Source organism: Halobacillus alkaliphilus, from assembly GCF_900113125.1.
GTDB classification, from domain to species: domain Bacteria; phylum Bacillota; class Bacilli; order Bacillales; family Halobacillaceae; genus Halobacillus; species Halobacillus alkaliphilus.
This window is the reverse complement of record NZ_FOOG01000006.1, coordinates 57672-115342: the sequence shown is the minus strand read 5'-3', so window position 1 is coordinate 115342 and position 57671 is coordinate 57672. Positions and strand designations below refer to the sequence as shown.

The window sequence follows — 57671 nt, the reverse complement described above, 5'->3', positions numbered from 1 at the left end:
TGATTGATCACTCAATAAATAGCTGATGGCGTCAGCTATTTCATGAGGCTGTCCGGCTCTCCCAAGTGGTATTTCTCCTTCTAGAGTATTCCATTCTTCAGGAGTGAGCATTTCATTCATTTTTGTTGCAATTACACCTGGTGTCACTGCATTAACTCGAATTCCGCTTGGAGCCACTTCTTTAGACAATGCTTTAACAAAGCTTATTTGTGCACCTTTTACAGAGCTGTAGGCAACTTCCATACTTGATCCTTCTTCGCCAAATATGGAGGAAACAGTCACGATATTGCCTGCTTTATTATGGATCATAAAGGGAAGGACATGCCGGGAAATCATCCAGGGAGCTTTAAGATGGACATGATAAAGTTGATCCATTTCCGCATCAGTCATGTCCTGGAAAAGGCCTTTCCATAGATGTCCTCCACAAAATACAATAGCTTCCCATTCTTTAGAAGTAATTTGTAAAAAAGCTTGAATTCCTTCTGTAGTAGTTAAATCAGCCTGCCGGGCTCCGAGCCATTGGCTTGCTGGAATTTGATTTTCAAGTTCGTCAATTCTACGCAAATTTGAGTAGTACTGCAGACCCACACGATATCCTTTTTCTACAAGAGTCCGGGTAACACTATATCCAATTTCACCGCTTGCTCCAATGATCAGACAACGTTTACTCATTTTCCTGAGGTTTGACCTGAAAGACCGAAATAGCTTCTTCATTAATCCAGTTCTGCAGGTATTCCTCTGCATCTTTGGAGGTAAGAGATTCAATAACAGGGAGAACGTCAAACAGATCTACACCAAGCGTGTGGTAATGAGTGAACTGGTTAGCAATGAATTCCAAGGAATTTAAAGCACGCATGAACTGTCCGATTTTCTTACGCTTCATTCGGGTGAAGTCTTCATCAGAGATGCTATTTTCTTTTAATTCATGAAGCATCTCTTTTACACGCTTAGTCATTTCTTCCGGCTTCCGTGTATCTCCGCCAAGGATAGTAAATCCGAATTGACGATCCAGTTCTGTTTCAAACTGAAAGCTGTCATCAATTAAATCACTACGGTATAGTTCTTCATAAAATGCCCCACTCTTAGAGAAGTAGTAATCAAGGATCATGCTGGAAAGCAACTCGGCTCGAAGTAATTCCTTCCCTGTTAAATGAGTGACTTTTTCCTTCACCCCAACCATTGCTTTAGCAGTAGTGACTGGCATAGTAATCGAGTTATTGGCTTTTGCGACTTCCGTCGGCTCGTCAGGATAGGAGCGATTAATTTCCGGAGCAGCCGGAAATTCTTTACTATCTTGATTTTCGCGAATTTGCTTCATCATCGCTTCTGGTTCTATATTCCCAGCTACGAATAAGACCATATTGGAAGGATGATAAAACGTTTCATAGCAAGCATAAAGGTCATCTTTTGTGATGTTTTGAATAGAATCCACTGTTCCTGCGATATCTACTTTTACAGGGTGATGATGATACAAACTTTGAATGGTTCCAAAAAAGGAACGCCAGTCCGGCTGATCATCATACATGCGGATTTCCTGTGCAATGATGCCTTTTTCTTTTTCCACTGATTCCTCTGAAAAATAGGGGTCCTGCACAAAATTAAGCAAAGTCTCCACATTTTTTTCTATTTGACTGGTGGCTGTAAATAAGTAAGCCGTTTTTGTAAAAGAAGTAAAAGCATTTGCCGAAGCCCCAAGCTTGGTGAAGTCTTGAAAAACATCACGATCTTCTTTTTCAAACAGTTTATGTTCCAGGAAGTGAGCAATCCCTTCTGGAACGGTCACTTTCTCATCCTGTCCAATAGGTGTAAAGGTCTGGTCAATTGATCCATAATTCGTAGTAAATATTCCAAAAGTTTTAGCCATCTCAGGTTTCGCGAGCAGGAACACCTTCAATCCATTATCCATTGTTTCTGTGTAGACGGTTTCATTGATCTGGTCATAGACTAGTTCTTCCACAGTTATTCCCCTCCCTCAAGGCTGGTTAAAAAGTAAATTGTATCTAGTTTAATCTTATTAGCCATAGCAACAACATCCTGCTTCGTCACTTTTCGGATATGCTCAATTAAATCATTAACTGGCATTTCAGCCCCGGACAGCATTTGGTGATACAGGACTTCAATAATTCCATTGGCATTATCCATCGTTTCTTGGAGCTGATGAATCACTTGTTCCTTCGTTTCCTCTACCTGCTCTTCAGTGAAATCTCCGTTTTGCATAGCATCCATCTGCTCTAAAATAATGGATTTTGCTTGTTTGTAATCTTTTGGATCAACACCACTAAAAACAAGAAGTAATCCTTTATGACTTTCAAAACGAGAGGCTGCATAGTAAGCCAGGCTGTGTTTTTCACGCACATTCATAAATAACTTAGAGCTTGGAAATCCACCGAATAATCCGTTAAAAATCTGTAAGGCATAATAATCGGGATCCCCAAACTTGGTGTAAGTACGGTATCCAATGTGGAGTTTACCCTGATTCACTTCTTCACGTTCAACAACTTCATTTACTTCTTTTACATCTTTAGAAGTAGATACCTGATCGTTATCCTGATTGCTGCTGTTCTCCCGGATGAAATACTTATCTGTCATTTTCTCAATTTCAGTTTGATCGATGTCTCCAATAACATAAACATCAAGCAGATCATTTTTTATCATTGAGCGATAATAATTATAAAGACTTTCCGGAGTAATCGAAGAGATATCATCTTGATAACCGCTTACGTGTAAAGAATAAGGTTCATCTTTACACATGTGATCCATTAAACGCATATTGGCATAACTCATTTTGTCGTCTTTTACAGACGTGATCTTCTGCTCTAGCGTTTGTTTTTCACGTTCTACAATGGACGAATCGAATCCTTCTCCTTCTACTTTAGGAGCGTAAAGAACTTCGTTGAATAGTTTTAGAGCTTCTTCCAATATGGGCTCTTGATCATTGAGATAAGCTTCGTTCACTACTTCCATACGGAAACTGATAACATGATTCTCGCCTTTTTTCGTCCCATCACTGGATAGTACCGTTCCATATAAATTTTCAAACGATGATTGGAATTCTCTAACATTCGGATGATTATTCGTAGCTTTTTGAAGCACATGAGGAAGCAAAGCCCTCTCTGTAATGCCCTCTCTTCTTAGTGGTGTTTTAAACTTAGCCACTATTGAAATGGTTTTATATTTTTTACTAGGTAGAATATGTAAACGATATCCTTGTTTTTCAAGCAATACTTCTTCCTTAATTTTCATTTCCCATCCTCCTTGTCGTTTCTCTACTATTATAGACTCACTCCACATAATTCATCCATAGAAAGCTACGTCCTATGCTAAGGTATATGTTTCGAAATGTAAAAAATTAAGCCCGGTGTAAGGACCGGGCTTAATTTATTCTAACGGTTTCCTTTAACATATGCCTCACCCAGAGACTTAGGAGCTTCCGCTCGTCCTATAAATCCAGCAAGAGCCAGGATCGTTAGAACGTAAGGGGCAATTAATAAAAATATTTGAGGAACGTCTTCCAATAAAGGCAAACTAGATCCAACAATACTTAAACTTTGGGCTAGTCCAAAGAAAATAGCTGCTCCTAATGCTCCCAATGGATGCCACTTTCCGAAAATAACGGCTGCAAGGGACATAAACCCTTGACCTACAATAGTGGCATGAGAAAAGTTAAGTGCTATGGTTAAAGCGTAAACGGAACCGCCGAGACCACCAAGCGCTCCTGAGATCATAACTGCTACGTAACGCATAGCATAGACATTAATACCATTGGTGTCTGCAGCCATTGGATGCTCTCCAACCGATCTCAGACGTAAGCCAAATGGAGTTTTGTAAATGATGAACCAGGCAGCAAAAGCTAGGATAATCGCTAAATAAGAGGTTAAATACCAGCCTGAGAAAAACAGGTCACCCAGTATTGGAATTTTATTCAGCACAGGGATATCGATGGTATAGAATGGACGATCCACCATATCGGTTTGTCCTTTATCATACCATTGCTTTGTAAGAAACAGACCGACTCCTAAAGCAAGAAAGTTTATGGCCACTCCACTAACCACCTGGTCGGCACGAAAGGTGATTGATGCTACCGCGTGTACCAGTGCAAAGATTGCGGAAACGACCATTGCCACAAAAATCGAAACCCAGGGGGTTGCATCACCAAAAACCTCGTGAAAGGTTAAATTAAACACAATACCTACGAATGCTCCCATAACCATAAGACCTTCGAGTCCTATATTAATAATTCCAGAACGTTCACTAAATACACCACCCAAGGCTGTAAAAATCAGAGGGGATGCAAAGAAAATGGCAGGTGGGATAATTCGAGCAAGAATATCTATGAATTCCATTTATTTCCCCTCCTTTTTAAACCGTAAAATAATCCAGCGGATCATATAGCTTGATGCTACAAAAATAATGATAAGGGCGATGACGATTTCTACTAATTCTGTAGGAACTCCTGCTACGGTAGGCATGTTCAGGGCGCCAATTTTAAGGGTACCGAACAAGAAGGCCGCGAGCACTACCCCAAGCGCCGTGTTTGCTCCAAGAAGAGCCACAGCGATTCCGTCAAAACCGATATTCGTAAATCCTGATTTAACAGACATGTAGCCAAATGTTCCCAATCCTTCCATCGCACCCGCTAACCCTGCGAAAGCTCCTGAGATAACCATTGCAAGCACAATATTCTTGCTTACACTCATCCCCGCATAGTTCGATGCATGCTGATTAAAACCTACTGACCGCAATTCAAAACCTTGGGTCGTTTTATTTAGCAGAAACCACATGACCAGTGCCATAAATAGTGCAATCAATAATCCCCAGTGAAGACGTGAAAAATATGTCATTCCAGCCAACCATTCAGAGGCCAATGAAGCCGTGGGAGCAATAGAATCGGTGCGGTCTTTACCATCTGTTATGACATTTCTAACAATCTCATTTGATAAATATAGTGCGATGTAATTCATCATAATCGTGACAATAACTTCATGGACGCCAAGTTTAGCTTTTAAAATTCCGGGTATAAACCCCCAAAATGCACCTGCTAATGCAGCGGCCAGTACAGCTAACGGAAGGTGAATAATCATAGGTAGTTCAAAAGCTACTCCTACCCATACAGAAGCTACCCAGCCCACAAAGACCTGGCCTTCCACGCCAATATTTAAAAGACCTGTACGAAGAGCAAAGGCGACAGCGAGCCCTGAAAGAATGTAGGGCGTAACCTGTCTCAGGGTTTCGCCTAAGAAATAAGCATCACCAAAAGCACCTGTCCATAAAGCAGCGTAACCTTTCAAAGGATTGTAACCAAACACGAGCATAATAACAGCTCCTGATAATAACCCTAGCAGTACGGATATTATAGGAATTAAGATATTAACTGTTCGATTGGCAAACATTTAGCTTCCACCTGCTTTCTGTGGAGTATTCCCTGCCATCATAAGACCGAGATCCTGTTCATTTGTGTCTTCCGGTTTGACTTCTGAAATAATTCTTCCATCGAACATGACCGCAATTCGATCACTTAAATTCATAATCTCTTCCAGTTCAAAAGATAGTAATAGTACAGCTCTTCCTTTATCGCGTTCCTCAATCAATTTCTTATGAATGAATTCAATTGCTCCAACATCAAGGCCTCTTGTAGGCTGTGCAGCTATAATTAAATCCGGAGAGCGATCTACTTCACGTCCAATAATGGCTTTTTGCTGGTTTCCGCCTGACAGCGCTCTAGCTTTCGTAAAAGCATTAGGAGTTCGCACATCATACTCATCAATTAGTTCTTGAGCTTTTTTGTATATATTCTTAAAATTCATAACCCCTTTTTTGGAAAAAGGCTGTTGATAATAACTTTGAAGAACCATATTTTCCCCAACCGGAAAATCGAGTACCAGCCCGAATTTATGACGATCCTGCGGAATATGAGAGACGCCTGACTGAGTTACTTTTCTAGGTGATAAGTTCGTAATTACTTGATCATGAAGTTTAATACGTCCAGACTCACTTTTTCTCAGACCTGCAATCGCTTCGATGAGCTCAGATTGCCCGTTACCATCAATACCGGCGATCCCGACAATTTCTCCTGCTTTTACTTCAAGATTTAATCCTTTAACCATATCCACACCGCGCACATCTTTTACAAATAAGTCCTTGATGGATAAGAAGGTTTCCTTCGGATTCGCTGGAGTTTTTTCAGTAGAGAAGCTTACTTCACGGCCTACCATCAACGAGGCTAATTCAGTAGGGTTTGTATCGGCTACTTTAACGGTACCGATTCCTTCTCCTTTTCTAATTACGGTGCACCGGTCGCAAACTTCCATTATTTCCTTTAGTTTATGAGTGATCAGAATAATGGATTTCCCTTCTTTAACAAGACTGTGCATAATCCCTATTAGCTCCTTGATTTCCTGAGGGGTCAAAACTGCAGTAGGTTCGTCAAGAATTAATATCTCGGCCCCACGATAAAGCGTTTTTAATATTTCAACCCGCTGCTGCATCCCAACGGAGATGTCACGGATCTTAGCGCCTGGGTCCACATTTAAACCATACCGTTCTGAAAGCTCCTTCACTTCTTTTTCAGCTTTCTTTATATCTACAGTGCCGCCCTTTTTAGGTTCACTACCTAGAACGATGTTCTCAGTTACCGTAAATGTATCAACAAGCATAAAGTGCTGGTGAACCATTCCGATGCCAAGCTTATTGGCTACGTTCGGATCTGTTATTTTAACTTTTTCACCTTTCACCTTTATTTCGCCTTTTTCCGGCTGGTAAAGACCAAATAAAACATTCATTAAGGTAGATTTTCCTGCTCCGTTTTCACCAAGCAAAGCATGGATTTCGCCTTTCTCAACTTGAAGATTTATATTATCATTAGCTACGATTCCCGGAAATTCTTTACGGATGTTAAGCATTTCAATAACGTATTCCATTGCTGCCCTCACTCCTTTTCTATCTTAGATGAATCCATCTACGTTCCAGTCCAAATCCTCTCTTTAAAAATCATCAAATGAAGAGGGCCGGGTTTAACAACTCTTCATTTGATGATTTTTGGTCTATACAGTAAAAAAAAGGCCGGCTTACACCAGCCTTTTTTTATTCTTATAAGGAATTTACATAAGTTTCTAACTCTTCACGAGTACTTGGTACCTCTACATCGCCATTGATAATTTTCTCTTTCCAATCTTCAATAGCTGTAATAATATCGTCTGATAGAGCTTCTTCATTAGTACGTGCCAGGCTGATAGCGTCATCATTCAGTCCGTATTCAATGGTTTCTCCAGCTGGGAATTCACCATTCATGGCCTGGTCAGTCACATCCTGTACGGCAATATCCACCCGCTTCACCATAGAAGTAAGTGTTACATTATCTTCTCCAATTGCACCTTCTTCATGTTGGTCACGATCAACACCAATAACCCATACGTCTTCATCTGGGTTATTTTTCTTAAGGTCTTTGGCTTGAGCAAATACCCCGTTACCCGTTGCACCAGAAGCGTGATAAATAACATCTATTCCTTTAGAATACATATCGGAAGCAATCAATTTCCCATCATCCGGAGCGTCGAACGCCTCTGCATACTGTACATCCACTGTAATGTCAGCATTTACAGATTTAACACCGGCCTCAAAACCAGCTTCAAATTTGTTGATTAAAGCTCCGTCTACTCCACCAACAAATCCAACTTTATTGGACTGGGTTTTCTTTGCTGCGGCCACGCCAGCCAGGAAAGAACCCTGATGTTCTTTAAATAGAATACTCGCAACGTTGTCACCTTCTGCACCAGAGTCCACGATCGCAAAATTTGTATCGGGATACTGTGCGGCAACTTCTTCAATAGCTGGCTGTAATAAGTATCCAATTCCAAAAATTAAGTTATAATCTTGACGAACCAGACGATTCAGGTTTGTCGTATAGTCTGCATCACTTTCTGATTGAGCATAATCAAAACCTTCACCTTTCGACATCCCATTTTCTTCACCAAATGCTTGCAGCCCTTCCCAAGCAGACTGGTTAAACGATTTGTCGTCCACGCCGCCTACATCTGTAACCATAGCTACTGAGAAATCTTCATTATTGCCATTTTCAGAAGAATTTTCCGTGTTGTTCTCACTATCTCCTCCTGAACCCTCTGCTGAGTCTCCTCCATCATCAGAAGCACCACATGCTCCAAGAACTAAACCAATGACTAATAAGAGTGAAAAAACTAAAAGAAAACGACGATTTTTAAACAAAATAACTCCCCCTAATTTATTAAGTTTGACGCCTGAAACCCTTTGGAGTGTTTCTTTTACCCTTTTTCAGCAAGCCTCACCTCCCAAAAATAGCCATTGGTACACACTATTGAAAACGCTTACACTCTTTTTCTTAAAACATGGAAACTGAATTTGTCAGCCCTAAAGTAATTGGAAGACAGCAGCATTGGTTCATCATCCACTGTGTAATGCATTTGTTTTAATAAAAGTAAAGCTTGTTCTGGTTCGCAATTCAAGATAGGTGAAATTCTTTCATGATAACCAATAGGTTCGATGTGAGTGACCGCATAGTTGATCGATTTCCCTGTGTATGCTTCAAGGATTCCAAACATAGAGTCTGCTTCACGAACTTGGTCAATGGGCAGAAGTCCCTCAGGAATTTTATCAATGCAATAAACGACCGGTTCCTCGTCTGCTGTGCGGACACGCTCCACTTTTGCTAAATTATGTAGATCCAGAACAGCGAATCGTTTACGGTCTTCTATAGTAGCCTCCACAAGTTCAGCTGTTAGGTACTGCGTCCCTGGACGCATGCCCGACTTTGCAATCATCCCTGTTACACTATCAAGTTCCTCTATTCCAGAAGTAAAAAGCGGCTTAGGATTAACAAATGTCCCCACGCCATGTCTTCTAGTTACAACTCCCTCTTCTTCCAGGATTCGAAGCGCTTCTCTCAATGTCGCTCTTGAAACTCCAAGAGATTTGGATAATTGAAACTCAGAGGGTAATTTCTGCTTTTCGATGAAGATACCGTTTTCAATATCTTTTTTTATCTGTTCAATCACCTGCAAGTACAGATGACGTGTATCATGCTTTATGGACATTATTTACACCCCAAGTCTATTAAACTACAATAAGTGATCTGACATCTGACGTTTGACACATCATAATTTTTAATTAATATAACACTATTCTGTAAATAAATAAATAGAGTTAGGACATTTTTCTGTTTTGTCCTAACTCTATTTATGACTTAATGACTATTTTCAACTATATTAGCTGCTATGATGATCAATTAAGAAGACTGTTCTTCCGATACTTGTGAGACGAGTACAGACCTTGGCTTACTTCCTTCATAGGGCCCCACTATTCCATTATCTTCCATAGCATCAATTAACCGGGCAGCTCGTGTGTAGCCTACCCTGAATCTTCGCTGAATCATAGATACACTGGCACTCTGCATCTCAATGACCATCTGTACCGCTTCAGGATAAAGATCATCATCTACTTCCTGCTTCACTTCATTTTCTTCTTCAGGAATCATCTCTTCCTGATATTGAGCTTTCTGCTGTTCTACGCAGAAATCGACCACACGTTCCACTTCTTCATCTGAAAGAAAAGCTCCCTGTACCCTGGTTGGCTTATTAGATCCAACCGGCGTAAAGAGCATATCCCCTCGTCCTAACAGTTTCTCGGCACCTCCTGAATCCAAAATAGTTCTGGAATCTGTTTGAGAGGATACGCTAAAGGCAATTCGGGAGGGAATGTTAGCTTTAATGACCCCTGTAATAACATCCACAGAAGGACGCTGAGTAGCGATAATTAAATGAATGCCGGCTGCACGTGCCATTTGAGCCAATCGGGTAATTGCGTCTTCCACTTCGTTAGACGCAACCATCATTAAGTCAGCCAGTTCATCTACCAGTACAACGATATAAGGAAGCTGAGGCTGTGTATCTTCACTTTCTTTATTATGTTTTTTTATATATTCGTTATAACTTTCTATATTTCGAGTACCTGTTTCTGAAAACAAATCATAACGGCGTTCCATTTCTGATACAACTTTTTTAAGTGCACGTGACGCTTTTTTAGGATCAGTTACCACTGGAGCCAGTAAATGAGGAATCCCATTATATACATTTAACTCTACTTTTTTCGGATCGATCATCATCATTTTTACTTCGTGAGGTTTCGCTCGCATTAAAATGCTTGTAATAATCCCATTAATACACACACTTTTACCACTGCCTGTGGCTCCAGCTACAAGCAAGTGAGGCATCTTGTTTAACTCGGACATAACGGCCTCACCGGAGATATCTCTGCCGAGAGCAAAACCTAATTTTGCTTCTGTGTTGGACTTCCCTGTTTCCAAAACTTCTCTCAAAGAAACCATGGATATTTCCTGATTAGGAACTTCAATTCCTACAGCAGACTTCCCGGGAATGGGAGCTTCAATACGAATATCCTTAGCTGCAAGTGCCAGTGCCAGGTCATCATTTAAATTAACTATTTTACTTACTTTAACACCGGTATCTGGATAAACCTCATACTTCGTAACAGCGGGACCAACATGTACTTTGGTCACTTTCGCTTTGACCCCGAAACTCTGAAATGTTTTTTCAAGTTTGCGAACCGTTGCCTGAATGTGGGAACGACCCTGACTTTGAGGACTCGAAGTGGGTTCATCCAAAAGCTCCATACTAGGTAGTTGATAATCGAAATTTTCTAATTCAGCGGTCGGCATAGATTTCTCCAGACCGGGTTCCTCTCCCTCATTATCTTCTTTAGGAGAAGTATTTTCGGATAATTGACTTTCCGTTTTATCTTCGTTTGCGTATGCATGATCTGTAAAGTCCTGAATAATCGGTTCAACTGAATTTTCATATTCACTAGTCTCAGGCTCATTCATTTCAATAACCGTTGTTTCTTCAGGTTGTTCTCGTTGGGATTTTTTTTCTTTAGGATGAGCTTTTGATTCTTTAATACGCTTAACCTGGTCCTGTAATATGTCTTTTCCTTTGTTTCCAATTACGCTTACGAAGTTGCCAATAGACCATTCACTAATAAATATGATCCCGATTAAAAATAGGAAAAACGATAAAATAGCAGCTCCAGTACCCGAGAAAAGAAAATAGGTTATGGATAGCAGAAAAGCCCCGGAAAGTCCGCCGCCGATACTATAGAAAGACAACTCGCCCCGCATCATTCCGGTAATCCGTTCCCAGGTCATAGCTAAAATCGAACCTTCACCTGCTGCCAGTTCATCGGATAAAGTTTCTAAGTGAGTAAACAATAATAGCGAGACAAATACAATATATACTCCAATTAAACGTTTATGTAGGAAAGACGGCCAACTCCTCTTAACCATTAAGAAGACACCAAGTATTAGAAAAAATAGTGAAGCTACAAAATACCAGACCCCGAAGAAAAACTGCCAGATACGCTCAAGTCCCCCGGGCACAGCTCCATCGCTGATAGCTGAAGCTCCACTTCCAAAGACAGCAATTAAGATAAACAGTAGTCCCATTAATTCAAATTTAACTTGCTGTTTTAATCCAGATTGTTTTTTCTTAGATTTTGAAGAAGATTTTCTTTTTCTTGCCATTAAATAGACACCTCCATATTAGTTGTTTTTACTTCTGCACATCGGAGCAGCCTGTAATTCATCTATGCATACCAATTAGTTTCAAAGAATAATAGAAGCAACTTGAAAAGAGAAGGATGCCGACTGTCTCTTCTGAGAAGGAGAAGAAAACATGTTCGACATCCTGACTAGCCATTATTATTATACCACATGAAAAGTGTGTGTTACGAGTCCAACCATTGTCCCGGCTGTAGGGAAGGATCCATATAATGCGCTGGATCCGTAGATAAAACTTGCACAATTTGTTTTTTTCCATCGCCCATATCCTGACATTTTACAGAACACTTTTTGTCCTGATTGTAAATAATTTGCTGCTCTTTTTCATGGGAAGGGAAAATATCGTATTCACTAAGCGGTGTATAATGAATCATTGAACGACCTTCTTCTCATTTTCTTTATTATGATCAATTAATTCATTCAGTTTACTCATTGCTTCTTTTACTCCGCCTACAGCATTGATAAGACCATGGTCTACGGCTTGTTGACCGACCACGTTTGTGCCTATATCGCGTGTAAGATTCCCTTTTGCAAACATGAGCTCTTTAAATTTCTCCTCGTCCACATTGGAATGTCTGGTAACAAAATTAACCACTCGATCCTGCATCTTATCCATGTATTCAAATGTTTGCGGGACTCCTATGACTAGTCCGGTCATACGGATCGGATGAATGGTCATAGTAGCTGTTTCAGCAATAAATGAATAATCAGCGGAAACAGCAATTGGAACGCCAATGGAATGCCCTCCACCGAGAACGATGGAAACAGTAGGTTTAGATAAAGAAGCAATCATTTCAGAAATCGCAAGTCCCGCTTCCACATCTCCACCCACAGTATTTAATAGTACGACTAATCCTTCGATTTTTGGATTTTGCTCAATTGCTATAAGCTGGGGAATCATATGTTCATATTTCGTAGTTTTGTTTTGAGAAGGCAGTTGGACGTGACCTTCAATTTGACCAATTATCGGAAGCACATGAATATTGGAATCAGCCGGCTGAGGTACATTGGATTGACCAAGCTGCTGGATCTTATCAACAATGGACGATTGCCCTTTGGATTTATCCTTTTCCTGTTCTTGAGGAGATTCTTTCATAAGGTAGGGCTCCTTTCGCTCTTTTCACGTAGTATGACTCAAGCATGCTGCTCTCATACATGTGATTAACTTAAAAGAACTCATCCCTATCCTGCTAATAAAGAAACCGAAAAGGGATCACACTCCCTTTTCGGTTTAATTTGACTTTACCTTATTTATAATCTGATGAATGGACTGGAGATCTTTATCTGACAAAGGGAGTAAAGGTAAGCGAACTCCTCCGGTATCGATTCCAATCATCTTTAAAGCTGCTTTCACCGGTGTAGGAGAGGGTGCACTAAACATCCCCTTCATTAAGGGCAGGAGTTTTCGGTGAAGAGCAGCAGCTTCCTTATCCTTTCCTTCTTCATAAAGCTTAAGCATTGTCTGCATTTCATTTCCAATAATATGGCTGGAAACAGAGATAATGCCATGAGCTCCGATTGCGTATGAAGGCAGTGTAAGGTTGTCATCGCCACTATATAACGAGAAAGAATCGTCTGTTCGCGAAATAATTTCAGACATTCCGTCCAAATCTCCCGTCGCTTCCTTCACAGAAACAATATTATTAATATGGGAAAGAGATACAACAGTATCTGGAGTCAGCCGAACGACCGATCTTCCCGGAACATTGTAGATCATTACGGGTAAGTCAATAGCTTCCGCAATGGTTTTAAAGTGTTGATAAAGCCCTCTTTGGTCCGGTTTATTATAATAAGGAGCTACCAGCATGACTGCGTCGACCCCTGCTTCTTCTGCCCGTTTGGATAGATGAATGGAATTATCTGTACTGTTGCTTCCAGAACCCGCAATCACGGGAACGCGCCCATTAACTGCATGAACCACGTGTTTCCAAAGTTCAACTTTTTCTTCCGCTGAGAGAGTGGGCGATTCACCGGTCGTACCAGCTACCACTAATCCATCTGTTCCGTTCGCTAATAAATAATCGATCAGAACCGTTGTCTTTTTAAGATCAATCTTTCCATGATTATCAAAAGGGGTAACCATGGCTGTTAGGACTTTCCCGAAATTCATGATGTTCTTTCCCCTTTCACCGTTTCTACGTTGAGCTGGAAAGATTCGTGAAGCGCATTAACCGCCTGAACAAGGTCCTCTTCTTTAATCAGCACCCATATTGTTGTATGGGAGTCGGCTGACTGGAGAATCTGGATTCCGGAGTCTGTTAGAGACTGAACGATTTTAGCTGTAACGCCAGGAAAACCGGCAATCCCCGCTCCTACCGTAGAAACTTTTGCACACTTTTCTTTTATTTCAGGTTCATACCCTAAATCCTCAAGAATGCTGACCGCTTTTTTTGTATAAATATGATTGATGGTATAAATGACACCGCTTGGAGAAATGTTGATGAAGTCAACTGAAATGTTGGCAGCAGCCATGGATTTGAATACATCGGATTGTAATTTTGAAGGATCTTTTTTTGAGAGAACTTTTATTTGAGTCAGTCCCATCATGTGGGCGATTCCCGTCACAACGCGATCGGAAATATCTTTACCCGCAGGGGGTTCCTTTATTCCAGTAACAAGAGTTCCTGGCAGGTCTAAATAGGTTGAACGAACACGAATAGGTACCTTAGCGTACATGGCAATTTCAACGGCTCTAGGATGGATAACCTTCGCTCCTTGGTAGGCTAAATTACAGATTTCATTATACGTAATCACATTTAAAGCCCGAGCAGATGTAACCACACGTGGGTCTGCCGTCATAATTCCTTCTACGTCGGTAAATATATCAATGAACTCAGCTGATAATGCCGCTCCAAGTGCTGCAGCGGAAGTATCGCTGCCTCCTCGGCCGATCGTAGTCGTTTCCCCTTTATCCGTCTGTCCCTGAAAACCGGCCACTACTACAACGTCATGAGATTCAAGCTCTTTATATATTCTTGCCGGATTCATCCGAGTAATTTTGGCTCTTGTAAAATCGTCATTCGTTAAAAACCCTGCCTGTGCTCCTGTTAAAGAAACAGTTGAAATCCCTACATTCAGTAACTCATGTGTAAAAACAATGGAGGAGATCGTCTCCCCGCACGACATCAGGAGATCTTGTTCTCGCTCTGAAACCAGAGTGTCTGGATAATTTATCAAACTTAAGATTGTATCTGTCGCATAGGGGCTTCCTTTCCTCCCCATTGCAGACACGGTAACGACCACTTTATATCCATCATGAAGGGCTTTTTTGACATGAGTGATGGCCCGGGACCTGCTTTCCCGATCCCGGACCGAAGTTCCTCCAAATTTTTGTACAAGCAGCTTCATTCGGCCACCTCAACTCATAAAAAGTTTACAGCCATTGATTAGCAACTATTCGCTCTGCAATTTGAACTGAATTCCATGCGGCCCCTTTTAAGAGGTTATCGGAGACTACCCATAGATGGAACCCGCGGTCTTCATCCAAATCTTTGCGAATGCGTCCAACAAATACATCCTTTTTTTCAGCAGAACTTAATGGAGTTGGATAGGTTTGTGTAGCAGGGTCATCCTGCAGAACAATACCTGGCGCTTCCGCTAATAGACTCTGGATTTGTTCCACGGATACATCGTCTTGTTCTACCTCAATATATACACTCTCCGCATGAGATGTGAAAATCGGTAAACGAACACACGTGGCTGCAACAGATAACTTTGGCATATGCATGATTTTCTTGGTTTCATTAATCATTTTCATTTCTTCAAATGTATATCCATTATCTTGAAAAACATCAATTTGCGGCAGGGCATTAAAGGCAATCGGGTAATGCTTTTCATCTCCTTTAGCAGGTAAAATATTAGCTTCAAGCTCTTCCCCGTTTAGGAACGCCTGAGATTGTTCTCTCAGTTCATCATTAGCTTCATTTCCAGCACCTGAAACGGCCTGGTAGGTGGAAACGATCACCCGATTAATCCCCAATGATTTCCTGATAGGTTCCAAAGCAGCGACCATTTGAATTGTGGAACAGTTAGGATTGGCTATGATGCCTTTATGGTTTTTAATGTCTGATTCATTCACTTCGGGAACGACAAGAGGCACGTCTTCAGCCATGCGGTATGCGCTAGTATTATCGATGACTACAGCACCTTTTTTTACGGCTTCCGGGGCTAGCTTTTTTGAAACAGATCCACCAGCGGAAAACAGTGCAATGTCTATATCTGTAAAACTTTCAGGAGTTGCTTCTTCAACCACGTACTCTTTTCCTTTAAATGTGGTTTTCAGACCGGCAGAGCGGCTGGAGGATAGAAGTTTTAATTGGTTAATTGGAAAGTTTCGATCTTCAAGTGTTTCAAGCATCTTTTGACCGACAGCTCCCGTAGCACCTACTACAGCAACGTTATATGTGTTGGATTTGCTCATAATTAGTAACCCCTTTTCTTTATTTATTATTAGAATAGTTGAATTTGTCACTATTTTTGCTATTTTATCATATTACCACAGTCAGTTGGCGCGAAACAGGAAAATTACTCTTTATAACGTTCAATTAAAACTGGCTGAAGCTGTTTTCCTTCAATCGCTTTCTCAATCGTCTTCGGAATAAGTGTCATGTCTGCTACTAAAGAATTTGGTTTCTTATATGGATGGTCCTGGCCTAGCGGAACAAAATAAATATTTTTCGTGGCCATCAAACGCATCACATTTACACCATTTAGTCCTAGCGCATCGTTTGTTGAAATGGCTACGACTACAGGATTTTCATTTCTAAGAGTAGCTTTTGCAGCCATTAATACAGGAGAATCCGTTAGTGCATTAGCAAATTTACTGGTAGAATTACCTGTCATAGGAGCGATTACCATACAGTCAAGCGGGCGTTTAGGCCCGAGTGGTTCAGCGTCTGGTATGGTCATGATCGGTTTCTCCCCGGTAATCTCTTCAATCGTCTTCAAGTGATCGGCAGCATCTCCAAAACGAGTATCCGTTTTTTGAACGGTATACGATAAAATTGGAACTACGATCGCTCCTAAACTTACAAGCTCACGCATGACCGGAAATACTTCGTGATACGTACAATGAGAACCAGTCAGACCGAACCCTATTGTTTTGCCATTTAAACTATGAGTCATGATCGATCTCCTTTCTAATGTTCTTACTTAATAAGCGATAGACGACATCAGCGATGATCTGCCCCGCCGTTTTGGGGGCTACAATACCAGGGAGACCGGGGGCAAGAATAGCCTTGATTCCTCTTTTATCTGCATAGGAGAAGTCGGTTCCCCCTGGTTTGGAAGCAAGATCAAGAATTAAAGCATGGGAAGGAAGCTGCTTTATCAAAGAAGCGTCCACAACAAGGTGAGGAATAGTATTTAGCAGAATATCACATTCAAGGTCGAAGTCTTGAATGTTTGTCATGTCAATCGGAGTTAAGCCCATCTCATAAACCCTTGCCGCACTTTTAGAAGATCTCACACCTACGGACACCTTAGCCCCAAGGTGATCAAATGTTCTGGCAAGCCCCATGCCTACGCGTCCTAATCCAAGAACGATAACTTTCGATCCATGAATAGTGAAATCCGTATGCTGAATCACCAGCATGAGTGTACCTTCCACAGTGGGGATGGAGTTAAATATAGCGACATCGTCACGATCCATCAATGGAATAAGTGATCGATTCACACGTTTGGTTAATTCATTTAAATAGTTATTTGAAATCCCTGTAAAAATCAAGCAATGTTCAGGGGTCTTCTTCAGCCAATCTTCCGATATTGATATCAGACGGTTTGAAAAAATCCCGTCCACATTCCCTTCTTCATCCATTCCAGGAATGGGGAGGATGATCGCATCCAATTTTTTTACCTGATCACTTTCAAAGTCAAGGTCGATTGCTTCAGTAAAACTTTCATTCAACTGATTGAAGCCGGCTATATAAACAGTTGCATCCCAACCATTCAGTCTTCGAATGATTTCGATCTGTCGGGCATCGCCCCCTATAACCGCTACATGAAATCCTGTCAGCATGCCGGATGTCTCCTTTTTTCTATGATCTCATCTCCTTGTATCCTATGCCGTATCATGCAGTTAGTGAAAGCAAATCAATGGGGGTCTTTCTAAGAGATAATAATCACTAAAAAAACCATCTTATGCAATCGTTAAGATGGTTTTTTGCATTCACTTTAAGGGGTGATTTGCCTTGAGTTTAATGTAATTGTCTGGATTTCTACAACTCTCGCCACTAGAAGGTGGCTAAAAGCCCATAGCAATACGAAACGGATTCCTGCCAGCTCAGAAGCATGCTTTAGAATCCCCATTTAAACGCTATTTTTCAATAAAATCGTATCTTCGCCAATCGTCTCGATCTGTTCCCAATCAATGATTAATTCTTTTCTAGCAGGACCGATGCCTGTGATTCCATTGTTTTGAATAACAATAGACTGTATTTTACCTGTGCCCGGATCAAATATAAGGTCCGCTCTTCCGAGTACACCCAGTTTTTGGCCGTTTTCTACATCAATTACTTCTTTTTTAGCTAGTGATTTTAACCTCATCATGATCCACCCTTTCCTTAACGTTCTTCACTGAGCAGTGTCGGAAGAGAACCGATCCGGTAATTTTCTTTCTTAATCGATTCAATAAGATCAGGCAGACTGGCGGCAGTAACTTCTGTAGGATGCATTAAAATAGTAGCTCCATTATGAAGGCGTCCCATCACTCGGTTCACCAGAACGTCTTGAGTCGGTCTTTTCCAGTCAATGGTATCCACAGTCCACAGCACAGTTTCCATTCCCATCTCGTGAGCTGCTTCAACCGCCGCCATGTTATAACTGCCTGACGGGGGTGCAAAGTATTTAACTTTCGTCTTGGTCAGTGCAAATAACCATTCATCAGCTTGTTCCAGATTTTTTCTTGCCTCCTCTTTCGTCATCCGCCCCATATCTTTATGGTTATACCCATGAGTGCCAATTGTGTGCCCTTCTTCTTCAATCATTTGAACCAGTTCATTAAATGTTTGGGCAAATGCTCCGTCAATGAAGAACGTAGCCTTCACCTGATGCTTATTGAAAGTTTCAATCATATCAGGAATATATTCTTCGCCCCAGGATACATTGATGAGAAATGAAACCATTGGCTTCTCCGGATGCCCCCTGTAGATAGGAGAAGGAGGAAGATCACTCAATGAAACCTTAGGTTTAATCAGCTTAAACACGAGAAGTTTTGGATCAAACCTCCCTTTTTCCTTCATCTTTAAATATGAAGCTTCCACATCCACAGAACGACCAATAATACCAGGGGTTTTCTTCCATACAGAGTCAATTCGTGCATCTTCAGCTTTCCATTCATAATTACTTTTTTTCTCTTCAATCTTTTGGTAAAGAGCATCACTTCCTGAAACCGGAGCTTCAGTCCTGCCAGCTGTCAGATAAGCCAGTCCAACTCCTGCAATGAAAAAAATAACCATAAAAAAAAGTCCAACTTTTCTTACTTTCATAACATCCACTCCTAAAAAAAGTGTATGAAAGTAAAAAACTAGTTAGACCTTTACAACGAAAAAAAGAAACTGGCAAGCCAGCATCTTTATTTCATTTAAATTGGAGCTACTGCTCAGTGTTAGCTTCCTGTTTTTTCTTCTCTTCTACAAGAATTGCTTTACGGGAAAGATTGATTCGTCCCTGATTATCAATTTCTTTGACTTTGACTTTAATAATGTCACCCATAGAGACAACATCCTCAACTTTACCGATACGCTCTTCCGCCATTTCAGAAATGTGCACGAGACCTTCTTTCCCTTTGAATAACTCTACAAAGGCTCCGAATTTCTCAATGCGCTTGACTTTACCATCGTAAACTTCGCCTGCTTCTACTTCGCGAACGATGTCTTCAATTATTTTCTGTGCATTAGCATTCATATCAGCGTCCGTAGAAGATATAAAGACGGTTCCATCCTGTTCGATATCGATTTTCACACCAGTGTCTTCGATAATCTGATTAATTTGTTTTCCGCTTGGTCCAATAACATCACGGATTTTATCAGGATTGATTTTCATTGTCATAATCTTCGGAGCATACTGAGAAAGACCGCTTCGGGTTTCTGGCAGTGTTTCAAGCATATGACCCAGAATTTCCATACGGCCTTTTTTAGCTTGACCTAGTGCTTCTTCAAGAATTTCACGGGATAATCCTTCGATTTTAATATCCATTTGAAGAGCCGTTACACCTTTTTCAGTACCAGCTACTTTAAAGTCCATATCTCCAAGTGCATCTTCCATTCCCTGGATATCCGTCAATATCGTATAATCATCGCCTGATTTAACAAGACCCATGGCAATTCCAGCTACCGGTGCTTTAATAGGAACACCTGCATCCATCATGGCCAGTGTACTAGCACAAATACTTGCTTGTGATGTAGAACCATTAGATTCCAGAACTTCTGATACGAGACGAATTGTGTAAGGAAATTCAGTTTCTGATGGAATTACTACTTCAAGAGCACGCTCACCTAAAGCACCATGTCCAATTTCACGGCGGCCAGGTCCACGGATAGGACCAGTTTCGCCCACTGAGAATTTTGGAAAGTTATAATGGTGCATGAAACGCTTGGATTCTTCTAAATCCAGTCCATCTAAAATTTGAACATCACCTAAGGCACCTAAGGTACATACACTAAGAGCCTGGGTTTGTCCTCTCGTAAACAACCCTGAGCCATGCGTCCGAGGGAGTAAACCTACACGGGAAGTCAAGGAGCGAATTTCATCAACGCCTCTTCCATCTGGTCGAACTTTATCCTTCGTGATTAAACGGCGCACTTCGGTTTTTACGATATTCTCAAGAATCGCCCCAACCTGTTTGATCGTTTCCTCATCGGCTTCTTGTTCTTCATATGAAGCAATTACGTCACTTTTGGCCTGTTCAATCGCATCTTCTCTGGCTTTTTTCTCTTCTGTTTTAATGGCAGAAACGATGGAAGCTGTTGCTTCTTCTTCAACTTTTTGTTTCAGTTCCGATTCAAGATCGAACAACTGGACTTCCATTTTTTCACGGCCGACAGCTGCAATAATTTCTTCCTGAAACTCAACCAATCGTTTAATCTCTTCATGCCCAAACATAATTGCTTCTAACATGTCTGCTTCTGGAACTTCCTGAGCCCCTGCTTCTACCATGTTGATCGCATCTTTCGTTCCGGCTACTGTTAAATCAATATCACTTTTCTCTTGTTCTTCCACAGTAGGGTTAATAACAAATTCGCCGTCTACTCGTCCCACAATAACCCCGGCGATAGGTCCTTCAAAAGGAATGTTAGATATGCCAAGGGAAATAGACGAACCAAGCATCGCTGCCATTTCTGACGAGCAATTCTGATCCACACTCATCACCGAGCTGATGACTTGAACATCATTACGGAAACCTTCAGGAAATAGAGGACGAATTGGACGGTCGATCAAACGGGAAGCCAAGACAGCTTTGTCACTCGGACGTCCTTCTCGCTTAATAAAACCTCCTGGGATTTTACCAACCGCGTATAAACGCTCTTCATAATTAATTGTTAACGGGAAAAATGGAAGGTCCTTCGGTTCTTTGGACCCCGTTGCTGTAGAAAGAACGGTTGTATCTCCATAATGGATAAGTGCGGCACCATTAGCTTGCTTCGCTAATTCGCCTACTTCTACAGAAAAAGTACGGCCGGCCACATCAATTGAAAACACTTGCTTTTCATCTGCCATATAAAACTTAACTCCTCTCAAAAATAACTCATTAGTACAAGTAAGGGTTTACACTCAGTTTACACCCTTATGTATGTAAACATACAGAAAAAGCGGGAATACTCCCGCTTTTTCTACCATCATTAACGACGCAAGCCAAGACTTTTAATTAAATCACGGTAACGTGTAATGTCATTATTACGCAGGTAGTTCAATAGGTTACGGCGTCTACCTACCATTTTAAGCAAGCCACGACGAGAGTGGTGGTCCTGCTTGTGAGTACGCAAATGCTCATTCAATGCATTAATCTTAGCTGTAAGTACAGCAATCTGTACATCAGAAGATCCTGTGTCATTGTCATGAGTCTTGTACTCATTGATTAGTTCTTGTTTACGTTCTTGTGTGATAGCCATTATAGCTACACCTCCTGAAAAAATTTAAAATTCCCATTCCCCGAGCGGACGTCGGAGTTACGTTCCGCCAAGCGAAGGTTCCATAGTAAAGAGTACAATTTTTGAAGGCAAAATGCAAGGATAACCTTTAACCTATGCGAAAAAACTGACGGATATCCTCTTTGGCTTTTTCCCTTTGCCTGCTTTGTTCACTCAATTGATCAGAGAGATTTTCTTCTCTAATCAGTTGATGAAAATAAACGATAAACTCTGCATGGACATTAGAGACTGGATTTTCAAGGAAATGAAGATAAATTTTCTGATTCATTGATTCACTTCTTGGAAGCTCATCGTCCTCAATGATCGCCATCCCTTTGTAGTCCCTGTGATCATCCGAGATCGTTACAGCATAAATACCAGGGCGAGGAAGGTAATATGAAGAGCTGATATCAATGGAAAAGCACGTTTCCGATGTCTTTCTACTTCTTTCTCCTCTAACTGAGAACTTACGCCCCAAAAGCTTCTGAACTTCAGAGACATTCCCTTCATCAAGTAAGGCACGTATTCTTGTAGAACTTACTTTATCCTCATCCTGGGCAACTTTTCTAACTACTGTATGAGTGAACCGTCCCTTAGCATGTTCAGGAAGTGTTTCCATTGATCCCTTTCCTTTATGACCATAACTGAAATCATATCCTGCTACGACGTGCTCCACTTTTAAACTAGCAAAATATTCATCTACAAATGATTGAGGAGATAATGCAGCAAGATCTTTATCAAAATGAATGATGAATAAATAATCTACTCCCATATCTTCAAGAATCTCCTCTTTTTCTTTAAGGGGAGTAATGTAGTGGGCATGCTGTTTTTCTTTCTTTAAAACTACTGAAGGATGAGGATCAAAGGTCATTACTGCACTTTTTAAGCTTAATTCCTGCGCTTTGTTTATAGCCGTTCTAATTACTTGCTGATGCCCCTTATGGATCCCGTCAAAGAAACCAACCGCTGTCACGTTTGGCTCCAATTCTATTGAGTCCGAGGACGATTGCGACAGACGAAACGTTTTCAATTCACTCACCTGCTTTATTACTTATTATTAAAAGACTCGTAAGGGCTTTACATATCCAGCCTTGGTTGGGTGCTGCTGATATATGGCTAACGCTTCTTCTCCACACAGGACTAAAAAGTTATCCGCATCAAGATGTTCAGGTTTGTCTAATACCCTTCCATGTTGAATCAGCGGCTTCATATCTTCCGTTACCTTCCAAGCTGGCATATGAGAAAGCCCTCTTTTAATCGGTAATAGCAGCTCGTGATGCTTATGTTCATCCACTTTACGTTGAATTTCTTCAAATCGATAACACTCTTCCTCGGAAATATCAGCTGTTTTCGTACGGACAAGGGAAGACATATGAGAAGGATACCCAAGTGCTCGTCCCAAATCCGCACAAAGCGTTCGGATATAGGTTCCTTTTGAACATACAACCCGAATAGAAAAAGAAGCAGTTTCTTCTTCAAACACTAAATCACGACTCGTGACGTCTATTTGTTCAATCCTGACCTGACGTTTCGGTCTTTCGACTTCAAGGCCTTCTCTAGCATACTCATACAACTTCTTCCCTTTTACTTTAACAGCTGAATACATAGGAGGAATCTGAATAATATCCCCCTCGAAAGAAGCTAATTCTTTTTTAATTTTTTCTAAATTAAGTGAAGGGCTTACTACTTTTCTCTCGATTATCTCCCCTTCAGAATCTTCTGTTGCTGTGGAGTACCCAATCCTCACTGAAGCTTCATATACCTTGCTCGTATCTGTCAAAAAAGGAACGATTTTCGTAGCTTTTCCTACACATAAAGGTAATACTCCTTCTACTTCTGGATCAAGCGTTCCCGTATGACCAATTTTTTTAGTTTTTAACATCCCTCTAGCTTTACTTACACAATCATGGGAAGTAAATCCTTTAGGCTTCCATAATGGAAGAATCCCATCCATGAAACCACCTCAAAGTAAGTTTTTATACACATAGAATCCGTGCTGCAAGAGCACGGATTCGTCATAATTTCAGCTATCTGTGTCATTCAAATCGCGAAGAATCGTTTCAATACGGTTCCCTCGTTCAATCGCCTCATCAAACTCAAACATAATTTCTGGAGTCTTACGAAGACGAATACGCTGACCGATCTCAGAGCGTATGAACCCTTTAGCTTTGGCTAACCCAACGAGGGTATCATGTTTTTGTTTTTCATCTCCTAATACAGAAATGTAAACTTTAGCTTGCTGCAAATCGCCAGTGACTTTTACTTCTGTCACTGTAACAAAGCCCACACGCGGGTCCTTGATTTTTTTACCGATAATATCGCTTAATTCTTTTTTCATTTGTTCTCCGACACGATTAGCACGTAAATCATTCATAACTTCTTCACCTCTTCTGAACGAACGTTATAGCCATTCCAGAACGGTTTCCGTTCTTTCCAGTTCTGGAAAAGAATCAATGAAGGAGAGGGTCCTTTGAATGGTTTGTTCGGCTATAACCTTATCACTGGCTATCGTAACTAAACCGATACATGTGCGCTGCCAGAGATCCTGATAATCAAGTTCACTTACAGCTACATTGAATTCGTTTTGAATCCTTGTTTTCACACGCTTGAGGACCGACCTTTTTTCCTTCAGCGACTGAGCATCATAAATGATGCACTCGATCTCAGCACTCAAAATCACGTGCGTTCGATTTCCTGCATTTCATATGGCTCAATAATATCTCCGACTTTAATATCGTTAAAGTTCTTAATCGTAATTCCACACTCGTATCCTTGCTGGACTTCCTTCGTATCATCTTTGTAACGTTTAAGAGCATCGATTTCCCCGTCAAATATAACGACTCCATCGCGGATAATACGTACTCCGGAGTTACGGGATATCTTTCCATCGGTTACATAAGAACCGGCTATTGTGCCGACCTTGGAAACTTTGAAGATTTCACGGACTTCAACTTGACCTATGATCTTCTCTTCATATTCAGGATCAAGCATTCCTTTCATGGCTGCTTCAATCTCTTCCATAACTTTATAGATAATGTTATGAAGACGAATCTGTACATCTTCAGATTCAGCAGCTTTTCGGGCATTTCCATCTGGACGAACATTGAATCCGATAATAATCGCATTCGAAGCAGCAGCCAGGGCAACGTCCGATTCTGTTATAGCGCCCACCCCAGTATGGATGATTTTAACTTTAACGCCTTCAACATCAATTTTCTCAAGAGAACCTGCAAGAGCTTCTACAGAACCTTGAACATCACCTTTAACTATCAAGTTGATATCTTTAATATCCCCTTGTTTGATTTGTTCAAACAAATCGTCCAGGCTGACTTTAGCTGTAGAGCTCCGATTTTGTTCAAGAGCCTTCTGAGCGCGTGCTTCGCCGATAGAGCGTGCTTTCTTCTCATCTTCAAATACGAGGAAGCGGTCGCCTGCTTGAGGTACATTATTTAAGCCAGTTATTTCTACAGGAGTTGACGGGCCTGCTACTTTCACACGGCGTCCAATATCATTAACCATGGCACGTACACGTCCGTAAGTATTTCCAACTACTACGGAATCACTTACATTAAGCGTTCCATTTTGTACGAGAAGGGTTGCAACAGGGCCACGACCTTTGTCTAGCTCTGCTTCAATAACCGTACCATACGCAAGACGGTCAGGATTGGCTTTCAACTCTTCCATTTCAGAAACGAGGACAATCATTTCAACTAATTCGTCGATTCCTTCTCCTTGAACGGCAGACATTTTCACAAAAATGGTTTCTCCACCGTAGTCTTCAGCAATTAATTCATACTCCATTAATTCCTGCATGACGCGATCAGGATTTGCCCCTTCTTTATCCATCTTGTTAACTGCAACGATAATAGGAACTCCAGCCGCTTTTGCATGGCTGATGGCTTCCTTCGTCTGTGGCATAACGCCGTCATCCGCTGCTACTACTAAGATGGCAATATCCGTAACCTGAGCACCACGGGAACGCATGCTGGTAAAGGCAGCGTGACCTGGTGTATCAAGGAAGGTAATTTGTTTCTCATCGTGTTCGATTTGATAAGCACCGATATGCTGTGTAATTCCGCCAGCTTCTCCTTCAGTTACTTTCGTATGACGAATTTGATCGAGCAACGTAGTTTTACCATGGTCTACGTGACCCATGATGGTTACGACAGCTGGGCGTTCTTTCAAGTCTTCAGGATTGTCATCAAATGTCATGTTTTCAATATCCGTTTCGTCAACGATCACTTCTTCTTCTACTTCCACATTAAATTCATCACAGATCAATTCAATGGAATCAGGCTCAAGCTCCTGATTTTTTGTAGCCATTACACCAAGAAACATTAATTTTTTGATGATTTCAGAAGAATCTTTGTTTAGCTTTTCAGCCAGCTCTCCTACCGTTAAACTTCCAGAAAATGTAACTTTTTCTGGAGTTTGTTTTTTCTGCTTTTTCTGTGGAGTCTGCTGCTGGTTGGAAGACTTTTGATTTTTCTGGTTTTTATTCTTATTGTTTTTCTGGTTTTTCTGATTTGGTTTTTGCTGCTTGTTAGATGGTTTATTATTCTTCTGGCCATCCGTCTTTTTGGCTTCAGTATTTGGCTGATTCTTGCCAAAAGCCTGATCCAATTGTTTCGCCACATCATCCTCTACAGTTGACATGTGGTTGGAAACTTCAACATTCATCTTTTTCAACTGCTCAATTACTTGTTTGCTAGCTAATTCATTTTTCTTGGCATATTCATATACGCGCATTTTAGTCATATATATCTTCACCCCCGAATAGATTCATCGAGTAGCGATTGCAACTTTTTCGCAAATCCTTGGTCAAGAACTGCGATCGCGACTCTCCCTGCCTTTCCGATGGCTTGTGATAGTGTTTCCCGATCATCCACCATATAGCAAGGTATATCATAAAAGCTGCATTTATCTGTCAGCTTTTTTTTTGTTTGTTTTCCTGTGTCAGAAGCGATAAGAACGATTTTTGCTCTGTTTTTCTGGATATCCCGAACAATCGCTTCTTCTCCAAGTGTACACTTTCCGGCTCCGAAAGCTAAACCTAATAAATTTAAATAACGTTTGTTCATTTTTCGTCTGCCTTAATTGCAGTTTTTAGTTCTTCATAAACGGCTGCGTCTACGGATGTATTCAAATGGCGATTTAACACCTGGTTTTTTTCTGCTTTTTCTATAACATCAAGGTCTCTTGAGAGGTATGCTCCTCGTCCGTTTCTTTTACCGGATTCATCCACAAAGACTTCTCCTTCTTTATTTCGGACGACCCTGATTAACTGTTTCTTTGGGTACATTTCCTGAGTAACTATACACTTTCTGAGTGGTTGTTTTTTAGAACGGGCCATAAGTACCCCTCCTTACTCATCAAACAATTCATCTTCTATTTCTTCGTCAACATCAGTATGGTCACTTTCATCAAGCAGACCCTGATCCCGTGCTTCACTTTCACTCTTAATGTCAATCTTCCAGCCAGTTAACTTCGCTGCAAGGCGTGCATTCTGCCCACGTTTACCTATTGCAAGTGATAGTTGATAATCAGGAACGATAACCGTTGTAGCTTTTTCTTCTTCGTCAACAAGAACTTCTACAACTTTGGAAGGACTCAGGGCGTTAGAAACATATTCAACCGGATCTTCCGACCACTGAACAATGTCAATTTTCTCACCCTTTAATTCATTAACGATAGCCTGTACACGCTGTCCACGCTGGCCAACACAAGAGCCGACAGGATCAATTTCCTGGTCTTCAGCATACACAGAGATTTTTGAGCGGTCCCCAGCTTCACGTGCCACAGATCGTACTTCTACGGTGCCGTCATAAATCTCCGGAACTTCCATTTCAAATAATCGCTTCAAAAGTCCTGGATGTGTGCGGGAGACATAAATGTGAGGTCCCTTGTTACTATTTTCCACCTTCGTAACAAACACTTTTAAACGATCATGAACTTCATAAGTTTCTGTTGGCATTTGTTCACCTTCAGGCAGTCTTGCTTCAATTTTTCCAAGGTTTACGTACACGAAACGTGGGTCTTTCCGCTGAATAATGCCAGTCATGACATCTTCCTCACGATCAACATATTCACCATATATAATACCGCGCTCAGCTTCGCGTACACGCTGAGTCACTACTTGTTTCGCTGCCTGAGCTGCAATACGTCCGAAATCCATAGGTGTAACTTCAACTTCAATGACGTCTTCTTCTTCATAGTTAGGATCAATTTCTTTCGCGCTTTCTAAAGAAATTTCCTGCTGGGGATCCATTACTTCATCCACAATTGTTTTTCTGGCAAATACTTTCATGCTGCCTTCATCTTCATTAATATCTACCCGAACATTGGTGGCTGAATTAAAGTTCTTCTTATAGGCAGAAATTAACGCAGCTTCAAGTGCTTCCAACAACAAACCTTTGTCGATGCCCTTTTCCTTTTCTAAATAATTCATGGCATCAAATAGTTCACTACTCAACAGTTTTCTCCCCCTTAGTTAAACGTGACAGCCAGATTCGCTTTAGCAATTTTGCTGAATGGTACTTCCAGCTGTTTCTTTTTTGTTTTTATTCGAATTTCCACTATTGCTGTTTCATTCTCAAAAGAAACGAGCGTTCCTTCGAACTCTTTTTCTTGATCAATGGGTTCGTATAATTTCATATATACATGTTCGCCTACATACTTTTTAAAATCTTCTTGAGTTTTTAAAGGTCTCTCAGCTCCGGGTGAGGCTACTTCTAAAAAGTATGGAAACTCAATAGGGTCTTCTTCATCAAGTTTTTCACTCAGTTTTTCAGAAACCTGTCCACACTCTTCAATATCTACGCCTTCAGGTTTATCGATAAAGACACGAAGGTACCAGTTCTTCCCTTCTTGTTTATACTCGACCTCTACCAACTCCAGGTTCATATCTTCCAAAATTGGCTGCACGAGCTTTTCTGTAACGGCTGTTACATGATGATGACTCATGATCTTCCCTCCTTTAAAAACACTTTCATACATTTTAATTTAGTATGGCATTCAATCATTGATTTCATTTCAATTCTGCTTAACCGATGAAGACTAAAGAAGGTCCACGAGAAACCGCTATGAATTAAATCATAGCGGTCGAGTCACACGGGCTTGAAGTCTCTAATGGTTCCGGTTTCTTGACAATCATCAGCGTTAAATATGACGAAAGAGTGGGTTGCCCCACTCTTTTGGTCGTTCATATCGCTCTTCTCACCATAAAAAAATATACCATAGATGCTTAAAATATGCAATAGAGGAAGAATGGCACCACTACTTTGAAGAGCTACACTTCCACTACTTGTATTAGAAAAGGGAGAGCTGATTTTCGTCAGGCATTCCTTCCAAACAGCCGAAGTTGTCCAAATACTCAAGCACAGTCTTTGAAATCCGGCTTCTTTCTCTTAAATCCTGTTTAGATAGGAACTCTCCTTCTTTTCTCGCTTTAACAATATTAATAGCCGCATTCGTGCCCAATCCATCGACCGCATTAAACGGTGGAATCAATTGGTTGCCTTCCACAATAAAGTCAGTTGCACTTGATTCGTACAGGTCCACATTCTTAAAGCCATAGCCTCTTTCACACATTTCCAAGGAAAGTTCTAACACGGTCATTAAGTTTTTTTCCTTAGGTGTTGCATCCAGCCCTTTAGCCTGAATTTCCTCTATACGCTTGCGTATGGCTTCTGACCCTTTAACCATCGTCTCTAACTCAAAGTCACTGGCTCTTACTGTAAAATAAGCCGCATAGAAATAGATAGGATAATGAACTTTAAAGTAAGCAATACGTACAGCCATCAGTACGTAAGCAGCAGCGTGAGCTTTAGGGAACATGTATTTGATCTTTTTACAAGAATCAATGTACCAATCTGGTACACCATGTTTCTTCATTTCTTCAATCCATTCATCCTGCAGCCCCCGCCCCTTACGAACAAATTCCATAATTTTAAAAGCCAGAGAAGGCTCAAGACCTTTATGCATGAGATAGACCATAATGTCATCACGGCAGCCGATAACTTCAGGAAGCGTACAAATTCCATCATTGATCAGCTGTTCCGCATTTCCAAGCCAAACATCCGTACCATGAGACAGACCAGATATAATGACTAGTTCAGCAAACGTACTAGGCTTCGTATCCTCAAGCATCTGCCGCACAAATCTTGTTCCAAACTCAGGTACACCAAGCGTCCCTGTCTTGCACATAATCTGTTCAGCATTAACCCCAAGTGCTTCCGGGCCACTGAATATTTTCATCACTTCTGGATCGTCCACAGGGATTTCCTTCTGATCAATCCCACTTAGATCCTGAAGCATACGAATGACCGTGGGATCATCGTGCCCGAGTATATCAAGCTTCAGGAGGTTATCGTGAATCGAGTGGAAATCAAAGTGTGTGGTCCGCCATTCTGACTTTGTATCATCGGCAGGAAACTGAATAGGAGAAAAATCATAAATCTCCATATCATCCGGTACTACGATAATTCCTCCGGGGTGTTGGCCTGTCGTACGCTTAACGCCTGTACATCCTTGCACCAAACGGTCAATTTCTGCATTTTTATACTGCAGCTGATGATCGCCCGCATACCCTTTCACATAACCATAAGCAGTTTTTTCAGCTATTGTTCCTATGGTTCCTGCACGAAATACATTGTCTTCACCAAATAAATATTTCGTATAATTATGGGCTTGAGGCTGGTATTCACCTGAGAAGTTCAGGTCAATATCCGGTACTTTGTCCCCTTTAAATCCTAGGAATGTTTCAAAAGGGATGTCCTGTCCATCTTTACGGAAAGCTGTACCACACTGAGGACAATCTTTCTCCGGGAGATCAAATCCACTTCCCACAGATCCATCAGTGAAAAATTCATGGAACTGACATGCTGGACAAACGTAATGTGGCGGTAGTGGATTTACTTCGGTAATATCCGTCATCGTTGCCACAAAGGAAGACCCTACAGAACCACGTGAACCAACGAGATATCCGTCTTCCAGAGATTTAGTTACGAGCTTCTGAGATATTAAATAGATGACAGCAAAACCATGACCAATAATACTCTCCAGCTCTTTTTCCAGTCTTTTTTCAACAAGCTCCGGAATTGGATCGCCATATAGGCTTTTCGCTTTGTTATAAGACATCTCACGAATTTCCTGATCTGCTCCTTCAATATTAGGGGTGAAGAGATCTTCTTTCACTGGAGTGACTTCCCCAATTTGAGACATGATTTTCCGGGTATTCGTTACGACAAGCTCTTTGGCTTTTGCATCCCCGAAAAATGACAGCTCTTCCACCATCTCATTTGTGGTTTTGAAGTGAACATCAGGCAGAGTCTGTCGATTAAGCGGGTTTCCGCTTTGTGAAGCAATCATAATCTGCCGGTATTGCTTTTCATGAGGCTCGACATAGTGGGTATTACCTGTGGCCACTACTGTTTTTCCAAGCCGTTCTCCCATTGCCACCAGTCTTTTCAGAATGTCATAGATTTGAGCTTCGTTCTGAACCAGATCTTTCTCCAGTAAATGATAGTAATTACCAGGGGGCTGAATTTCGATATAGTCATAAAAGTCAGCAACCTTTTCTGCTTCTTCTTCTGACTTTTGCATGATCGTTTCGAACACTTCACCCTTATCGCATCCCGAACCAACAAGAATGCCCTCTCTCAGTTTAGCTAAGCGTGATCTCGGTATCCTTGGCACACGATAAAAGTAATCCACATGCGCCTCTGAAACTAATTTATAAATGTTTTTAAGACCTGTGCTGTTAGTAGCAAGAAGGGTGCAATGAGAAGGACGTGAACGCTGATAAGCTTTTCCTTCGCCCATATAATCATTTAAGTTCTTATGATTAGTAATGCCACGCTCCATCGCACGTTTAACGAGCTTCCATAATAAATAACCGGTAGCTTCTGCATCATAAATAGCCCTGTGGTGTTGGGTTAATTCAATATCGAATTTTTTACACAGTGTATTTAATCGATGGTTCTTAAGCTCCGGCACAAGAAATCTCGCCAATTCTAGCGTATCAATAACCGGATTTTGAGCTTTCTCATATCCAATCGCCGTGAAACCTGCATTTAGGAATCCCATGTCAAAGCTTGCATTATGGGCAACGAGAATATCGTTTTCCATCCATTTATGAAAGTCTTTTAATACCTCTTCAATCTCAGGAGCATCTTTGACCATGTCATCTGTAATTCCAGTTAAATCCACCGTGGTTTGAGAAAGAGCCTGGTGAGGGTTCGCAAAGGATTCGAATCGATCAATAATTTCTCCGCCTTTAACTTTAACGGCTGCAAGTTCTATGATTTTATCATATACGGCGGATAGACCCGTTGTTTCAACATCAAAGACGACATACACATCAGACTCAAGATCCCGGTCCTGTTCTTCATACGCGATCGGAACACCATCGTCTACCAAGTTAGCTTCAAGACCATAAATAACTTTGATCCCATTTTTTTCACCGGCTGCATGAGCATCCGGGTACGCCTGGACAACAGCATGGTCTGTGATCGCGATTGCTTCGTGACCCCATTCAGCTGCTTTTGCGATCAGTCTCGATGGAGATACCGGAGCATCCATTTGGCTCATGGTCGTATGAGAATGAAGCTCAATTCGTTTTTCTCCCTCAGGAGCTTCGTCTTTGCGCAGAATCGGTTTAATTTCGTTAATGTCATTAGCCATCATGGTGAGTTCGCTTGTGAAATTATCCGTTTGAATACTTCCCCGTGCCTTGATCCACAGACCTTGTTTTACATGCTTAAACATCTCCGCGTGATCGTCTCCACGTGAAAACATCTTTATGGAGAAAGAATCCGTGTAGTCCGTGACTTTAAGAAGTAATAAAAACCTGCCTGATCGCAGTTCTTTCACTTCAGCGTCAAACACATATCCTTGGACAATTTTGCGGCGCTCTTCTTCCAGGATATTTTCCATAGGTTCAGGATCCTCTTGAATTTTGTATCCAATTTCAATAGGTCCCTTCGGCTTAGAATCATCTTTTTCTTTGGCACGCTCTTCTTGATCTTTCACGGCCTGTTGGACAATTTTCTTATCCTCTTTTTGACGCTCTTCCTGGAATTTTTTTATTTGTTCCTGTTCTTCTTTCACACGTGTTGAGACCATATATGGAGGAAGCCCTGACTTCACACAAAAGCTCTGTAATGGTTCTTCCAGCTTCTTCTTAACGGCATGGCTTTCTGCCAAATTCCTGCAGGTTAACATAATTTTATTTCCAGTTATCTCGGGCTGTTGTTCCAACAACAGATCCTTATAACCCGGTGACAAATTGGTCATTGTTTTGATAAACCCGTTCCAATATTCTAGCGTATCGCTTTCTTCCATTTCTTTATTATCTGTTTCAATGGTCCATTTTACTTCAGCAATTGCTCTGAAAGTGGATTGGAGTTTAGTCGTAAATAATTCATAAACTGCCGGCGGCAATGGCTGTGGCATTTTAAAATGAAAATGCCATTCTTTCGTTTCCCGATAAACGGTAAGCTTTTCCATCGTACTATCCCTAAAATGAGGTTCAATCAGTTCGTGTGGAAACTGGATCTGTTCCAGTAAATAATGCAATTTATCCTGATTGGTCACACCCAATGTGATTCCTCCCCTATTATCCCCTGTGCAAGGTCTTTACATGAATATACCCCTGCTTCACCTTTAAGCAAGGGTATATAAAAAAAACTGTTTATAAAGTCAGGATTTATACCAGTTGGTTACGTAATTCAAGACTTCTTCTTGTTCCAAATCATATTGATTGCCGGACATTCGTTCTTTTACTTCTACAACACCTTCAGAAGCACGTTTTCCTACCGTAATACGCAGTGGAACTCCAAACAGATCGCTGTCCGCAAACTTGACGCCCGCTCGCTCTTTACGATCATCATACAGAACTTCAACTCCTGCTTCAATAAGTGTGTTGTAAAGAACATCAGCTAATTCTTTCTGATCCTCTTTTTTAGGATTTAATGATAACAAGTGTACTTGATAGGGTGCAATATTGGCCGGCCAAGTGATCCCGCGTTCATCATGATATTGCTCTACAATAGCAGCGAGTGTACGGGATACACCGATACCATACGAGCCCATAATCATGGTCGTAGCTTTCCCTTGATCATTCAGGAAAGTAGCTTTCATTCGTTCTGAATAAAACTCTCCCAGCTTAAATACATGGCCCACTTCAATCCCGCGAGCAAACTGAATCTTACCTTCACCATCAGGAGAAGGATCTCCTTCTTCAATAAAACGAAGGTCGGCATACTGACTGACTTGAAAGTCTTTGCCAGGAGTAACATTGGTAAAATGGTAACCTTCTTCGTTGGCCCCGCAGGAAACGTTAACTAGAGCTTCTACCGCAAGATCAGCCACAACTTCAACATCCTCAGATACGTCAACAGGTCCTAATGAGCCGAAGCCAGCACCTATGACCTCTCTAGCTTCTGCTTCACTTGCAAGGTCTATAAGTTCAGCATCATATAAATTTTTAAGTTTTACATCATTTACTTCATGGTCCCCGCGGGTAATGGTCATAACAAACTTCTCATCAACTTTAAACAAAATGGACTTTAACCCTTTTTGAAGTTCATGACCTAGGAAATCCGCTACATCCCTCATTGTTTTCTGATCAGGTGTATGGACTTTTTCCATCTCTAAAGGAGTTTCATCAGATTTAGTATAAGTCCGTTTCACCGGCGCCATTTCAATATTTGCGGCGTAACGTGAGGTATCTGAATAAGCTATTACATCTTCTCCTACTTCAGAGAGCACCATAAATTCATGCGTATCTTTACCACCCATAGCGCCTGAATCTGCAATAACCGCTCTAAAGTTAAGACCGCAACGCTTGAATACATTGGAGTAGGCTTCAAACATTTGCTCATACGTTCGATCTAAACTTTCATAGGATTCATTAAAGGAGTAAGCATCCTTCATAAGAAACTCCCGCCCTCTCAAAAGACCGAATCGTGGACGAGCTTCATCACGGAATTTTGTTTGAATCTGATAGACACTCAATGGAAGTTGTTTATAGCTTTTCACTTCATTGCGAACCATACTGGTAATTACTTCTTCATGAGTTGCTCCCAGCGCAAACTCTCTACCATGGCGATCATTTATTCTCATTAATTCAGATCCAAACGTTGTCCATCGTCCTGTTTCTTTCCATAGCTCTGATGGTTCCAGTGCAGGCATCAGCATTTCATGAGCACCAATCTTCTCCATCTCTTCTCTTACAATAGCCTCCACTTTAGAGAGGACACGTCGTCCAATTGGCAAGAAACTGTAGATTCCTGAAGCAAGTTGACGTATGTAACCAGCACGAACGAGGAGCTGGTGGCTCATAATTTCGGCATCTGCAGGATTTTCTTTCAATGTAGGGATCAGCATTTGACTTTGTTTCATTAGATGCACCTCAGTTCTGTGAATTAATAATATTACTTTATAGGTTTATTTACTTAAAAAGCAAGCCGGAAGCCAAAGAGAGCTGTCGTCTCCACAGGCTTCCAGCTCTTTATTTTACAAGAATAATCGTTGGATATCGTTCCATGTAACAAGCAGCATTAATAACATTAATAAAGCAAATCCGATAAAGTGCACAATCCCCTCTTTCTGAGGATCGATCGGTTTTCCACGCACCCCTTCTAAGCCAACGAACAGTAAGCGTCCGCCATCAAGGGCTGGAAGCGGAAGTAAATTTACAATACCGAGGTTAATGCTTAGAATCGCTGTCCACATGATGAAATTTGTTAACCCTGTTTTTACCACCTGATCTGTGGCGTCATATATTCCTACAGGGCCGGATAACATATCGAGGGAAAATTGGCCGGTCACCAGTTTACCAAGGTTTGTTAATATTAGAGTAGACCACTCATAGGTTTGAGTGAAGCCGAACGTAATCTTTTTAAAGAAAGAATCTTCAAAAGTACGTGCTACTCCCACCTGACCAATCTTCATATCCTGATTTTCCAAGGATGCTGGAGTAACAGCTATTTGCTCGGTCTGACCCTCTCGTTCTACAGTCACCATAATTTCCTCAGCCGGGTGGCTGCGTACAATAGTGGTGAATTCTTCCCAGCTGCTCACGGATTCTCCATCAATCGCAATGACTTCATCACCTTTTTGCAGCCCTGAAGATTCTGCGGGAGAACCTTCTTGAATTTCACCGAGTATCGCCTGATTGGACGGGACTCCTTGAATAAATCCAAGAATCAGAAAAAGGACGATAGCAAGTACAAAGTTCATAAGAGGCCCAGCGAAGAGCTGCATCGCTCTTTGTGGAACGGATTTAGAAGCAAATTGACGATCGTAAGGGGCGATTTGGGTTTCTTTTTCGTCCATGACGAACATAGCTTTCGGATCCACTTCAAATGCTAACCGCTCATCTTCATCAATTTCGTAACCTTCAATCATTAAACGATGATCAAGGTCTGCTCTTTCTACCTCAATGACCCGCGCATGAGGATGTTTGGATTTATTATTCACTATAATCCGCTTGACTTTTCCTTGATCATTGAACTCAAGACCTACATGATGGCCCGCCTTTAATTCAACTAGTTCAGGATCCTCGCCGGCTACACGTACATACCCGCCAATAGGCAGAAGACGAATCGTGTACAATGTTTCATTTTTTGTGAAAGCAAATATTTTCGGCCCGAAGCCAATTGCAAATTCACGTGCAAGCATGCCAGCTCGTTTGGCAAAAATCAGATGCCCCCACTCATGTACAAACACTAGTAGTCCAAACATGAGTATAAATGCAATCACTGTAGTCAAATGAAGCACCTTCCTTTTAATTTAAATGGAAACGGACCCGTTTCCTGGTTTCCTCGTCAATAGAAAGTATGGTAGACAAGTCAGGGTTATGAATACGATCGTGCTTTTCTAAAGATTGCTCGATCTTTTTTTCTATATCCAGAAATGAAATTTTCCCTTCTAGAAACAGCTGAACAGCTTCTTCATTTGCTGCATTCAACACAGTAGTCATTGATCCTCCTGCGCGTCCTGCTTCGTATGCCATCCTCAGACATGGAAAGCGCTCAAAATCCATTTTCTCAAAGTTCAGAGTAGCGATTTCCTCTAAATTAAGCTGTTTGGTAATAGGTAAATTCAGTCTTTCAGGATATGTTAAAGCATATTGGATCGGCACCTTCATATCAGGTGTTCCAAGCTGTGCCATGACACTTCCGTCTACATACTCGACCATAGAGTGAATGACACTCTCTCTATGAAGAATAACATGGATTTGGTCATAAGGTACATCAAAAAGCCAATGCGCCTCAATGACTTCTAACCCTTTATTCATCATAGAAGCAGAGTCAATTGTAATTTTTGCTCCCATACTCCAGTTTGGGTGATTTAAAGCATCTTTAACCGTCACTCCTGTAAGTTCTTCTCTTGTGTTGTCCCTGAAACTCCCACCCGATGCCGTAATAATTAACTTATGGATGTCTTCCTTTCGTTCACCATTTAAGGATTGATATATAGCGGAGTGTTCACTATCCACAGGTAATAATTCTACGTTGTGTTTATGAGCTTCTGCCATAACAAGATGCCCGGCAGTTACTAGAGTTTCTTTGTTAGCAATGGCAATTAACTTCTTAGCCTGGATAGCTTTGAGTGTTGCCGGGAGACCTATACTTCCCATTACAGCATTTACTACTACATCCACCTCATCTGCAACACTTGCTTCAATCATACCTCCGCTTCCTGTAAGAATAGGAGTTCCACTCACATGACCTGCTAAACTTTTCTTTGTCTCTTCATCTTGTACAACAATTAAGCGAGGTTCAAATTCCTTGATAAGTGGCAAGGCTTTTTCGATATTCCGTCCAAAGGCCATAGAATGGAGGGAGAATTCTTCAGGGTGCAGGCGGAGCACATCCAGGGTTTGCAAACCAATAGAACCTGTGGCGCCAAGCAAAGTTATTTGCTTCATCATTCGCTCTCCTCTCTATATTGAGATGAAATTAATGAGGTGAAGAATTGGCAGAATGAATATCAAACTGTCAAACCGATCAAGTACTCCACCATGTCCAGGGAGGATTTTCCCCGAATCTTTAACCGCATAGTGACGTTTGAACGCCGATTCCACTAAATCTCCAATCTGGCCCGCTATCGAAACGAGTATAGTAACGAGAATGACGATGAAAAGAGAATGATTCAGTGGAGCAATTAACTGGAAAATTATTGCTACCAAAACAGCAAGAAGGATACCGCCTACGGAACCTTCAATTGTTTTTTTAGGACTAATCTGCGGCCATAATTTGTGTTTTCCAAAAGTTCTTCCAAAAACATAGGCACCCGTATCTGTAGACCAAACTACAAACAAAGCAAAGAAAATATAAGAAAGGTCTGCTTCACGCGTTTCGATTAAATAATTAAAACCCATACCTATATAGATAGCTGATAATAGTAAGAATCCGGCGTCATCAAAAGTAAAACGGTTTTTAACAAGGACGGTGTAGCTAAGCAGTACTAGAACAGCCAGTAGCGTAATTTCCGATTTTGTAATTAAATCTTCCGGATTCATATAAGCACCGAGGTCCCTGTAGGGAAACATAAGAGCCCACATTAATAACAAGCCCAGCCCAGACGGTACAGAGTAACGTGAGATTTTCTTCATTCTTACAAGCTCCAGTAGAGCAATACTTGCAATGATATAAATAAATATTCTGAATGGTATTCCACCGGTCATAACGATCGGTAAAAAAATCAAGGCCGCAACTACGGCCGTTATTGTCCGTTGTTTCATAACATACGTTCACACCTTATACTCCGCCATAACGACGTTTCCTTTTTTGGTAATCTAGTAGCGCCTTTTCGAAATGGCTCTCATCAAAATCAGGCCAGTAAACTTCAGTGAACCAGAATTCTGCATAAGCTAACTGCCATAATAAAAAGTTGCTTAAACGCTGTTCCCCACTTGTCCGAATTAATAAATCAGGCTCAATTAATTCACATGTGTACAGATTAGAAGTGAATAATTCTTCGTTGATATCTTCACTGCTTAGTTCTCCCTCTTCTACTTGAGCAGCTATTTGCTTCACTGCATTGATCATTTCATAACGACTGCCATAGTTTAAGGCGAAATTTAGAATAAGCCCATCATTATGCTTAGTCTTCTCTGTAGCTTCCTGAACTGCTTTTTTTGTATGGGGAGGCAGAACGTTAAAATCACCAATTGTCCTGACTTGGACATTTCTCTCAATGAGTTCTGGCAAATATGTATTTAGAAAATCTACAGGTAATTTCATCAAGAAATCAACTTCATTTTTAGGGCGTTTCCAGTTTTCAGTAGAAAATGCATAAAGCGTTAAAACTTTGACCCCAATATCTGACGCATGACGTACAATTTTTTTAACCACGCCCATTCCTTCTTTATGGCCGGCAATTCGCGGCATATTACGGTTTTTAGCCCAACGTCCATTTCCGTCCATGATAATCGCTACATGCTGGGGCAAATGGCTTTGTTCAAGACCTAGAGGCTGTGGCTTAATTTCTTTCTTGTTTTTTGTAAATGGAAACTTGAGTGGCATACTTGATCCTCCAGTCCGTTTCTTCCATCTTTCTATTATATACTATAATCCTACAACATGCTGAGCACGACATAAAGACCTGTGCAAAAGAAAGCGTAGAGGCTGAAAATTGTTTCTCTCTTTAAACGCTTAGGGAACAAGAGTTTTTTGATCCTCAAAAACTGCTGCCTTAACATAAAAAGCCGCGCTGCCTAACATCTACAGCGCGGCTTTTTATACCTATTGGCATATCTGAAAATGAAGCAGATTATACTTCCATGATCTCTTCTTCTTTCGTTTTAGCCAACTGATCGATTTTCTCGACGTGCTTGTCCGTAGTTTTCTGCACGTCATCATGATAGGAACGGAGATCATCTTCAGTTAGTTCTCCCTCTTTTTCAAGTTTTTTCAAACGATCGTTGGATTCACGACGAATGTTTCGAACCTGTACTTTTGCTTCTTCCGTATATTTACCAACTACTTTAGCTAAGTCTTTACGACGTTCTTCAGTTAAAGCTGGAATGTTAATACGAACGACATTACCATCACTGGAAGGAGACAACCCAAGGTCTGCTTTCTGAATTGCTTTTTCAATCTCCGCAATTGCTGATTTATCATATGGAGTAATAACCAACAAGCGAGGCTCTGGTGCGCCTACTTGAGCCAACTGGTTCAAAGGTGTTGCAGCACCATAATAGTCTACATATACATTGTCCAGAATAGCCGGGTTTGCACGGCCTGCTCTTACAGTAGCAAGCTGTCGAGAAAAAGCTTGTACGGCTTGTTCCATTTGTTGATTTGTCTCATTAATCACTGCTTTAGACATGATTATTTCCCCCTTACAATCGTTCCAATATTTTCGCCCATTACGGCTTTCTTGATATTACCTTCCTCTGTAATAGAGAATACCAGTAAATCAATATCATTGTCCATACATAATGATGATGCGGTTGAGTCCATGACTCCAAGCCCCTCATTTAAAACATCCATGTAGGAGAGTTGGTCGTATTTAGTTGCATCTTCATTCAGTTTAGGGTCGGCGTTATATACGCCGTCCACATTATTCTTTGCCATAAGAATAACATCCGCTTCTACCTCGGCTGCTCTCAGCGCTGCCGTGGTATCTGTTGAAAAATATGGGTTTCCGGTTCCTGCCGCAAAAATAACAACGCGCTTCTTTTCTAAATGACGTATAGCTTTACGTCTAATATAAGGCTCGGCTACTTGTCTCATTTCAATAGAAGTTTGAACACGGGTCGGGATGCCCTGGTTCTCTAAACTGTCCTGCAAGGCAAGAGAATTCATTACAGTAGCCAGCATTCCCATATAATCGGCATTGGCACGATCCATACCCATTTCACTGCCTACTTTTCCGCGCCAGATGTTGCCGCCACCGACAACCACCGCAATTTCTACACCGAGCTCGGCCACTTCTTTCACTTGACGTGAAACAGATTGGATAATACTTGGTTCAAGTCCGAAACCAGCTTCGCCGCTCAAAGCTTCTCCGCTGAGTTTCAGTACAATACGACGATAACGAGCAGTAGTCATAGTAACCTCCCGTGTAATTGCTATTCTTTAAGTTGGTCTGCTACAAATTGTTAGCGATATGTAGCCTTTGAAAATAGGGAACACGTCATGTGTGTCCCCTATCTTCAGCAGTCATTATTTTTTAACTTGGCTCATTACTTCATCAGCAAAGTTTTCTTCACGTTTCTGCATTCCTTCGCCTACTTCAAAGCGTTGGAAGGAATTAACAGATCCGCCGGAAGATTTGACGAACTGCTTCACTTTTTGATCAGGATCTTTAACAAAGTCCTGCTCAAGTAAGCAAATCTCCTGGAAGAATTTATTCAAACGTCCTTCTACCATTTTCTCAACGATATTTTCAGGCTTTCCTTCATTAAGCGCCTGAGTTTTGAGCATTTCGCGCTCACTGTTGATTTCTTCCTCAGGAATAGCGTCTGTAGAAACATAACGAGGATTTACAGCTGCAATGTGCATAGCTACATCTTTCGCTGCAGCTTCATCTGTAGAACCTTCAAGTACAGTAAGAACACCAATGTTACCGCCCATGTGAAGATAAGCACCAAAAGCGTCATTATCAGTTTTCTCCTGGATAGAGAAGCGGCGCAGGGAGATCTTCTCGCCGATTTTAGCTACTACGTCTGTAATATAGCTGCTTAGTACTTCGCCTTCACCATGAAGTTTCTGCTCAAGAGCTTCTTCAACTGTTGCTGGTTTTTGATTCACAAGGTGCTGTCCAAGTTCTTGAAGCAATTTTTTAAACTGATCGTTTTTTGTTACGAAATCTGTTTCACAGTTTACTTCGAAAAGAACAGCTGTGTTACCTGAGATTTCAATTGCGGCTGCACCTTCAGCAGCTACACGGTCTGCTTTTTTCTGTGCTTTGGAAATTCCTTTTTCACGAAGCCAAGCCATTGCTTCTTCCATGTTTCCATCTGTTTCAGTTAGTGCTTTCTTACAATCCATCATTCCAGCACCAGTTTTTTCACGAAGTTCTTTTACCATTTTAGCGTTTACAGCCATTGTAAAGCCTCCTTATGAGTTGAACTAAATTTATTATGTTTAGCACCTTGCACCGAAGTCCAGGCGCATTTCTTCTTTAAAAAAGGTGATAAAAGGAATTCCCCCTTATCACCTCCTGAAACTTCATTACTCTTTAGCAGCTTCTACTTGAGCTTCTACTTCTTCTGTAACTTCAGTTTCTTCCCCTTGCTTAGCTTCAAGAACGGCATCTGCCATTTTAGAAGTAAGCAATTTAACGGCACGGATTGCGTCATCGTTTGCTGGGATAACGTAATCAATTTCATCCGGGTCACAGTTTGTGTCCACAATTCCCACAACAGGAATGTCCAATTTATGAGCTTCCGCAATCGCAATGCGCTCTTTCCGTGGATCGATAATAAACATTGCATCTGGAAGACTCTTCATTTCTTTAATACCACCTAGGAATTTAACTAGACGATCTTTTTCTTTAAGCATGTCAACAACTTCTTTTTTAGGAAGTACGTCTGTTGTACCGTCCTCTTCCATACGCTCAATATCTTTCAGACGATTGATACGCTTACGGATTGTTTCGAAGTTTGTAAGAGTTCCGCCCAACCAACGCTGGTTGATGTAGTACATACCGCAACGAGTTGCTTCGTCACGTACAGTATCCTGGGCTTGTTTTTTAGTACCTACGAAAAGAATGTTACCACCATCAGCGGCTACATCTTTCACATAGTTGAATGCTTCATCTACCTTCTTAACGGTTTTCTGAAGGTCGATGATATAAATTCCGTTACGCTCCGTGAAGATATATTTTTTCATCTTCGGGTTCCAGCGACGGGTTTGGTGTCCAAAATGAACACCAGCTTCTAAAAGCTGTTTCATAGAAATTACAGACATAATTGTTCCTCCTGTTTGGTTTATTTTTAGTATCCTCCGCCTTTATCATTTTCTTTTACAAACTCTTTTGGAAGAGCAACCTATAAAAGAATCCAAAGACGTGTGTATTGACACCGACAGTAAATATACCATACCATCGTAGCTCTATCAAGTTTTTCACCTAATGTTTTTGCTGAAATTTAATAAATAGTTCAATTTCTGTTTTTCCTCTGTCTAATTTCTTCGCGATCTCATCTACAGAATATCCAACCCTTCTTAACTCTAAAATTCGGTAGTTGTCACTTCGTTCAAAAAAGTCCTTCCGCTCGTTAAAGAGGGGTGGTGAATAATTAGTTTGCTCTTCTGAAGATTTAACTTTTAAATGCTTAGAGTTTACAGCCTCTTCGGCAATTGCCTTTTCACCCTTTGTTCTCTGATCATTTATCGAATGCTTTTCGGGATGAAGCCAATCGCTCATTCGTTTGTTCTCTTCTTTAATTTCCATTAAATAAGATGTAAACATATCTTCAATTTCTCTAGCTACTTCCTCCTGGCGCATTTCAACCTCTTCGTTTTTTTTAACTCTGGTAGAGATAGTTAAAAGGGTAAGGATTATGACCCCGTCAATAATAAAGCTGAGGACTAATAAGAATGTGGCCATCTTAATTTTCACCTTCTGTGCACGATTGGTCCGTAAAACCTTGTCGTTTGTTTTTGGTTATTTATGGAGTTAATGGACGAAGGACTATTTCACCTTTATGTATTAAAGCTTCTACTAGGCTGTAGAGACTTTTCACCGGGAATTCATAATGACCAAACCCTAGCTGTACGTTATCAAATAGTTTACCTTCTGCCTGCACCTTAGCGTCTCTTAAGTCTCTAATCGTAGACTCTAAACGTTTAAGCTAATATGTAAGCTTCCATCTTATCCTGAGAAACAGAAACTTTTTTCTTTTCTGTGTTCCCACCACACTTTCCCCGTTGTATTTAAGCGTTCATCATATCACTTAATGCGGCTTTTAGCTTAAATATGGCCTTTGCGTGTATTTGAGAGATTCTTGAAGTAGTTAAGTTAAGCACTTCGCCAATTTCCGTCAGTGTAAGTTCCTCAGTGTAAAATAAACTTATCACCAATTGTTCCTTCTCATTAAGTTTTTGAATTTGAGTCGCGAGCTCTTGATAGTTCTCACCCTGGATCATTGATGCAGAAGGAGTCATTGTCTGTTCATCAGGGATCGAGTAACCAATTCCTTCTTTATGTTCATCGCCCCCGTCTTTCGGCCTTTCTTCCATTGAAAGAACATTAGCATATAACGAATCTTTTACCGTTTCTTCGACTTCTGCCGCTGGCATATTTAATTCTTTTCCGATTTCCACCGACGTAACCGGTCGCTGAAGACGCTGCTCCAGTTTTTCAGTCATCTGCTCAATCTTTTTCGCCCGATCCCGGACCGAGCGTGGGAGCCAGTCTTCTTTTCTTAAACCGTCCATAATAGAACCGCGAATTCTGAAAGAAGCATATGTATCAAACTTTAAATCTCTTGTAGTGTCGAACTTCTTCAGTGCATCATATAATCCGAGCATTCCTAAGCTTCTGACATCGTCCTTACTCACGCTTTTGGGTAAGTGGGCAGATATCCTCTGCACATGGTAGCTTACTAAGTAATCATAAAGCTGAACTAATTGATTAGCAGCTTCCCCATCTTTATTGGTTGTCCATAGTTCCCATAGTCTTTCTTCTTGAGGAGATGAACAGTTTGCCATGATAACCCTCCCTGCTCTTGCTATAATCAATCACTTATACTGCGTTTCATGTTTTTTAAAGTATTCGGATATTACCAAAATTTCCTTTGATAAAGCTATTGTGCTATCTTTTCTAACCGAAGTCTGACAGAGATTTCCCATAAATTAGATAAAAGGGAAAGAGTATGAAAATTAGCATCTTACAATTTCCAATTAATAGAGCCGCTTATCAAATAATCATTTCTTTCTTATTAACTGTTTTAATATGAAGACTTGAAGTAAGTGGATTAAACTCAATCGTCCTGCCACTTTGCCCTCCTACATCCTGAGCTTCAATAGGTATTCGCAAACTAACAAGCTTTTTCTTTACAGCCTCTACATTTCTAGGACCTATCCTCATCATTTCACTCGCAGGTGTAAAATGAAACATTTGGGCGCCTCCTGCAATTTTGGCTTTTAACCGAAAGGTGTCAGCTCCTGATCGACTTAATTCTATAAGAAGATCTTCTATAGCTGTATCTGCATATTTAAATCGATTAATATCTCCCTTCCTGGCTAATGTAGAGTCAGGAAGCATAATATGAGCCATGCCTGCAGTCTTATGGATTTCATCATAGATAACAATACCTACGCATGAACCAAGACCTGAGGTACGGAGTTTTTCTAAGCTTTTTGTTACTTTTAGATCAGCAATCCCCACTTTAACCATTTGGATCATCTTAGTCATAAGCTGATACTCCCAGGGCTTTAAACAACGTATCATATGAATCAGGGTCTGGAAATAAGAAGAAATGCCCTTCTACAGATTCTTTAGTCTCATTAGATGGATCTGTCAGGCAAGTCTCGATCACAATTCCCTGATCACTCACTAAGGATAGTTCCAATAAACCGAAACTTAAGATAGCTCCTGCCATATCAATATTTAAAGAAGGAACGGAAGGATAAAGCGTCAATTGTGTTAAATCTGAGAGGGCTGTCAGGTAAGATCCTGCCAGAATATTACCTAATTCTTTGAGAGCTGATACACCAATTCCCATAGATTTGGGATTATGAATAGTAAAAGACGCATCTCCAGTCATGATTCTTACAAAACTTTCAGCTTGAGGTGGCGACAAAATAAAAAACATCCCCCCCGGCGCATCTCCTTCTATTTTTAAGAACACACTCACAACAACCTCTTCTGCACTCCCTGAAAGTTCCACCACTTCGTCAAAGTCTGCCAGTTGAACCGAGGGGACAAACATTCCGATTTTTCGTTCAAGTAAATAGGAAAGAGCAGTAGCCGCGTGTCCAGCTCCGATGTTGCCCACTTCCTTAAGGACATCTAATTGAACAGCTGAAAAACGATCAATGAATGTCATAGATTTATACTTCAGCCTTTTTCCAGTCAAGTGCCTCTTCAAGAGACAGCACCTTTTCAAGATTCAAAAGAACCAACAATCGTTGTTCAAGATGGACCACTCCTTGTATAAATTCCAAATCTTCAGTCCCTATCGCTTCAGGAGAAGGCTCAATTAATTCCTGATTGATATCAAGCACATCATTAGCTCCCTCAACGATTAGCCCGACAGCCAGATCACCTATTTTAACTGTAATAATCCTAGTTTGCTCAGTGATTCTGGTGCTTTCCATTCCTAATCTTTCACCCAGGTCTATTATAGGAGTAACAACCCCTCTTAAGTTAATCACTCCTTTTACAAATGGAGCTGTTCCAGGGACTCGGGTAATCGCCATTATTCTCTCAATGGAACCTACCTGATGAACAGGAATTGTATATTCTTCCTCGTTTAGTTGAAAAACTATTACCTTTAAGAAAGAGCTCATTTCTTCCATGCTCATTCCTCCTCTATTTAATAAGTGCATCACTATCAAGAATTAAGGCTACTTGACCATCCCCTAAGATGGTGGCTCCTGAAATTGCATATGCCCCGCTCAAATAGTCACTGAGGGATTTTAAAACGACTTCCTGCTGTCCAATAAAAGAATCTACAACAAGACCTGCCATTTTATCTTTTTTCCTAACCATAACCAGAGAAAGATATTCATCCTTTTCGTGTGATGATGGCACTTCTAATACTTCTTCCAAGAAGACAAGTGGAACTACTTTCCCTCTAAACTCGATCACTTGTTTTCTATGAGCTAACATAACGTCTTCTTTCTTAACAATAGCGGTCTCAATTATCGAACCAAGGGGAATCGCAAACTTCTCTTTCTGCACTTCTACAAGCATGACAGATATGATCGATAACGTCAGAGGAAGTTGAACGGAAAAAATACTGCCCCGGTCAAGCTCGGAATTTACCGTAATGGTACCACCCAGTGCTTCGATAGTGCTTTTAACTACGTCCAGACCCACACCTCTTCCAGATACATCAGAAACCGTGTCGGCGGTCGAAAAACCACTTTCCATAATTAATTCATAAACCTGTTTATTGTTCATTTTCAGGGCTTGGTGCTCTGTAACTACATGGTTACTTACCGCTTTTCGAATTACCTTATCACGGTTTATCCCTGCACCATCATCTGCTATTTCTATGAATACATGGTTACCCCTATGAAAAGCTTTTAACTCTAAGTTCCCCGAAGATTCTTTTCCTTTTCTTTCTCTTTCCGCTGGACTTTCTATTCCATGATCAAGAGCATTGCGAATTAAATGTACAAGAGGATCTCCAATTTCATCGATAACTGTTCGATCAAGCTCTGTATCTGCACCAACTATATTTAAGTTTACTTGTTTATTTAGATCTCTGGAAAACTGCCGCACCATTCGAGGGAACCGGTTAAAAACTTGTTCGATCGGAACCATCCTCATATTAAGAATAATACTTTGCAAATCTCCTGATATCCTGGACATGTGTTCAACCGTTTCCTGAAGTTCAGTGTGATTCAATTCACTTGAAATTTGTTCCAGTCTTCCTTTATCAATTACAAGCTCCTCGAACAAATTCATCAGCCCATCCAATCGATCTATATTTATACGTATCGTTTTATTCCCAACTTGCCTTTGGTTTGTTTTTTCTGAAGTTACTGAAGCTATTTTTTCTTCGGATTTTATGTTATTCACAGGATCTGAAGGATCGTCTTCTTCCAGAGGAGATAATTCAGGTAAGCGAGAGTCGATCAGGAATTCAGCCACCTCAACCCTCTCTATTTCCGAAACTTTATGTATCTTTCTTTCTACTTCTTCCATGTTGGACGTTGTAATTAATAGAACGATAAAACTTTGTTCAAATTCTTCATTCTCCAACTGCTCCACAGAGGGCACAGATAGAATAACTTCCCCCAATTGTTCAAGCACCTCAAAAACCATATAGACACGAGCTGCCTTTAACAGGCAATCATCTCTTAAAGTGACTTCGACCCGATAATTTTGCTGACCTTGTTCTTTAGACTGCTCTAAAACTGTACGGGTAAATTCGTCTATTGATAAATTCATCGAAGGGTACGTCTGTTGGGCTGGTTCGAAAGCAAAAGTTGTGGATCTTTCTCCTACTTCAATACCTTCAAGCATTTTCACCACCCGTTTAACATCTCGATTACCAGCACCTCCATCGGCTATGTCCATGACCATTGCTTCTAAACCATCTACTGAATCGAATACGATATCTAACATGTCAGCATCTACCTTAATTAGTCCATCACGCACCCCATCTAGAACGTTTTCCATCTGATGAGTTAAGTTAGATAGATCCTGATAACCCATTGTAGCTGACATGCCTTTCAGGGTATGGGCAGATCTAAATATTTCATTGACTATGGACAAGTCTTCAGGGTCTTTCTCTAACAATAATAGATGATCATTAATTGCTTGAAGATGCTCTTTACTTTCATCTATAAAAACTTCTAGGTATGGGTTATTATCCATTCTTCTTCCCCCTCTTAGATCTAAGAGCTTTTATGATACTGCTGCCAATTCCTGATAAAGGGATAACTTCATCAGCTAATTCAGCTTCAATAATAGCGTAAGGCATTCCAAATACAATACAGCTTTCTTCCGACTCGACAATGCTATAGGTCTGAGGATGTTTTCGCTTCAGCTCCTGCAGTCCTCTTCTTCCGTCTGCTCCCATACCGGTCATTACGACCGAAATGGTCTGAACTTTCTCCAAAACTGCGAGAGATACTAACAAACGATCTAAAGCAGGACGATGCCCCTGTAAAGGTGCAGATTCATCCAGATTGAAGTAAAGATGTCCCCTTACGTCAGACATAACCTGAATATGATAGCCACCAGGAGTAATGTAGGCGGTACCATTCTTCAGTTCCTCTCCGTGTTCTGCTTCCTTTACCTGAAGCAGACAACTCTTATTTAGTCTTTCTGCCAATGATTTGGTAAAACCCTTAGGCATATGCTGCACGATGACCAGAGGAGCGTCTAAATCGGCCGGTAACTGTGTGAATACTTCTTGAAGAGCTCCCGGACCGCCAGTAGAGGTTCCCATTGTAACAATTGTAGTTTCACGCTCGACGGCTTTCTTATGGAGCGTTTTTTTATGTGAAAGTGGCTTAACTGGTTTATAACTATTCACTTTCGCCCGGCTCGCTATCAATACTATTTGCAGCAATTGTTGTTCAATTACTTTAATGCTTAAAGAAATTGAGCCAGATGGTATCTCTATTAAATCAATTGCACCAAGAAATGCCGGCTTTATGGTGCTGTCGGATCCTTGCTTCGTCATATTTGAGACTATAAGTACAGGTATAGGTGAATTCGTCATGATCTCCTCCAATACTGTCAGACCATCCATTACAGACATTTGAATATCTAACGACATGACAAGTAGACATCAGGTTGAAAGTGAGGAATTTTCGATAAACACTCTTTACCGTTTCGAGCTGTTGCAACCACATGCATTTGATCAACATTATTTAAGATATCGGTTAGAAGAGTCCTTATGAATACCTAATCATCCGCTACCATAACTTTTATTTTTTCATCGTCGTGCTCCTTCACTAATGAACCGCCTCAATCTTAATAAAAATTCGTGATGATGAAGTTTATCTTCAGATAGATTTATATAGTTATAGACTATATTACCGATAGATTTACTTGCCTGAGCTTCAGGAAATTGAATCGTATAAGGCGTCTTCTGAATAATTGACTGGATAACAGCACGGTCCTCAGGGATGGCCCCTAAATATTGGACTTGAGTTTTTAAATGACGATGAATTACTTCCTGAAGACGGAAGCTAGTATCTTCACTATTCTTTTCCAAAGAAAATCGATTATGAAGTATCGAAATCGGAAATTCTTTTTCCTTGGTTAGTAAACGTTTAACAAGTCCGTATGCACTCGTAATTGAAGCGGGGGATAAGGTAGTAACGAGGATAGCTTCATGAGCAGCTGTCATAAACTCTGAGCAATTCTCTTCTACATTTGATCTCATATTAAATAGAATGTAATCAAAGGACCTGTTTAACTCTTCAAACTGAGATTGAAAATATTGAAACTTGCATTCATCAAGCTTAGAGAACACTTCCACCCCTGCCCCCGCGGCGAGATAAGATAAAGATGATGGCGCCTGCTCGATAATATCATGAATGGTTTTCCCTTCAGTAAAAAGATGAACCAGAGAACGTGAAGGATGCACTTCTAATAATCGGTCGATTTTTCCCTTACCAGCATCCAAATCAAAAATTAAGACGCGCTGGTTTTGTTCCATTAGTTTAATGGCAAAGTTAACAACGAAGGTGGATTTTCCTTCTCCTTCTATTCCGCTGGCAATAGCAATCGTGCGGGCTTTGGGTTCCACAACCTGAGTGCCTGTCATTCGCAGCCTTAATTGTTCGGCTTGATCATGCATGAACATATCCCTCTGTAACTTTCCTGGCAATAATGTTAGGCGAAGCTTCTTCAATGTCGTCTGGAACATTTTGCCCGTTAGTTAAGTAAGCGACACCAAGTTTGTGGCGAACCAGTAAGTTAATTGCACCTCCATAAGTAGAGGTTTCGTCCTCTTTCGTAAAAATCACCTTGCTGATGGGAATATGCCGAAACTTCTCATAAATATCTCTCATATCAAGATATTTACTTGTTAGGGATAATACTAGAAAAGTTTCGGAATCATCATTAATTTTTAGTAGCTGGTTTAACTCTTCTACATAAGAAGCCTGCAAGTAATTACGCCCAGCTGTATCCACTAATACAAGATCAAAATCTTTATACTTTTCTATTGCTAGTTCATAGTCTTCGAGGTTGTAGGCTACTTCAAGCGGAACTTCCAGTATTTTCGCATAGGTTTTCAATTGATCAATAGCTGCAATGCGGTAGGTATCCGTGGTAATAAAGGCTACATTTAATTTTTTATTCAAAACAGCTTCCGCTGCCAACTTGGCTGCAGTCGTTGTTTTTCCAACTCCTGTTGGTCCTACTAAATGCACAAATGTCTTACTCAATTGTTTATGTCCAAAAGGATATGGATTTAAACGCTTGGTGATCTCCTCCGTTAATAACCGCTCCATCCCATCCTTTTGCCCAGAATTATCTGTCCATTGTTTATCGTCGATATGCTGTACAATACTTGCAGCAAGTTCAGGTTCCAGTTCCTGCGCAATTAGATGTTTATACCAGGCTGCGAATTTACCAGAACCCGGTGAGTGATCGTTATTTTGTTCCATCATCAAACGAAGCTGCTTCAACTCATTCATGATCGCTTCATTCGACGATGCTGCCGATTCATTAGAACTTAATGCCTGCGAACTCTTTGAAGACTGCACCTCCCTCTGGATAGATGCGGAAGAATCAACGGCTGCAATGACTTCAATAAGATCCTTCTTGAACCTTTTGAATAGTCCCCCTGGTTTAAGAGTTTTTGTATTCAATACCACCGCTTCCGATCCTAATTCACTTTTCACCTTTTTCATGACTTCTGACATAGAAACTGCCTGAAACTTCTTCACCTTCATGCGACATTCACTACTCCTACACTTTGCACTTCAACAGTTGGCTCTAATTCGTTATAAGATAATACAACTACTTGAGGTAAGAATCGTTCCAGCAGCTGCTTAATGTACATACGGACAGCTGGCGAACACAACAAAACAGCCGTTTCTTCCTGAAGTGAAATTTGTTCAACCTGAGCCGCCACGGCACTAATAATGGACTGCTGACTTTCTGGATCCAGTGCTAGATAACTGCCGTGTTCTGTCTGTTGAATGTTGTCTGCAATTATTTTCTCTACTTTTCCGGATACGGTAATGACTTTGACACTTTGATCTTCTTTCATATATTGACGGGTGAGCTGGGCAGCTAATGATTGCCTCGCGTATTCAGCAAGCAGATCCGTATCGGTGGTCATTCTACCGAAATCAGCCAGCGTTTCGAAAATCACAGGTAAGTTATGTATGGACACATTCTCACGCAATAGCTTAGCCAAAACCTTTTGAACATCGCCCACTGATAAAGGTTCCGGTGTCACTTCGGCAACCAGAATTGGATAGGATTCTTTCAAATGATCAATCAGCTGCTGTGTTTCTTGACGTCCAAGGAGGGAATGGGCATGCTGTTTTATTACCTCAGTTATATGAGTGGATACAACAGATGGAGGGTCAACTACGGTGTAGCCAGATAATTCTGCCTCATCTTTCTGATCCTCAGTAACCCATTTGGCCGGTAAACCGAAGGCAGGTTCCTGCGTTTCGATTCCTTCTAACTCTTCATCTTCGTCTCCTGGGCTCATGGCTAAATAATGATCAAGCAGAAGCTCGCCACGTGCCTGCTCATTTCCTTTTATCTTTAACCGATATTCATTCGGATGCAGCTGGATATTGTCCCTTATTCTTACAACAGGTATTACAATTCCTAATTCAATGGCCAACTGCCTCCGAATCATGACGATCCGGTCTAATAAATCCCCTCCCTGATTTGAATCAGCGATGGGGATAAGCGCATACCCAAATTCGAACTCAATCGGATCCATACTGATTAAATTAACCACATTTTCCGGCGATTTCATTTGATCACTTTCCGTTTCATCCAGCTCTTCGGGCTCACTTTCAACTGGTTCTTCAACTTCTCTAGAGAGCCAGTAAGCACCAAATCCTAACACGGAAGCTATGAGAGTTGTAAGGAAAAACGGAATCGGAGTTAAACCTAATAGAAAAATAGTTCCAGCAGCTATATATAGCAGTTTAGGATACCTGAGCAGCTGACTAGTTACATCTGTACTTAAATTACCCTGCGAAGCTACACGTGTTACTACAATTCCAGTAGCTGTGGATATAAGCAGGGCAGGTATCTGGCTGACAAGACCATCCCCAACGGTTAGTCGCATATAGGTATCAATAGCTTCATTGAAGGACATGCCCATCTGGACCATTCCTATAATTAAACCAAACACTATATTAATAAGTACAATGATAATACCGGCTATAGCATCTCCTTTAACAAATTTACTTGCTCCGTCCATCGCTCCATAAAAATCGGATTCATTTTCAATTTTTTCTCTGCGCTCTTTAGCTTGATGTTCATTAATCATACCTGCATTCAAATCAGCATCTATACTCATCTGCTTTCCGGGCATAGCATCTAAAGTAAATCGCGCGGCTACTTCAGATACGCGCTCTGCCCCTTTAGTGATCACTAGAAATTGAATAATGACCAGAATGACAAATACCACAAATCCCACTAAAGGATTTCCTCCAATAACGAAAGTTCCAAATGTAGCAATCACACCTCCTGCTTCGGCTTCGGACAGAATGGAACGGGTGGTTGATACATTTAAACCAAGCCGAAATAATGTCAGCAATAATAATAGGGTTGGAAAAACAGCAAATTGAAGCGCTTCTTCCATATTCATTGAAACTAAAATGACAATTAGAGCAAGCGTTATATTAATTAGAATAAAAAAACTAAGGAGCCACCCAGGTAGTGGGATAACAAGCATGACGATGATAAGGATCACGCCTAATAAAACGGATAAATCTCTTGCTGACATAAGTGGGCCTCCTTTACTTTAAATTTTTTTCTCCAATTGATATACGTAAGCAAGAATTTCTGCTACTGCCTTATAGAATTGCTCATCAATGGGGTGATCGATTTCAGTATCTTTATACAAAGCTCTTGCCAGAGCACGGTTTTCGACGGTAACTACGTTGTTTGCTTTAGCTACTTCTTTAATCTTTAAAGCTATAAAGTCAACCCCTTTAGCTACAATGTAAGGCGCATCTCCCTGATCCTCCCTGTACTTTACAGCAATTGCATAATGGGTGGGGTTCGTGATTACAACATCCGCATCAGGGACTTCACTCATCATACGGGAAGCAGACATCTGCCGTTGCTTCTCTTTAATTTTTGCTTTAATCTGTGGATCCCCTTCCATGTTCTTATGTTCATCTTTAATGTCTTTTTTAGACATTCGTATATTTTTCTCATGATCGTAGCGCTGATATGTATAATCGATAACTGAGAGAATTAGCAGGGCGAGGGCTGAAGCAAGTCCCATAATAATAGTAGTGTTACCAAAAAAAGCTAAAACTTCCTGTACGGATTTCTGGGACATCAGCATCATTTCATCTTTATTGATCCAGATAATTGCAAAAGTAATAGAACCCACCATGGCAATTTTCAGCAAGGACTTTACCAGCTCCACAAGAGCACGTGCAGAAAATATTTTCTTTGCTCCCTGAATAGGATCAAGCTTTTTTAAATCCACTTTTAATGGTTCACCGGTGAACACAATGCCTACCTGCAAAAGGTTAGAGGCTATACCTGCTACAACGGCCACCCCCATTATGGGAGCAATGACTTTACTAATCTCCCAAGTCATTTCAACAAAAATCGTATGAACTTGCATTTCAGTTACTTCCCAGTGAATATATTTTTGAAATGCATGTTCATACATTCCTGTCATGGTTGACTTCATTTGTCCGCCCATTAAAAACAAGACGCCAAATACCATTAATAGAAGAAAGCCGGTATTTACATCCTGGCTTTTGGGAACCTGTCCTTTCTTTCGGCTGTCCTGTCTTTTCTTAGGCGTAGCTTTTTCAGTTTTTTCGTCTGCAGCAAAGAACTGCAGGTCTAAATGTAAGTAATGCATGAGCAGCTAGCCTCCGAATATTTGTATTAAATCACGCATGGTGGTGAGCATAGTTTCAAATAATTGTTCGATTAGCATTATATAAAAAGTCATTGCTATTACAAGGACAGAGAGAGCTATGAATATTTTAAGGGGTAAACCAACTACGAACACGTTTAGCTGGGGCACCGTCCGGGCTACTATTCCAAGGGCTATATCTACAAGAAACAAGCAGCCTACAATAGGCGCAGCCATTAAAAAAGCTATAACAAACATCTGGTTGAAAGTCTCTATTACATATCGGATCCACGCTTCGTCTTGAAGAGGCAGCAATTGATCAATTGGAATTAGGGAGTAACTGTAAAAGACACCTTCAATCATCAGGTGATGCCCATCAACGGCCAAAATAAACAACAGAGTAATAATATTGAAGTACTGACCGATTAAAGGACTTTGAGCTCCTGTTTGCGGATCTATAACATTAGCAATCGCAAATCCCATCTGAAAATCAATAAAACCACCTGCAATTTGAATTGCCGCCAGCACAATATAGGCTAATAAGCCAACTGCTATTCCAACAGCTGCTTCTTTGAATAAAAGTAAAAAATATTCCTCATCAACAGCAAGCTCAGGTATAGAAAGGGAGAAATACATCAGTAATGCAATAAAGAAACTGAAACCAATTTTATGCTGATTTGGCACATTTCGATAGGAGAAGAGCGGAAGTGTGACAAAAAAGGAGGTTACTCGAATGAATATTAATAAAAACGCGGGAATACCCGCTAGATTAATCGAGTCCAGCATAGCTACCCTACTAACATATTTAAGTTGCTAAATATACTGGCAGCAAACTCTACCATATTTGTCAGCATCCAGGGACCGAAAAATATTAATCCCACCATTACTGCTACAATCTTAGGAATAAAAGCAAGCGTCTGTTCTTGGATTTGCGTCGTTGCCTGAAAGATACTAACCAGGAGCCCGACCGCCAAAGCTAGAATCAGCAGGGGACCGGTAATCATTAGCACGGTATAAATGCCTTCCTTAGCAAATGAAATAACCATTTGATCGTTCATATTAGTGACCTCCCTCCTAAAACCCTTCTAATAGAGATTTTGTAATTAAGAACCATCCATCAACCAGCACAAATAATAATATCTTAAAAGGAAGTGAAATCATGACGGGCGGGAGCATCATCATACCCATGGACATAAGTACGCTTGCTACAGCCATATCAATAACGAGAAAAGGGACAAATATCATGAACCCCATTTGAAATGCCGTTTTCAGTTCACTGATAGCAAAAGCTGGCACAAGGGTAGTGAGTGGAACATCCTGAATGGTTTCCGGCCGTTCCATTCCTGAATAATTCATGAATAGAGCTAAGTCCTTCTGCCTCGTGTGTCTCCCCATAAAATCCTTCATAGGAATACTTGCTTCTTCATAAGCTTCATCCAATGTAATTTCCTCATTGAACAACGGCGTTAAAGCCTGGTTGTTTACTTCTTGGAAGGTGGGTGCCATTATAAAAAATGTTAAAAAAAGAGCAATACCAACTAAAACTTGATTGGGCGGCATTTGTTGAGTCGCAAGAGAAGTCCTTACGAAAGAAAGTACAATCAAAATTCTTGTAAAACTCGTCATCAAAATCAATATCCCAGGAGCAAGGGACAAGACCGTTAATAAAAGAAGTAATTTAACTGAAGTAGAAATATCTTCAGGATCTGAACTGGAGAAAATATCGATAAATTCATTCATGATCTCTGCCCTCCTGATCCTGCCTTGATGCATTTTTTCTTTTTTCTTTCATATCTTTAAGCTGTTTCTCAAATAGTTGCTGAAACTGTACGGTGGAAGTACTTCCTCCATTTCCTTTATCCTTTTTCCACTTTCCCAGCCACTTATCAAAAGGAAAAGCTTGTTCCATGCCATGATGTTTATCCTTTTGGATCAAAGCGCTTTTGGTCGATGGATCCGAGATCTCGGTAATGATTTCTACAGAATCCCCAACGCCAAGGATAAACACTTGTTCGCCAATACGCACCGCCTGAATAGAACGGTTAGGTGCAAGGTTCATCCCTCCAAGGTTTTCCATTGTTCGATTCTGATTGAATACCTTATTTCTGGAATTAAAAAACTTTAATAGTCCATATATGAGAACTAATACTAGCAATAGAACAAAAACCAGTTTTACAATATTCCACAATAAGGAACCTTCAGCTTCTTCCAACTGAGAGGGGGTACCTCCAGAGGGAGACTCAGAATCTTCTGCTGAGTCAGAAGATGGGCATCCTTCAAGTTGAGGATTTTCTAAACACTCAGTGGCAGATGGTGCAGCTTGAACGAATCCTGCACTTCCGAGACAAATAGTAAACAAAGCGATAATAATAGCTGTCCATCTAGTTGTTCGATACATAAACACATTCCTCTTTAACTTAAGGCTTTTTGAATGGCTTCAATAACACGATCAGCTTGAAAGGGTTTAACGATAAAATCTTTAGCCCCTGCTTGAATAGCATCGACCACCATTGCCTGTTGTCCCATAGCAGAACACATAATTACTTTAGCATTTGGGTTATGCTGCTTTATTTCCTTCAGCGCTGTAATTCCATCCATTTCGGGCATAGTAATGTCCATCGTTACAAGATCAGGTTTTTTTTCTTTATATAATTCCACCGCTTTTTTTCCATCCTCTGCTTCAGCTGCAATTTCATACCCATTTTTCGTAAGAATGTCCTTCACCATCATTCTCATAAAAGCTGCATCATCTACAATCATTATTCTTTCTCCCATCTTACTTCCTCCTCGATTAACGTAATTTACTCAGCCGGTCTTTAGGGCTTAAAATGTCAGTTACCCGTACACCGAAGTTCTCGTCGATCACTACAACTTCTCCCTTAGCCATCAATTTTTCATTTACAAGAATATCAACTGGCTCGCCTGCTAACTTATCCAGTTCTACAACAGAACCTGCTGATATTTCTAAAATTTCCTTTATTGTACGCTTCGTGCGACCAAGTTCTACGGTAACTTTTAATGGAATGTCCATCAGCATATCTAAGTTTCTCTGTTCACTGTTATTTAGCTGCACAGATTCAAAGTTTTGGAATTGAGCGGTCTGAATGTTCGCCTCGTTAACGTTTTGTCCCACCGGTCCTCCTACGTATTGAGGTTCAACTTCATCCTGAGGAGTTGATGTACTCTTACTCTTATGAAAATCCGTGGTTGTTATAGCAGCTTGGCTTGGCTGATCTTTCTCTCTAAAATTTGAAGG

56 protein-coding genes (2 of these 56 cut by a window edge) are annotated in these 57671 nt (G+C 40.8%); all 56 read right to left on the bottom strand.

The window, feature by feature from the left end; translation table 11 throughout:
* Window positions 1–672, bottom strand: partial view of an elongation factor P 5-aminopentanone reductase gene (gene ymfI, locus BMZ06_RS05770; RefSeq protein WP_089751009.1) — the 5' portion only. 48 nt of this gene lie to the left of the window's left edge; only the first 672 of its 720 coding nucleotides appear in the window; its start codon is at window positions 670–672; the stop codon falls past the left edge of the window.
* Window positions 665–1957, bottom strand: coding sequence for an EF-P 5-aminopentanol modification-associated protein YfmH (yfmH, locus tag BMZ06_RS05765; protein ID WP_089751007.1), 1293 nt, complete (start codon window positions 1955–1957; stop codon window positions 665–667). Before yfmH ends, ymfI begins: the two co-directional genes overlap by 8 nt.
* A gap of 2 nt (window positions 1958–1959) precedes the next feature.
* On the bottom strand, window positions 1960–3243 hold the full coding sequence (gene yfmF / locus BMZ06_RS05760; protein WP_089751005.1) for an EF-P 5-aminopentanol modification-associated protein YfmF: 1284 nt from the start codon (window positions 3241–3243) through the stop codon (window positions 1960–1962).
* Between the two features lie 140 nt (window positions 3244–3383).
* On the bottom strand, window positions 3384–4343 hold the full coding sequence (locus BMZ06_RS05755; protein ID WP_089751003.1) for an ABC transporter permease: 960 nt from the start codon (window positions 4341–4343) through the stop codon (window positions 3384–3386).
* Entirely contained in the window at window positions 4344–5390 is a 1047-nt protein-coding gene (locus BMZ06_RS05750) for an ABC transporter permease (protein ID WP_089751001.1), read from the bottom strand.
* A complete protein-coding gene (locus BMZ06_RS05745) occupies window positions 5391–6917 on the bottom strand; it encodes an ABC transporter ATP-binding protein (protein WP_089750999.1) in 1527 nt (508 codons plus the stop codon).
* 169 nt (window positions 6918–7086) lie between these two features.
* Window positions 7087–8220: a BMP family lipoprotein gene (locus BMZ06_RS05740; RefSeq protein ID WP_089750997.1), complete on the bottom strand. Its 1134-nt coding sequence runs from the start codon at window positions 8218–8220 to the stop codon at window positions 7087–7089.
* Between the two features lie 119 nt (window positions 8221–8339).
* Window positions 8340–9065 (bottom strand): GntR family transcriptional regulator, encoded by a 726-nt coding sequence (locus tag BMZ06_RS05735; protein WP_089750994.1) that lies wholly within the window; start codon window positions 9063–9065, stop codon window positions 8340–8342.
* A 191-nt stretch (window positions 9066–9256) separates the two neighbouring features.
* On the bottom strand, window positions 9257–11566 hold the full coding sequence (locus tag BMZ06_RS05730; RefSeq protein WP_089750992.1) for an FtsK/SpoIIIE family DNA translocase: 2310 nt from the start codon (window positions 11564–11566) through the stop codon (window positions 9257–9259).
* A 203-nt stretch (window positions 11567–11769) separates the two neighbouring features.
* Window positions 11770–11976 (bottom strand): YlzJ-like family protein, encoded by a 207-nt coding sequence (locus BMZ06_RS05725; protein ID WP_014643333.1) that lies wholly within the window; start codon window positions 11974–11976, stop codon window positions 11770–11772.
* Window positions 11973–12698, bottom strand: coding sequence for a ClpP family protease (locus tag BMZ06_RS05720; protein WP_089750990.1), 726 nt, complete (start codon window positions 12696–12698; stop codon window positions 11973–11975). Before BMZ06_RS05720 ends, BMZ06_RS05725 begins: the two co-directional genes overlap by 4 nt.
* Window positions 12699–12833: 135 nt before the next feature.
* Entirely contained in the window at window positions 12834–13715 is an 882-nt protein-coding gene (gene dapA / locus BMZ06_RS05715) for a 4-hydroxy-tetrahydrodipicolinate synthase (protein WP_089750988.1), read from the bottom strand.
* A complete protein-coding gene (dapG, locus tag BMZ06_RS05710) occupies window positions 13709–14950 on the bottom strand; it encodes an aspartate kinase (RefSeq protein ID WP_089750986.1) in 1242 nt (413 codons plus the stop codon). Before dapG ends, dapA begins: the two co-directional genes overlap by 7 nt.
* 25 nt (window positions 14951–14975) lie before the next feature.
* Complete coding sequence (asd, locus tag BMZ06_RS05705) at window positions 14976–16022, bottom strand: aspartate-semialdehyde dehydrogenase (RefSeq protein WP_089750984.1); 1047 nt, start codon at window positions 16020–16022, stop codon at window positions 14976–14978.
* 104 nt (window positions 16023–16126) lie between these two features.
* Complete coding sequence (locus BMZ06_RS05700) at window positions 16127–16726, bottom strand: dipicolinate synthase subunit B (RefSeq protein ID WP_089750982.1); 600 nt, start codon at window positions 16724–16726, stop codon at window positions 16127–16129.
* Complete coding sequence (gene dpaA / locus BMZ06_RS05695) at window positions 16716–17618, bottom strand: dipicolinic acid synthetase subunit A (protein ID WP_089750980.1); 903 nt, start codon at window positions 17616–17618, stop codon at window positions 16716–16718. The genes BMZ06_RS05700 and dpaA overlap by 11 nt, the downstream gene beginning before the upstream one ends.
* Before the next feature lie 290 nt (window positions 17619–17908).
* On the bottom strand, window positions 17909–18145 hold the full coding sequence (locus tag BMZ06_RS05690) for a YlmC/YmxH family sporulation protein (protein ID WP_245755959.1): 237 nt from the start codon (window positions 18143–18145) through the stop codon (window positions 17909–17911).
* A gap of 17 nt (window positions 18146–18162) precedes the next feature.
* Window positions 18163–19086: a polysaccharide deacetylase family protein gene (locus tag BMZ06_RS05685; protein ID WP_089750975.1), complete on the bottom strand. Its 924-nt coding sequence runs from the start codon at window positions 19084–19086 to the stop codon at window positions 18163–18165.
* Between the two features lie 106 nt (window positions 19087–19192).
* A complete protein-coding gene (pnp, locus tag BMZ06_RS05680) occupies window positions 19193–21316 on the bottom strand; it encodes a polyribonucleotide nucleotidyltransferase (protein WP_089750972.1) in 2124 nt (707 codons plus the stop codon).
* A gap of 122 nt (window positions 21317–21438) precedes the next feature.
* A complete protein-coding gene (gene rpsO / locus BMZ06_RS05675; protein WP_014643322.1) occupies window positions 21439–21708 on the bottom strand; it encodes a 30S ribosomal protein S15 in 270 nt (89 codons plus the stop codon).
* Window positions 21709–21835: 127 nt separating this feature from the next.
* On the bottom strand, window positions 21836–22756 hold the full coding sequence (locus tag BMZ06_RS05670; protein WP_175477807.1) for a riboflavin kinase: 921 nt from the start codon (window positions 22754–22756) through the stop codon (window positions 21836–21838).
* A 27-nt stretch (window positions 22757–22783) separates the two neighbouring features.
* On the bottom strand, window positions 22784–23680 hold the full coding sequence (gene truB / locus BMZ06_RS05665) for a tRNA pseudouridine(55) synthase TruB (RefSeq protein WP_089750968.1): 897 nt from the start codon (window positions 23678–23680) through the stop codon (window positions 22784–22786).
* A 69-nt stretch (window positions 23681–23749) separates the two neighbouring features.
* Window positions 23750–24100 (bottom strand): 30S ribosome-binding factor RbfA, encoded by a 351-nt coding sequence (rbfA, locus tag BMZ06_RS05660; RefSeq protein WP_089750966.1) that lies wholly within the window; start codon window positions 24098–24100, stop codon window positions 23750–23752.
* 27 nt (window positions 24101–24127) lie between these two features.
* Window positions 24128–24406 (bottom strand): DUF503 domain-containing protein, encoded by a 279-nt coding sequence (locus BMZ06_RS05655; protein WP_014643318.1) that lies wholly within the window; start codon window positions 24404–24406, stop codon window positions 24128–24130.
* A complete protein-coding gene (infB, locus tag BMZ06_RS05650) occupies window positions 24403–26484 on the bottom strand; it encodes a translation initiation factor IF-2 (protein ID WP_089750964.1) in 2082 nt (693 codons plus the stop codon). Before infB ends, BMZ06_RS05655 begins: the two co-directional genes overlap by 4 nt.
* An 8-nt stretch (window positions 26485–26492) precedes the next feature.
* Complete coding sequence (locus tag BMZ06_RS05645) at window positions 26493–26807, bottom strand: YlxQ family RNA-binding protein (protein WP_014643316.1); 315 nt, start codon at window positions 26805–26807, stop codon at window positions 26493–26495.
* On the bottom strand, window positions 26804–27079 hold the full coding sequence (rnpM, locus tag BMZ06_RS05640) for an RNase P modulator RnpM (protein ID WP_089750962.1): 276 nt from the start codon (window positions 27077–27079) through the stop codon (window positions 26804–26806). The genes BMZ06_RS05645 and rnpM overlap by 4 nt, the downstream gene beginning before the upstream one ends.
* 12 nt (window positions 27080–27091) lie before the next feature.
* Window positions 27092–28198, bottom strand: coding sequence for a transcription termination factor NusA (nusA, locus tag BMZ06_RS05635; protein WP_089750960.1), 1107 nt, complete (start codon window positions 28196–28198; stop codon window positions 27092–27094).
* A gap of 14 nt (window positions 28199–28212) precedes the next feature.
* Window positions 28213–28689, bottom strand: a complete 477-nt coding sequence (gene rimP, locus BMZ06_RS05630; RefSeq protein WP_089750959.1) for a ribosome maturation factor RimP — start codon at window positions 28687–28689, stop codon at window positions 28213–28215.
* 345 nt (window positions 28690–29034) lie between these two features.
* On the bottom strand, window positions 29035–33327 hold the full coding sequence (locus BMZ06_RS05625; RefSeq protein ID WP_089750957.1) for a PolC-type DNA polymerase III: 4293 nt from the start codon (window positions 33325–33327) through the stop codon (window positions 29035–29037).
* A gap of 99 nt (window positions 33328–33426) precedes the next feature.
* On the bottom strand, window positions 33427–35130 hold the full coding sequence (locus BMZ06_RS05620) for a proline--tRNA ligase (protein ID WP_089750955.1): 1704 nt from the start codon (window positions 35128–35130) through the stop codon (window positions 33427–33429).
* Between the two features lie 114 nt (window positions 35131–35244).
* Window positions 35245–36501, bottom strand: coding sequence for an RIP metalloprotease RseP (gene rseP, locus BMZ06_RS05615; protein ID WP_089750954.1), 1257 nt, complete (start codon window positions 36499–36501; stop codon window positions 35245–35247).
* A gap of 16 nt (window positions 36502–36517) precedes the next feature.
* The gene (gene dxr / locus BMZ06_RS05610) at window positions 36518–37663 is read right to left on the bottom strand and encodes a 1-deoxy-D-xylulose-5-phosphate reductoisomerase (RefSeq protein WP_089750952.1); all 1146 of its coding nucleotides are present in this window, start codon (window positions 37661–37663) and stop codon (window positions 36518–36520) included.
* A 15-nt stretch (window positions 37664–37678) separates the two neighbouring features.
* Window positions 37679–38479, bottom strand: coding sequence for a phosphatidate cytidylyltransferase (locus tag BMZ06_RS05605; RefSeq protein ID WP_089750950.1), 801 nt, complete (start codon window positions 38477–38479; stop codon window positions 37679–37681).
* Between the two features lie 16 nt (window positions 38480–38495).
* Entirely contained in the window at window positions 38496–39263 is a 768-nt protein-coding gene (locus BMZ06_RS05600; protein ID WP_089750948.1) for an undecaprenyl pyrophosphate synthase, read from the bottom strand.
* A gap of 247 nt (window positions 39264–39510) precedes the next feature.
* Window positions 39511–40068: a ribosome recycling factor gene (gene frr / locus BMZ06_RS05595; protein WP_089750946.1), complete on the bottom strand. Its 558-nt coding sequence runs from the start codon at window positions 40066–40068 to the stop codon at window positions 39511–39513.
* A 2-nt stretch (window positions 40069–40070) separates the two neighbouring features.
* Entirely contained in the window at window positions 40071–40793 is a 723-nt protein-coding gene (gene pyrH, locus BMZ06_RS05590; protein WP_089750944.1) for a UMP kinase, read from the bottom strand.
* A gap of 114 nt (window positions 40794–40907) precedes the next feature.
* Window positions 40908–41792, bottom strand: a complete 885-nt coding sequence (gene tsf / locus BMZ06_RS05585; RefSeq protein ID WP_089750941.1) for a translation elongation factor Ts — start codon at window positions 41790–41792, stop codon at window positions 40908–40910.
* Window positions 41793–41918: 126 nt separating this feature from the next.
* On the bottom strand, window positions 41919–42656 hold the full coding sequence (rpsB, locus tag BMZ06_RS05580; RefSeq protein WP_089750939.1) for a 30S ribosomal protein S2: 738 nt from the start codon (window positions 42654–42656) through the stop codon (window positions 41919–41921).
* A gap of 160 nt (window positions 42657–42816) precedes the next feature.
* Entirely contained in the window at window positions 42817–43296 is a 480-nt protein-coding gene (locus BMZ06_RS05575; protein WP_089750937.1) for a DUF6115 domain-containing protein, read from the bottom strand.
* 326 nt (window positions 43297–43622) lie between these two features.
* Window positions 43623–44399: a FliA/WhiG family RNA polymerase sigma factor gene (locus BMZ06_RS05570; RefSeq protein ID WP_089750935.1), complete on the bottom strand. Its 777-nt coding sequence runs from the start codon at window positions 44397–44399 to the stop codon at window positions 43623–43625.
* Between the two features lie 208 nt (window positions 44400–44607).
* Window positions 44608–45105, bottom strand: coding sequence for a chemotaxis protein CheD (locus tag BMZ06_RS05565; RefSeq protein WP_089750933.1), 498 nt, complete (start codon window positions 45103–45105; stop codon window positions 44608–44610).
* The gene (locus BMZ06_RS05560) at window positions 45098–45739 is read right to left on the bottom strand and encodes a chemotaxis protein CheC (RefSeq protein ID WP_089750931.1); all 642 of its coding nucleotides are present in this window, start codon (window positions 45737–45739) and stop codon (window positions 45098–45100) included. Before BMZ06_RS05560 ends, BMZ06_RS05565 begins: the two co-directional genes overlap by 8 nt.
* Before the next feature lie 4 nt (window positions 45740–45743).
* On the bottom strand, window positions 45744–46211 hold the full coding sequence (locus BMZ06_RS05555; protein ID WP_089750929.1) for a chemotaxis protein CheW: 468 nt from the start codon (window positions 46209–46211) through the stop codon (window positions 45744–45746).
* A 13-nt stretch (window positions 46212–46224) separates the two neighbouring features.
* Window positions 46225–48243 carry a chemotaxis protein CheA gene (locus BMZ06_RS05550; protein ID WP_089750927.1) on the bottom strand — a complete coding sequence of 673 codons (2019 nt, stop codon included), beginning with the start codon at window positions 48241–48243 and terminating at the stop codon, window positions 46225–46227.
* Entirely contained in the window at window positions 48236–49096 is an 861-nt protein-coding gene (locus BMZ06_RS05545; RefSeq protein ID WP_245755958.1) for a chemotaxis protein CheB, read from the bottom strand. The genes BMZ06_RS05550 and BMZ06_RS05545 overlap by 8 nt, the downstream gene beginning before the upstream one ends.
* A gap of 216 nt (window positions 49097–49312) precedes the next feature.
* On the bottom strand, window positions 49313–50182 hold the full coding sequence (locus BMZ06_RS05540) for an AAA family ATPase (protein ID WP_175477806.1): 870 nt from the start codon (window positions 50180–50182) through the stop codon (window positions 49313–49315).
* Entirely contained in the window at window positions 50175–51284 is a 1110-nt protein-coding gene (gene flhF, locus BMZ06_RS05535; protein WP_089750920.1) for a flagellar biosynthesis GTPase FlhF, read from the bottom strand. The genes BMZ06_RS05540 and flhF overlap by 8 nt, the downstream gene beginning before the upstream one ends.
* Window positions 51281–53314: a flagellar biosynthesis protein FlhA gene (flhA, locus tag BMZ06_RS05530; protein WP_089750919.1), complete on the bottom strand. Its 2034-nt coding sequence runs from the start codon at window positions 53312–53314 to the stop codon at window positions 51281–51283. Before flhA ends, flhF begins: the two co-directional genes overlap by 4 nt.
* Before the next feature lie 18 nt (window positions 53315–53332).
* Window positions 53333–54418 carry a flagellar biosynthesis protein FlhB gene (gene flhB / locus BMZ06_RS05525; RefSeq protein ID WP_089750918.1) on the bottom strand — a complete coding sequence of 362 codons (1086 nt, stop codon included), beginning with the start codon at window positions 54416–54418 and terminating at the stop codon, window positions 53333–53335.
* A 6-nt stretch (window positions 54419–54424) separates the two neighbouring features.
* Window positions 54425–55201, bottom strand: coding sequence for a flagellar biosynthetic protein FliR (gene fliR / locus BMZ06_RS05520; RefSeq protein ID WP_089750917.1), 777 nt, complete (start codon window positions 55199–55201; stop codon window positions 54425–54427).
* Window positions 55202–55203: 2 nt separating this feature from the next.
* Window positions 55204–55473 carry a flagellar biosynthesis protein FliQ gene (gene fliQ / locus BMZ06_RS05515; RefSeq protein WP_089750916.1) on the bottom strand — a complete coding sequence of 90 codons (270 nt, stop codon included), beginning with the start codon at window positions 55471–55473 and terminating at the stop codon, window positions 55204–55206.
* Window positions 55474–55489: 16 nt separating this feature from the next.
* Entirely contained in the window at window positions 55490–56155 is a 666-nt protein-coding gene (gene fliP, locus BMZ06_RS05510; protein ID WP_089750915.1) for a flagellar type III secretion system pore protein FliP, read from the bottom strand.
* Window positions 56148–56813 carry a flagellar biosynthetic protein FliO gene (locus BMZ06_RS05505; RefSeq protein WP_089750914.1) on the bottom strand — a complete coding sequence of 222 codons (666 nt, stop codon included), beginning with the start codon at window positions 56811–56813 and terminating at the stop codon, window positions 56148–56150. The genes fliP and BMZ06_RS05505 overlap by 8 nt, the downstream gene beginning before the upstream one ends.
* A 14-nt stretch (window positions 56814–56827) precedes the next feature.
* A complete protein-coding gene (locus tag BMZ06_RS05500) occupies window positions 56828–57190 on the bottom strand; it encodes a response regulator (protein ID WP_089750913.1) in 363 nt (120 codons plus the stop codon).
* Window positions 57191–57206: 16 nt separating this feature from the next.
* On the bottom strand, window positions 57207–57671 hold the final stretch of the coding sequence (gene fliY / locus BMZ06_RS05495) for a flagellar motor switch phosphatase FliY (protein WP_089750910.1). It continues 717 nt past the right edge of the window; the window shows 465 of its 1182 coding nt (coding positions 718–1182); its start codon lies off the right edge, out of view; the stop codon is at window positions 57207–57209.

Coding starts and splice junctions, on each gene's coding strand:
- yfmF (WP_089751005.1), bottom strand. CDS start 3,243: ATGAAAATTAAGGAAGAAGTATTGCTTGAAAAACAAGGATATCGTTTA.
- BMZ06_RS05755 (WP_089751003.1), bottom strand. CDS start 4,343: ATGGAATTCATAGATATTCTTGCTCGAATTATCCCACCTGCCATTTTC.
- BMZ06_RS05750 (WP_089751001.1), bottom strand. CDS start 5,390: ATGTTTGCCAATCGAACAGTTAATATCTTAATTCCTATAATATCCGTA.
- BMZ06_RS05745 (WP_089750999.1), bottom strand. CDS start 6,917: ATGGAATACGTTATTGAAATGCTTAACATCCGTAAAGAATTTCCGGGA.
- BMZ06_RS05735 (WP_089750994.1), bottom strand. CDS start 9,065: ATGTCCATAAAGCATGATACACGTCATCTGTACTTGCAGGTGATTGAA.
- BMZ06_RS05730 (WP_089750992.1), bottom strand. CDS start 11,566: ATGGCAAGAAAAAGAAAATCTTCTTCAAAATCTAAGAAAAAACAATCT.
- BMZ06_RS05725 (WP_014643333.1), bottom strand. CDS start 11,976: ATGATTCATTATACACCGCTTAGTGAATACGATATTTTCCCTTCCCAT.
- BMZ06_RS05720 (WP_089750990.1), bottom strand. CDS start 12,698: ATGAAAGAATCTCCTCAAGAACAGGAAAAGGATAAATCCAAAGGGCAA.
- dapG (WP_089750986.1), bottom strand. CDS start 14,950: ATGAAGCTGCTTGTACAAAAATTTGGAGGAACTTCGGTCCGGGATCGG.
- asd (WP_089750984.1), bottom strand. CDS start 16,022: ATGAGCAAATCCAACACATATAACGTTGCTGTAGTAGGTGCTACGGGA.
- BMZ06_RS05700 (WP_089750982.1), bottom strand. CDS start 16,726: ATGACTCATAGTTTAAATGGCAAAACAATAGGGTTCGGTCTGACTGGT.
- dpaA (WP_089750980.1), bottom strand. CDS start 17,618: ATGCTGACAGGATTTCATGTAGCGGTTATAGGGGGCGATGCCCGACAG.
- BMZ06_RS05690 (WP_245755959.1), bottom strand. CDS start 18,145: ATGAGGTTAAAATCACTAGCTAAAAAAGAAGTAATTGATGTAGAAAAC.
- BMZ06_RS05685 (WP_089750975.1), bottom strand. CDS start 19,086: ATGAAAGTAAGAAAAGTTGGACTTTTTTTTATGGTTATTTTTTTCATT.
- pnp (WP_089750972.1), bottom strand. CDS start 21,316: ATGGCAGATGAAAAGCAAGTGTTTTCAATTGATGTGGCCGGCCGTACT.
- rpsO (WP_014643322.1), bottom strand. CDS start 21,708: ATGGCTATCACACAAGAACGTAAACAAGAACTAATCAATGAGTACAAG.
- truB (WP_089750968.1), bottom strand. CDS start 23,680: ATGGATGGGATTCTTCCATTATGGAAGCCTAAAGGATTTACTTCCCAT.
- rbfA (WP_089750966.1), bottom strand. CDS start 24,100: ATGAATGATTTACGTGCTAATCGTGTCGGAGAACAAATGAAAAAAGAA.
- infB (WP_089750964.1), bottom strand. CDS start 26,484: ATGACTAAAATGCGCGTATATGAATATGCCAAGAAAAATGAATTAGCT.
- BMZ06_RS05645 (WP_014643316.1), bottom strand. CDS start 26,807: ATGAACAAACGTTATTTAAATTTATTAGGTTTAGCTTTCGGAGCCGGA.
- rnpM (WP_089750962.1), bottom strand. CDS start 27,079: ATGGCCCGTTCTAAAAAACAACCACTCAGAAAGTGTATAGTTACTCAG.
- rimP (WP_089750959.1), bottom strand. CDS start 28,689: ATGAGTCATCATCATGTAACAGCCGTTACAGAAAAGCTCGTGCAGCCA.
- BMZ06_RS05620 (WP_089750955.1), bottom strand. CDS start 35,130: ATGAAACAAAGTCAAATGCTGATCCCTACATTGAAAGAAAATCCTGCA.
- dxr (WP_089750952.1), bottom strand. CDS start 37,663: ATGAAGCAAATAACTTTGCTTGGCGCCACAGGTTCTATTGGTTTGCAA.
- BMZ06_RS05605 (WP_089750950.1), bottom strand. CDS start 38,479: ATGAAACAACGGACAATAACGGCCGTAGTTGCGGCCTTGATTTTTTTA.
- BMZ06_RS05600 (WP_089750948.1), bottom strand. CDS start 39,263: ATGCCACTCAAGTTTCCATTTACAAAAAACAAGAAAGAAATTAAGCCA.
- frr (WP_089750946.1), bottom strand. CDS start 40,068: ATGTCTAAAGCAGTGATTAATGAGACAAATCAACAAATGGAACAAGCC.
- pyrH (WP_089750944.1), bottom strand. CDS start 40,793: ATGACTACTGCTCGTTATCGTCGTATTGTACTGAAACTCAGCGGAGAA.
- tsf (WP_089750941.1), bottom strand. CDS start 41,792: ATGGCTGTAAACGCTAAAATGGTAAAAGAACTTCGTGAAAAAACTGGT.
- rpsB (WP_089750939.1), bottom strand. CDS start 42,656: ATGTCTGTAATTTCTATGAAACAGCTTTTAGAAGCTGGTGTTCATTTT.
- BMZ06_RS05575 (WP_089750937.1), bottom strand. CDS start 43,296: ATGGCCACATTCTTATTAGTCCTCAGCTTTATTATTGACGGGGTCATA.
- BMZ06_RS05570 (WP_089750935.1), bottom strand. CDS start 44,399: ATGGCAAACTGTTCATCTCCTCAAGAAGAAAGACTATGGGAACTATGG.
- BMZ06_RS05565 (WP_089750933.1), bottom strand. CDS start 45,105: ATGACTAAGATGATCCAAATGGTTAAAGTGGGGATTGCTGATCTAAAA.
- BMZ06_RS05560 (WP_089750931.1), bottom strand. CDS start 45,739: ATGACATTCATTGATCGTTTTTCAGCTGTTCAATTAGATGTCCTTAAG.
- BMZ06_RS05555 (WP_089750929.1), bottom strand. CDS start 46,211: ATGGAAGAAATGAGCTCTTTCTTAAAGGTAATAGTTTTTCAACTAAAC.
- BMZ06_RS05550 (WP_089750927.1), bottom strand. CDS start 48,243: ATGGATAATAACCCATACCTAGAAGTTTTTATAGATGAAAGTAAAGAG.
- BMZ06_RS05545 (WP_245755958.1), bottom strand. CDS start 49,096: ATGACGAATTCACCTATACCTGTACTTATAGTCTCAAATATGACGAAG.
- BMZ06_RS05540 (WP_175477806.1), bottom strand. CDS start 50,182: ATGCATGATCAAGCCGAACAATTAAGGCTGCGAATGACAGGCACTCAG.
- flhF (WP_089750920.1), bottom strand. CDS start 51,284: ATGAAGGTGAAGAAGTTTCAGGCAGTTTCTATGTCAGAAGTCATGAAA.
- flhA (WP_089750919.1), bottom strand. CDS start 53,314: ATGTCAGCAAGAGATTTATCCGTTTTATTAGGCGTGATCCTTATCATC.
- flhB (WP_089750918.1), bottom strand. CDS start 54,418: ATGCATTACTTACATTTAGACCTGCAGTTCTTTGCTGCAGACGAAAAA.
- fliR (WP_089750917.1), bottom strand. CDS start 55,201: ATGCTGGACTCGATTAATCTAGCGGGTATTCCCGCGTTTTTATTAATA.
- fliQ (WP_089750916.1), bottom strand. CDS start 55,473: ATGAACGATCAAATGGTTATTTCATTTGCTAAGGAAGGCATTTATACC.
- fliP (WP_089750915.1), bottom strand. CDS start 56,155: ATGAATGAATTTATCGATATTTTCTCCAGTTCAGATCCTGAAGATATT.
- BMZ06_RS05505 (WP_089750914.1), bottom strand. CDS start 56,813: ATGTATCGAACAACTAGATGGACAGCTATTATTATCGCTTTGTTTACT.
- BMZ06_RS05500 (WP_089750913.1), bottom strand. CDS start 57,190: ATGGGAGAAAGAATAATGATTGTAGATGATGCAGCTTTTATGAGAATG.